The sequence below is a fragment of the Fibrisoma montanum genome (assembly GCF_003583365.1).
In the GTDB taxonomy this organism is placed as follows: domain Bacteria; phylum Bacteroidota; class Bacteroidia; order Cytophagales; family Spirosomataceae; genus Fibrisoma; species Fibrisoma montanum.
This window is the reverse complement of record NZ_QXED01000003.1, coordinates 57,672-115,342: the sequence shown is the minus strand read 5'-3', so window position 1 is coordinate 115,342 and position 57,671 is coordinate 57,672. Positions and strand designations below refer to the sequence as shown.

Sequence of the window (57,671 nt, the reverse complement as noted above, 5' to 3'; positions counted from 1 at the left end):
CGTCTTTTTCCTTTCTGTCGACCTTAATACTATAGCCGGGCAGGTCATTGTAGAAAATGCCCTCCTTCAGGTTGAGCGTTGCCTTGGCTGTTTTGATATCGTACAGCAAACTATATCCCTTCAGGTTGGCCCAGGGCGATACGCTGTTGTTAAACCAGAATGAAAACCCGCTGATGATAACCGCAGCCAGCAACAACGGGCGCATGGCCCGGGTCAGCGAGATGCCGGCACTTTTCATGGCCGTCAGTTCGAAAAATTCCCCCAGGTTCCCGAACGTCATCAGCGACGACAACAGCACAGCCAGCGGCAGGGCCGTTGGAATCGTCAGGAGCGCAAAGTAGAAGAGCAGGCGGCCGAAGGTGGCCAGATCGAGGTCTTTGGAGACGAACTCGTCAATGTAAAACATCAGAAGTCGCATCAGGAAGATGAATATGACGACGCCCAGCGTCAGCACAAATGGCCCCCAAAACGACTTCAGTATTAATTTATCAATCTTTTTCATTCAAGCCTTCCGTGTGGTCTCTGTTCTGAAACATTCGTTTCAATACATAACGAACCCGGTGATGATACCGTCAGAGAAGCCCCGGAATCTAACAATTTTTAACTTCCTACAATTTCACGGAGCTTTTCTAGTAAACCGTCCCAGAGGTCTTTCAGTTCGGCTTCATCGCTGTTCGACGAGTAGTCGGTAACGCGGAGGTAAGTAGATTGGGTCAATTCGCTCTGGTCTACCCGAAAGTCAATGTAGTTGTTATCGGAGCCATTATCGGTCGTATCCAGAAATTCAAAACGAACCCCTTTGTTCTGTCGCAGCGAAACCTGCCGGGCAATGTGGCTTTCGTTGTCCCATTGAAAATCAAATCGCTGTTCAGGTAACGTATTCACTTTATTAGCAAACCACTGCGATAAGCCAGACGCGGTACTAATGTAGGGAAACAGCATTTTTGGGGACGCCCGGAGTTCATATTCAGCGACAAATTTGTATTTCTCCATAACAGAAAATGATAAGGGTACTCGAGCAAAGGTAAACGAAAATTTTTGCGAAAGTCAACGCAATATGTTGTGCCAAGTCAATTTTTCCCTACTTTTGTGGTACCAAAATGGCGGGGTAGCTCAGATGGTTAGAGCGTAGGATTCATAACCCTAAGGTCGGCAGTTCGATCCTGCTCCCCGCTACTACTCAGGCGCTCATTGAACCAATCAATGAGCGCTTTTGCTTTTAAACCCTTTTTGCATTCCTGTGCACACGAATGAGTAGTTTACAGTTTATAGACTATATCGATTTTGTTCATTATTTTGTTACCAAATAATATATATAAGAACAAACAATTTGTTATTACTAATTTTACAATACATTTGTCTCATACTATGGTAAACGCCTTTCCAGCGTATCCTGCACATTTAACATACGGTTCATTCGCAGATGAGACTTCACGGCATCGATCTTGATCGGCTTCCTGTTTTCACCGACAGGGTTTGGCGGTCAGGCTTGCACTATCCTGCCCTGCTTTTCAGCACAGGATATGTTGTACGGCTTACCCGATTCCTTGTTGATTTGTAGCGCTGTTCCAATCAATTTACTCCCCGACTCTGCCCGCTCAATCTGAACTATCCAACACGCTATGACCGATTTCCACCAAACGTATATACCTTTTCGTTAAGTTACAGCAATGACTGCTTCAGTACCCACCGTACACACTCCTTTATTTTATGTTGTCGATGATGATCAGGACGATTGTCTGTTCGTTAAGATGGCGCTTTCTCATCACTACAGGCCTTCCGTCGTGCGAACGTTTCAGGATGGCCCTTCACTACTGACTCATCTTACGCATCTGCTGGATGGCCGCTTACCCGACCTGCTTGTGCTGGACCTGGATATGCCGCTCCTGACTGGTTTTGAACTGCTTACTTTTCTGAAACAGAACAGTGAGTATAAGACCATTCCCATTGTTGTGGTGACAGGCTGGGAACAGAGAGAGACCATGGAGCGATGCCTTGCCCTCGGCGCGTCGGCTTACCTGCCCAAAAAGATTGTTTATCACAAGCCCAGCGCTACGGTTGATTGTCTCAGGCCCTACTGGAACAGCCTGGGGCATCAACCGCTTTCTTCGGCTCAGCTCCTCGACGTTCAGGATCTGCCGAATAACTAAGCAGGCTGGGTTAACCGATAGCGGAGGGTTTCAGTGAAGTCCCCGCTATCGGTTGATGTGCGTTAGTGTAATACGTCAAATACCAGTTCGCGCAGAATATCGCCTTCGTTCATTGTGGGCGCATCAATTCCTTTGCTGAGGGCGTCGGCCCGGCGGATGGCGTGGATAATGGCAGCCACTTTCACCTGCGGAAACGTACGGGCGGCCTGTAGATAATCTTTGGTAAAGAACGGATTGACGCCTAACAGCGAGGCTACACCTTTCTCACTCTGGTCGGGCGATGCCTGCACCATCAAGACCTTGCTGAAGTACCCAAACAACTGGGCCAGCAGCACCACCAGCGGGTTATCTTTTGGATTGCGGGCGAAGTAATCGACAATGCGGTTTGCTTTCACAACGTCGCGCTGCACGAGGGCTTTCTGTAGTTCGAACACGTTGTACTCCTTGCTGATACCGACCAGCCGCTCCACCGTGGTGGCCGAGATTTCTTCCCCAACGTGCAGGTTCAGCAGGATTTTGTCGATTTCGCCCGCCAGTCGTTTCAGGTCGTTGCCGATGTGGTCGGCCAGGAGCTGGCAGGCTTTTGGACTCACCTTGGTGCCCTGCTCGTGGCAGTACTCGGCAACCCAGTCTACAATCTTGTTTTCGTAGAGTTTCTTAACGCCAAGCAGTTTTCCCTTCTGGCCGAATGCTTTTACCCAGGCTTTCCGCTCGTCGAGACCAGGTTTGCCGTCTTCCTTGACGTAGCATAGCATCAGGATGGTGCTGGAGAGTGGATTCAGCGCGTAATCTTCCAGCAGGGTCTGGGCTGATTTATCGCCGATGCCGCCGAGCTGCTGGGCTTCCTTCACCAACACGAGTTGCCGCTCAGCCATGAACGGATACCGACGGGCGTAGTTCAGTACGGCCCCCACGTCCGTATCTTTTCCGAACAGCACAAACTGGTTAAAACCCCGCTCGGCCACCGGAATAGCCACTTTTTCGAGTTCGTCGGCGATACGGTCGATGTAATACGGCTCGTCGCCGTGGATCAGGTAAACAGGAGCGATTCGTTTGTTACGGATGTCTTTCAGCAGGGTATCAACAGCAGCAATCATAAGCAACAGGCAATCGGAAAGCAACGGTGAACCACAAAAATACGCCACCCAACGGTGAATGCCTACTGCAAACTGATTTCCATGAGCGTCTGGCGACAGTGGCTAACCAGCTGCGGCCAGAACTCATCAAAAGCCCGGCCAATGGTGGTATAATGCCGTTCAAAATCGATAATGACCGTATCCAGGCCGGATGGGAAGGCGGTCCGGCGCGACAATCCGTTGAGCGTACGGTCTATGCCCCTGGCAGTCTGGTAATGAGTCAGCCAGTCGTAGCGAATCATGGCCTCCAGCATGCGGGCCGCCGAAGCCGGAAATCGCCGGGTATGCCGGGTCAGTACGTGGTAGAAGTATGGAACGAACAGATGTAGTGGCTCACCAGTCAGTTCGGCGAAGCGGACGGCCAGAAAGTGGTCAAAGAATACGTCGACGGCCACTCCGGCGTATTTATGACAGCGCGGGTACAGCAGCTCGCGAACGTCGGCCACGGCCGGGTGAGAATCCGTAAACGTATCGATGGCCCGGTGCAGCCGAATCCCGGCGATTTCGCCCGGCAGCAACCCATGGCGCGGGTGGGCCGGATCGCCTTTAACAAAATCAGCAATGAAGTTCCCGACGATTAGCTCTTCGTTTCGATTCGATAGATAGCCGTGCGCCAGAATATTCATGCGGTTCGTTTGGTGAGGGGTGGTTCTGATACAAGCGTTACACCCTCGCCAGGACTATAACGTTCAACAGCCACGCCAAATTTTCGCAGGAAGTCAACACCTTCGTCGGATGCGATGCCTTTGTACTCGGCGTAGGAGTGCAAATAGATGACCCGGGCGATTTTCATGCTGTAAATAATCCGGGCGCAGGCAATGCAGGGCGACAGCGTAACGTAGATGGTAGCTCCGGCTACCTCCGACCCATTTTTGGCTGCGTACAGGATAGCATTCTCTTCCGCATGCAGGGCCAGCGAACACGAACCTTTGGAGTCGCGGGGACAGCCAACCCCCGGAAACTCGTCGTCGCAGTTATGCGTGCCAGCCGGCGGCCCGTTGTAGCCGATGGAGATGATACGGGTATCTTTGGTCAGCACAGCCCCGACCTGTGCTTTGATGCAATGCGAGCGTTTGGCCAGGTTGACGGCCAGTTCCATGAAAATATCGTCAAACCGGGGTCTGACAGATCCGGACTGAATGGTGGCTATGGTGTCGTCGGACGTGAGTAGCATCCTGTAAATATAAAACACGATCGCCACAGATTACACGGCTTACACAGATATAAAACGACTAGTCATCTGTGAAATCCGTGTAATCTATGGCGATTTAGTTTAGTCACTCAGGCCACCTGCGTCGCTTTCTGCGACCGGAGCCAGTCGGGCTTGGTAGTCCGGACCCGGGCTTTCAGTTCGTTCAGCATGGCGTAGAGGCCGTAATACGTGCGGTTTACGTACAGGCCGTCCTGCGATCCACGTACCACTTTTGACGAACGAAGTTCTTCCAGCCGCGAGAGTTCGTCGGCGAAAGCATAGACCCGGGTAAAATAGTCGTCGTCGCCAAAATCAAACTCATCGACGGCGAAGGGGGCTCCCAGCATCTCGATCATCTGCACGAACAGGTCGGAGAAAAACGTACGGTCTTTCTCAGAATCCTGCGGCACCAGAAACTCCAGATTGGTAAAAATCTGCCGGGTCAGCGCTACGTCCTGGATCGTATCCGGGTTGATCAGCCGGAAATAATTCTCGTAATAAAAATCCGGGATGACTTTCACGCAGCCGAAGTCGATGACGCCCATCGTTCCATCGGCCCGCATCAGGAAGTTGCCGGGGTGCGGATCGGCGTGTACCTGCCGGAGGGTGTGAATCTGGTGGTCGTAAAAATCCCACAGCAGCTGCCCGATCTGGTCGCGTACGGCCTGGGAGGGGTTCGTGGCCAGAAACTCCTTCAGGTGCTGGCCTTCCAGCCAGTCCATAGTCAGAATGCGCTTGCTTGAGTACTCGGGATAGTATTTAGGAAAAACCAGCCCCTCGATGTGCGCACAGGCCTGCGAGATGTCGATGCTGCGCCGAAGTTCGAGTTCATAGTCGGTTTCTTCAAGCAGCTTGCTTTCCACTTCGCCCATGAACCGGTCGATCTGCCGCTCATCGAGGTTGAGCAGCCGGACGGCCAGTGGTTTGGCAATGCGAAGATCCGAGCTTACCGAGTCGGCCACGCCGGGGTACTGCACCTTGACGGCCAGTTTTTTCCCGTCTTTCCAGGCTTGGTGTACCTGTCCGATGCTGGCCGCGTTTACCGAGTTGATATCAAACTTGTCGAACAGATCATTCGGCGACTTACCGAAGTATGTCCGGAACGTTTTGACTACCAGCGGCCCCGACAAGGGCGGTGCCGAATACTGGGCCATGGTGAACTTATCGGTGTAGGCAACCGGCAGCAGGCCCCGGTCCATGCTCAGCATCTGCGCCATTTTCAGAGCCGACCCTTTCAGTTCGCTCAGCGCGTCGTAGATATCGGCCGCGTTATCCTTATGCAGTTCGTCTTTCGACAGCTCCGGATTGACTAGCTTACGACTGTAATGCTTGATATAATTACCCCCTACCTTCACACCGGCCTTCACAAACTGACTGGCCCGGGCAACTTTGGTCGTTGGAACGGAATTTTGGGTTTTCATTCGTTCAATTAGTGAATGAGCGAATTAGTGAGTTAGTGAATGTCTGGTATACGCTCATTCACTAATTCACCAATTCACTCATCGATTCTGGTAGATAAACTTGGCGAAATCAAACAGGGTATCGAGTGGGGAGCGCCCAATCAGGTCGAAGGCCGTATTGACCGCTTTTTCAATGGCGGTGTCCGTTTTTTCAAAGTTCTTGCTGACGTCGCGGACCCAGAAGTCGAGGATGTAGAGTGTTTGCATCCACAGGGCATTCGGGTAGCGATCCGTAACGAACGGCCGGGGTTCCACCTCCTTGCTTTCGCGCCCTTCGGCCAACAGATCGCGGGCAAAGTCGAGAAACGCGTCTTTGAACGGTTGAAGTACCTGGCTCCGGCCACCGGCCCGACGAGCCTGCAGACCCGCCCGTGACGTAGGCCGGGCCATCGCGCCTTCGTCGCGCAAACGGCCGTAGCTATACACCACAAAGCTGCGCTGGGCTTTCAGCAGTTCAATCCAGGTATAGTAAAAAGCCAGAACTTTTTCGCGGACAGAGTACGTCTGGTACGTTTCATCGGCCTCTACGGTCGCTTTGGCATCCTGAAAGAAAGCCAGCCAGACATCGGCTTCAATCGCATCGAAAGAGGCATAGTACGTGTAGAAGTCAGCCTCGGCGATTTTTAGTTTCTTGGCAAACTGGAAAACGGAGGTGGGTTGCTTACCGTTTTCAAGAACGTATTCTGTGTACGCCTTACGGATTTTTTCGAGCGTTTCCATATAGTAGGGAAACGGTATGTGCAGAGGAAAAGTTTATGGATCCGCCCGCAATCACTTGTCGGAAAATTAACCCAATGCTACGGCCGCCCACATCGGCGAATGTTTTATCTTTGGTAACATGGAAACGCCAGCAAACCACCCTGACTCCGGCCCCGACGAGCTTACGCCGGAACAACAGGCCAGCATCCGGTTCGATGCTGCCAACGATTTTCTGGACACCTGCGACCGATTGTCGACCGGCTACGAAAGCGGCTTTTACTGGGAAGACGTACAACGCGCCCTGCGGATTGCGTCTGGTCTGGAGAAATGGCCCGATTGACCGGCCGTTTCTTCAGCGTAGTTCCTGTACGTAGGCGCCCATCTGCCGGACGGAATAACAGGCGATACCCAGTCGGTGGGCATCGGCCAGCAGTTTATCGGTCAGCGGTGTTTTGTTCGAATCGTCGAAAATAATAGTCCGGGCCACAACGCGCCCGGTCAGCTCGTTCCAGTCGCGGAGGGCGTTGCGCCGGATAATCAGATAGTCGATCACGGCCGGCAGTCGCCATTGATGCCGGCCTGAAAGCCGGTTAACCAGCAGGATCGTCTTCCCGTGCCAGACCCACAGGGCATAGTCGGGCGTCTGACGATACGCCCGAACGGCCGGGCTTGCATCGGATCTGGTGCTGGCCAGGGTCAGGTTCGTAACGCCCCACTGCCCAAACGTATTCTTCAGGTAAAACTCGTAGGAGCGCGGATCGCCGGCCATATCGGCATCGGTAAGGAGCGTGCTGCCATGCCCTTCGGTCAGGCTCACGGCCGTTCGGTGGGGCAGAAAATGCACCGCCAGACGCCGTTGGTGCTGTTGACCGTAGCTATCCCACAGGAGCAGCCCCGCCAGGCAACCCGCCGACGCCCAGGTAGCCCAGAGATACGTACGCCGTCGGGTAAGCAGCAGCGCGGCCCCGCACAGAATCACGGCGTAGACGAATACCATCGTTTCTTCCGACAGCCAGAGTCCTTCCCAGATAGCCCCCGGCAGCTGCCCTACCCCTTCGACGGCCCGGTTCAGCAGCCAGGCAACGGCCCACAAAACCCAGCCGACCAGCGTATTGACGAACGGTATCCAGCTTACGGCCAGGATAACCATCGCCAAGGGCAGTAGTAGAAACGACAGCAGCATCACGACCGGATTAGCAAGCAGAAAGTACGTCGGAAACTGGTGAAAGTAGTACACGCCCAGTGGGAACGTAATGAGCTGCGCCACCAGCGCTACAGCCGTAATCTGCCATAGTTTGTCCAGCAGCCAGCCCCTGGTCGTCAGTGACTGGTAGAGCGACGTCTGCCACGCACCGATGCCGGCCACCGCCAGATACGACAGCTGAAATCCGGCCGAAAACAGGGCGTAAGGGTCGTAACACAGGATAAAGAAAGCCGAAGCGCCGAGTGTGTTGGCCAGGAGCTGTGACCGGCCGCTGGCACCGGCAATAATCAGCACCGTAAACATCCCGGCAGAACGAAGCACCGGGGGCGACAGACCCGTAACGAGGGCGTAAAACCACAGAATGAGCAGCTGCAGCACCGCCATCAGCACTTTACCCTTCGGGCGTTTAAGCAGGAAGCTAAGCAGGAACGTCAGGACGGCGAACAGTATTCCGACGTGCATGCCTGAAACCGAAAGGATATGCACGGCCCCGGCCGAAGCATACGCCCGGTAGAGATCCATGTCGAGATCGTCGCGCACGCCCAGAATCATGGCGTTCACGATGCCGTATTCAGCCCGGGCACCCGCCCCGATCTGATGGGTAAACACACTATCAGCCCAGTTGTTGACCGCCGACGCCCAGGCCGTCAGCCGGCTTGACGGGGCCAGGGCAAGTATCTGTCGCTGATACGGCCGGAGGTACTGCTGGTGGTAGATATTCCGGTAACTCAGGTACCGCTTGTAGTTGAACTCACCGGGATTCAGGGGCGGGTCGATAGGCCGGGGGGCGCCGTTTACCAGCCAGACTTCGCCGTATCGTGGTCTGCTGACGGTTGACGCACCCGGACCGGCTGAATCTGTACTAGACTCGTTCAGTTTATCCAGGTACACAATAACCCGACCGCTGAGCGGATGCCAGGATCCGGCCCAGGCCCCCCGCCGAAGCGCGAGTTCTACCCGGTACGTTTTGGCTCGTTCTTCGGGCTGCGCAACAACCACCCCTTCATAGGCCCGCAACGTATCGGCTACGTGACTGATGTTGTCCGGACGGTTGGCGGCTGTTCGCTGGTAGGTAATACACCACCCCAGGCTGAGTAGCAGCAACCAGGCACCCATCCCCTGTGCTGTCTGAAGGGGTTTAACGGTACGTTGCCGGTTTCGCCAAAAACCAACCAGATACGCTGTCCCGCCCACCCCGGCCAGTAGCAGCGGGATACCTGACCAATGAGGTCCATACACGTACAGGAGAATCCCCCCAATCAGGCCCGTTGCGTAGCGGACAAACGGATGGCCTTTCATTATTCCTGCAGAGAAGACGAAGCCGGCATATTGGCCCCGGGCAATACCATTTTATAATGCTGGATGCCGCACTCGTCAAACATGGGGCCAACCGCAACAAAGCCAAAGCCCTCATACAGCGGCATGGCCGATACCTGGGCGTGAATGTAGATCCGTTCGATGGGTTCGGGAAGCTGCGAAAACACACTGTCGAGCACCGTCTGCACCAGCGCCTTGCCAACCCCGCGCCGACGAAACTCGGGCAGCACGGCGAAGCGCTCCAGTTTAATGCCGTTTGAGGTACGTCGCCAGCGGGCTGTTCCGGCCGGCTGCCCGTCGACACGGGCCAGAAAGTGCGTACTGCCTATTTCAAACTCATCATATTCTTCCTCGGCAGGCACGTGCTGCTCCTCAACAAATACGGTCCGACGGATACTGAAGGCCGTATCGAGATCGTCGGGGTTGGTAATGGGTAAAACGTCAATCATGAACGTAACACTACAAAAAAGACATACCGGGCCCGCCATTCGGCAGCCTTGGCGCCTGAAGCCCGGCAAATTTCGAAAAATTACTGAATCAGCAGGCGTCGGCTAACGGCCTGATCGCCGGTTTTGGCCCGCACCACGTACAGCCCGGTCGGCAGGCCGTTGACGGGTAGGGCCACGCGGGTGCTGGGGGCATTGTTATAATTCAGGTTACGAACAACCCGCCCACCCATATCCAGCACATCGACCGAAAACGACTGAAACCCCGTAAATTGAATCTCCGCCGTTGGATTCTCCGTTGCGGGATTGGGAAATACGTTCAAGGTCAGAGTTTCGGTTTCCGGCAGCGCTTCGACCGACCGGATCAGCCGGGCCCGGCGGGGACTCAGCGCCAGAACAGCCCGCATGCGGTCCCGTTGGCCCTGCGTAAATACGTTCATGCAGGCGTCCGGGGAGTACATCAGGTAGTTTTCGATCATATCGCGGCTGCGCCGGCCCGAACAGTTCGAGAACCGTTCGTTACAGACCGTAGTCTGATTCAGGTCTTCCGTCGGTGGTGTGTCGCCAACGTAGTCAGTTCCACAGGGCGAATCGCCGTTCAGGTGCAGTAAACCCAGCCAGTGGCCAATCTCGTGCGTTGCCGTCCGGCCCAGGTTGTAGGTTGAACGCAGGGGCCCCGTACCGCGTCCAAAATTCCGGTAATCGATGATGAGGCCGTCGATGAACTCGTTTGTTTCACTTGGTTCCAGACCTTTGAGCGTATCGGCCGTAGTCGGAAACTGCGCAAAGCCCAGGTAATTGTTTTCCAGCGGTGCCACCCAGATGTTCAGGTAGCGGTCACTGGGCCAGTACGAAATCTGTGAAAGAAGCACGTCGTCGTTGAATACGTCAAAGGCGGTCTGCTGCGGGTAATAATGCCGGGTGATGCCGTTGGACGGGTTCCCGGCCGGATCAGACGTAGCCAGGAAAAACTCAATCCCCGTGTCGGCCCCTACCGGATTGGTATTGAAGCCGTTGGTATTCGCTTTCCGGCGGTAATCTTCGTTCAGAACCTGAATCTGCGACTGAATCTGCTCGTCGGTGATATTCGGGTTGTTGGAGCCCCCGACCGTACCGGACGCGTTGCTGTGAATGACGTGTACCACCACCGGAATGCGGTAAACGGTTTCGTTGGCTTTCAGCCGCAGGTACTGGCGATCCTGCAGCACCTGCTCCACCTGGCGGTTCAGTTCCTCGATCTGCTTCTGCCGAAGTGGGTTCCGGCGCTGTAGTACCTGCTGCTCATAGTCAGCAATTCCGCAGCGTTTGTAGACCGGCTCAGGAGTCGACTGCCCAGCGGCAACCTGGGCTAGTAATAGCACAAAAGAACCGGCCAGCCAACGCCAGCCGGTTCCTGCCAAAAAGGGATTCAGGTTATTGACCTGCTTTTTCATAGGCCGTAATAATCTCACGCACAAGCCGGTGCCGAACCACATCGCGTCCATCCAGTTCAACAAAAGCGATGCCTTTAATCGTTTTTAAAATATCAACAGACTCAATCAGACCTGACTTCTGCCGATTGGGTAAATCGATCTGCGACCGGTCGCCGGTAATGATCGCTTTCGAATTAGGTCCCATCCGGGTCAGAAACATCTTCATCTGCATCGGCGTCGTGTTCTGCGCTTCGTCGAGCAGAATGAAAGCGTTGTTCAGCGTCCGACCCCGCATATACGCCAGCGGTGCAATTTCGATAATGCGGTTCTCCTGGTAAAATTTCAGCTTTTCGGCCGGAATCATATCGTCGAGCGCATCGTAGATCGGGCGCAGATACGGATCAATTTTTTCCTTCAGGTCGCCCGGCAAAAAGCCTAAATTTTCACCGGCTTCGACGGCCGGGCGGGTAATGATTATCTTTTTTACTTCCTTATTTTTCAGCGCTCGTACGGCAATTGCCACGGCGGTGTAAGTTTTACCGGTACCAGCCGGTCCGATGGCAAACACCAGATCGTGCTTTTCGGCGGCTTCGACCAGGCGTTTCTGGTTGTCGGTCCGGGCCCGTACGACTATCCCCCGCGTTCCATACACCAGCACATCCTCGTCGTCGGGGAGCGTAGGCGCAATGCCGGTACCACTGCTGGTTTGTATACCGCTCTGCCCCAGGTACGTCTGTACGTTTTCGTGCGTAACCCGGCCGTATTTCTGGTAATGCTGAATCAGCGAATCCATGATGTCGCTGATGCGGGTAATCTCGGGCGTGGTGCCTTTGATCCGGATTTCATTGCCGCGGGAGATGATCTTACTCATCGGAAAAGCAGCAGCGACTTCCTTGATGTTGTTGTTTTCTACGCCCAGAAAATCAATGAGCGAAACATTGTCGAGGGTGATGACTTTTTCGACCAAATGACTAGATAACGTTTAAGAGTGATTCCGAAAATTAAGCGTTCTTCCTGCTTGTGCAACACTTTTTGCGGAAAATTTATTCGTTTCTCTCCGTTTCTTACTGAAAGTAATATCTCCTCCGCGTTGTTTTATTTTATATTAAGAAATTACTATCTTGCTGACGGACAGCCTACATTCGCTCCTGCCTTACAGTACGTAGTACGTACTCAAACCGTTGCCAAAAAATTAGGAAAATTTTTCGGTGAAGTACTGCAAACATTACCAGAATGTTACGACAGTAAGTCACGTAATGAAGCGCACGGTACATTGGCGGAGGGTTGCCTGATCTGGTCCGGATTGCGTAAACTTGCATAAGTCATGGAAAACGCACGCCCTAATCAACATCTTCGCAAACCATCTGCTATAGCCGGTGGACGTCAGCAAGCCGGCAACCACTGGCTCGACACTGGCCTCGGCAAATTACCGCCCCAGGCCCTTGATCTGGAAGAAGCGGTTCTGGGCGCCCTGATGATTGAGAAAGACGCGCTTTCGGCGGTTGTTGACATTCTGAAGCCGGAAAGCTTTTACAAGGAAGCCCACCAGCGGATCTACAACGCAATCCTGACGCTGTTCTCTAATTCCGACCCTATTGATCTGCTCACGGTTACGCAGCAACTGCGCAAAACCGGCGAAATTGAAATCGTCGGTGGGGGTGGCTACGTATCGGAACTTACCTTTAAGGTTAACTCTGCCGCCAACATTGAGTACCACGCCCGGGTCATTACGGAGCAGTCACTCAAACGGGGCCTGATCGCCATGTCGTCGAGCATCCTGCGCGATGCCTACGAGGACACGACCGACGTGTTTGAACTGCTTGATCGCACCGAGCAGTCGCTCTTCAAGATTTCGGAATCGAACATCAAGAAGAACTACGCCGACATGAGTACCATTGTGCGGCAGGCCCTCAACGAGATGGAAACCAAGAAGCACCAGGAGGGGCTGACGGGGGTTCCATCAGGCTTTACCAACCTCGACCGCGTTACGTCGGGCTGGCAACCAACCGAACTTATCATTCTGGCCGCGAGGCCAGCGATGGGTAAGTGCCTGGGCAAAGGCACGAAAGTAGTCATGTTCGACGGCTCACTTCGAAACGTAGAGGATGTCAAACCCGGCGATCTGCTGATGGGTGACGATTCGACGCCCCGCCGGGTATTATCTATTGCCCGTGGCCGGGAACGAATGTACTGGATCCACCAGAATAAAGGCATGAGTTATCGGGTGAATGAGAGTCACATTCTGTCACTTAAACGCAGCCGCAACGAAGGGCCTCACCGCAAGGGCGATGTGCTTAACATAACCGTTCAGGATTATCTAACTAAGTCTGATAAGTTTAAAAGTAACTACAAGGGCTACAAAGTAGCCGTTGAATTTCCGGAAAAAGCGGTTCCGCTTGATCCTTACTTTGTCGGTCTGTGGCTCGGCGACGGCCATGCTTACTCCTCTCGTATCACCAATATCGACGCGGAGGTAGTAGATTACCTGAAAGGGTATGCAGACGAATTAAATTTGACGTTCTCTACGTATCAACAGGCAGGTAAAGCCCCAAACCACGCCATCACGACCGGCCAACGGGGTATCAAGGCTACTTTCAACGTACAGGAGCAGCTACGTGGTCTTTCTGTAATCGAGAATAAGCACATACCAAAGGCCTATCTCATTAATTCAACGGCGAATCGCCTGAAACTGCTGGCGGGTCTGATCGATAGCGATGGTCACTACCAGGAAGCATTCAACTGCTACGAGATAACGCAGAAAAATAAACAGTTAGCCGAAGAACTTAAGTATCTATGTGATACGCTGGGCTTCCGTACATCTTTGAAAGAAAAGACAGCCAGCATTGCCAATCGTGGTTTTTCCACTACGGTCTATCGTCTGCGAATCTTCGGCAATCTGGATAGTATTCCGGTTCGAATTGAGCGGAAGAAAGCACGCCCGCTCCGTGCTCGTGCCGACTGGCGAGTTACTGGCATTCGGGTCGAGTATGATCAGGTGGACGATTACTACGGGTTTGCGATTGACGGCAATCGATTGTTCCTGCTGGAAGACATGACGGTTACGCACAATACGGCATTCGTCGTCAGTGCGCTGCGGAATGCGGCCGTCGACCATGGTAAACCCGTGGCGATCTTTTCGCTGGAGATGTCGTCGGTGCAGCTTGTCAACCGTCTTATCTCGGCCGAAGCTGAAATCGATTCCGAGAAAATCCGGAAAGGAACCCTGGCCCCGCACGAGTGGACGCAGTTGCACCACAAGATTCAGCGGCTTACCGAAGCGCCCATTTTCATTGACGACACCCCGGCCCTCTCCATTCTGGAACTTCGGGCCAAGTGCCGCCGGCTGAAAGCGCAGCACGATATTCAGATGGTCGTGATTGACTATTTGCAGCTGATGACCGGCGACCATAGCAAAGGCAGCAACCGCGAACAGGAAATCGCGTCGATCTCGCGGGCGCTGAAAAACCTGGCGAAGGAACTGAACGTACCCGTAATTGCCCTTTCGCAGTTGAGCCGGGCCGTTGAAACGCGGGGTGGCGACAAAAAACCGCAGCTCTCGGACCTTCGGGAATCGGGATCCATCGAGCAGGATGCCGACATGGTTATGTTCCTGTATCGTCCGGAATATTATAACATCACGCAGGACGAAAACGGTAACTCAACCCTCGGCATCGGCGAAGTCATCATTGCTAAAAACCGAAGCGGTTCACTCGACACCATTCAGCTCCGCTTCGTCAATAAATTTACCAAGTTCTGCGACCTCGATACGTACTTTGAGCCCGTACAAACCCCGGGCTTCAGCAGCGACGTCAACGGTCTGAGCAGCTTCGACCGGCCCGGCGATTCGGCGCCCCCAGTCGGTGGCAACGTTTTCCGCAGCAAAGCCAACGACCTGTCCAACTTCGGCAAAGCCGACCCGTCGCAGGAAACGCCGTTTTAAAGGGAGAAAAAGGAGGAAGGCAGGAAAGAAACTGATCAATGTCCCTTTCCTCCTCTCCTCCCTTTCCTCCCCTATCTCCTTTTTAAAAGAACCACATTCTCGACGTGATGCGTGTGCGGGAACATATCGACCGGCTGCACATCAGCTACGGTATAGCCTTCGTCCAGCCAGCTCAGGTCGCGGGCCTGGGTAGCCGTGTTGCAGCTTACGTACACAATCCGGTCGGGAGACGCTTTGAGCAGTTGCCGAACCACGGCTTCGTCCATACCGGCGCGGGGCGGATCGGTGATCACCACCTCCGGCCGACCATGCTTGTCAAAGAACCCATCGGTCAGGATATCGCGCATGTCGCCGGCCACGAAGGTTGTGTTGGTTATGCCGTTCACCGAAGCATTGATCCGGGCATCGGCTACCGAAGCCTCAACGTACTCCACCCCAACGACATGCTGCGCCTGCCGCGCCACGAACAGCGCAATGGTTCCGGTTCCGGTGTACAGGTCATACACCCGTTCGCTGCCGGTCAGTCCGGCCCAGTCACGTGCTGTTTTGTACAGAGTAAACGCCTGCTGGGCGTTGGTCTGGTAGAACGACTTGGGGCCAACCCGGAAGGTTAATGGCCGGCCGCTCCCATCATCCATCCGCTCCTCGATATAAGGCGTTCCGGCAAAGTTGATAACGTCCTGATCCTGGTAGCTATCGTTTTTCTTCGTGTTAATGATGTAGTTCAGCGACGTAATCTGCGGGAACGTCGACAGCAGGAAACGTAATAATTTTTCCAGCGTTTCCGGATTATCCTGCGCCACCTGAAGCGTTACCATCACCTGGTCTGGCGAGTCCACGCCGGGCGATGCGGTTCGGATAATGAGGGTACGGAGGTAGCCGGTATGCACCTTCAGGTTGTACATCGACAGGTTATGGCGCATCGCGTATTCAGCCACGGCCAGGCGGATGTCGTTGGACGGATCGGGCTGGAGGTAACAATGGCGGATGGGCAGCACTTTGTCGAAGCGCCCGGGCACGTGGAAGCCCACCGCCCGTGGGTCGATACGTTCGTCGGTATGCACTTCCGTGGTCGTCATCCAGCGGCCTTCGGCGCAGGTAAATTCCAGTTTGTTGCGGTAATACTGCGTAGGTTCAGCCGCCAGAATGGGCCGGATGGTCGGCAAGGCCACTTTACCAATGCGCGTCAGATGGTCGACAACCTGCTGGTGTTTGAACCGCAGCTGTTCATCGTAGCGGATGTGTTGCCATTTGCAGCCCCCGCACGTACCGAAGTGTTCGCAGAAGGGTTCTGTCCGGACCGGCGACCGCTCATGGATCCGTTCGGCAACGGCCTCACGGTATTGTTTTTTACGGTTGGTAATCCGCAGGTCCACCACATCGCCCGGGGCAACGCCGGGTCCGCCGGTCGGATTTTCGACGAAGATAACCCCATCGTCGGTGCGGACTATACATTTCCCTTCGGCGGCAACCGCATCAATTTGTACGGTATGCAACCGTTCGGGTTTTTTATGAGTCTTGTTACGCATAAGTCTAAATAAACCGCTAATTTAAGCAGTCGTTTTCGGACGACCTGTATTTCCCATTCATTCCTATATGATGCAATTTTACCGTAGTGGTTGGTGGCGGGTGTGGCTGATTGGTTTCTGGCTGATTAGCTGTGGGGTAGCTCAGGCAACGCACATTGTGGGGGGCGAACTGGAACTACGATACCTTGGCGTACAAAGTCCGTTTTCCCACCGCATTATTCTGAACCTGTACTTCGACGACATTAAGGGCGACCAGGGTGCCGACGATGGCCGCGTATCGATTGGTATTTACGCCAAACGCAACAACCGGTTCATCGGGTTTGTCGCGCTCAACCGGGTCAGCAGCGAGTACGTACCCTATACCAACTCGGTCTGCCAGTCGGGCGAGCTGCGTACCCGGCTGATTCGACACAGCGTAGATCTGAACCTCGACCCGAATTTGTTCAACGATGCGGCCGGGTACTACATGTCCTGGGAACGATGCTGCCGCAATCAAAGCGTCGTGAACATTCAGGACCCGGGCGGAGCCGGTTCAACGTTTTACCTCGAGTTTCCGGCCATTGGAGCAGGTTCTTACCGCACCAACTCATCGCCGGTGTTCACGATCCCCAAGGGCGACTATGCCTGTATCAATCAGCCGTTTACGCTTGACTTTAGCGCTAAAGACCCCGACGGCGACAGCCTGACGTATGCGCTCGTTACCCCGTACAACGGATTCAGCAGCCGGCTTGATCCGAACCCCGGAGCGCTGAACCGCGGCATTGACCCTACGTTTTACCCCGGCCCCTACCCGCCGGTCACCTGGAACACGGGTCTGTCGGAAATCAACCAGATTTCCGGCTCCCAGCCCCTCCGCGTCAACGCCCGTACCGGTCAACTGACCGTTACGCCCAACCGCGTTGGGTTGCACGTCTTCTCGGTGCAGGTCGATGAATTCCGGAGAGGGGTACGCATCGGGCGCGTTCGGCGCGACTACCAGGTACTGGTTATCGACTGCGCCAAAAACGACCCGCCTAAAGTACTGCTACGGCCCGATGGCCAGTCGGCGTTCTATACCGAAGGTGCCGTGCTGACCATCAACGAAAAGGATCAGAACTGCCTGAACCTGTTCGTAACCGATCCGAATCCCAACCAGCGGATACAGGTCATCAACATGAGCGGTTCGCTGCCCGGGCTGACCATAACCCCCGGCCAGCTCCTCACCCGCACGAACCGCGACACGCTCCGGGCACAGTTCTGCTTCGGTCGGTGCGTTGGGCAACCCGGCCAGCCCGTTACGCTTATGCTCCGGGTGACGGACGAGGGCTGTCCCCAGGGCCTGAGTGATACGTTGACCGTTCGGCTGAACATTGTGCCCGACGCCAACCAGAAGCCGGATGCTGCTACTGACCTGACGGGAAACCAGAGCCGGGTAACAGTCGGCTCATCGCTTACGTTCAATGCCTTCGGCAACGACCCCGACAACGATGAAATATCCATCCAGGCCGTGGGCCGTGGCTTTGCGCTGAGTCAGGCGGGCATGAGTTTTTCGTCGGGATCGGGAACGGGTAAAGTGTCGAGGCCATTCACCTGGAAGCCGACCTGCACGCAGGCAACCCAGTCGGAATATCTGGTTGACTTTATCGTAACCGACACCCGCTGCAACCGCAACCTCCGCGACACGGTGACGGTGAAGCTATCGGCCGTGGGCCTGCCGAGTCAGCCACCCTCCATCCGCACCACCCTCAATAAGCAGGTCGTCGAACTAACCGTCAGTCCTACCGATTCGGCGGGGGCCGTTGCGTTCGACGTACTGGCCAACGATGCCGACCGCGATACGCTGCGGCTGTTTGCCGCGGGCCGGGGGTTCGACTACACGAAGCTCGGGATGACCTTTGCGGGTAAAACCGGCCTGCCAACGTTACAATCCGCGTTCCAGTGGCGCCCGACCTGCGAGTTGCTCAACGGGCAAACCGAAGCCAGCTTCACCATGGACTTCGTCACCGACGACCGGAGCTGTCAGCCAAAGCATACCGACACAACTACCATTACGTTTGTGGTCAAAGACCGGGCCGCCAACTTTGACCTTACCGTTCCGAACGTATTTACGCCGAATAATGACGGCATCAATGATTTCTTTGCCGTGAAAGACATGCCCGAAGGCAACTGCGTGGAGCGGTTTAAGACGGTGGAGATATTGAATCGCTGGGGCCGGGTAGTCTTTACGTCGACCGACCCGAAATTTCGCTGGTATGGTACGGACTACCCCGCGGGTACTTACTACTACCTCATCCAGACAACCAAACGCAGCTTCAAGGGATCGGTCACGCTCCTGAAATAACACCGATACGTCGTCCCGCCAACCGGTTCATGTGAACCGGTTGGCGGGACGACGTATCGGCTAAAACTTCCTTGCCTGAATATTTCCCCGGATTGCGCCATTTGGGTACTGGGACGAGCGGACAATAACCGCGTAGTTGCCGTAAATCAGATCGTTTTCCTGGCGCTGGCTAAGCACGGTTTCGCCGGTCAGCGTACTGCCCTGCGGATTGGGCAGCACAATATCGGCAATGCCGTTGCTGATACCGGGTTGCGCCTGTGCGATATACACCTGCGAGGGAGTCACCCCCGCCAGCGTCAGGGTGTACGACAGCACCTTTGTTTCTTTGTTATACGCCCCCGTAAACGTACCGGTCGCCGTTGACGACTGATCGACTCCCACCAGTTGTGCACTGTTCAGGGTAGCTTCGTAATCAACCGTAGCGCGCCGGTCGGGATCCTTGTTTTCGCAGGCAACCTGTACCAGCAGCATCCCCAGCAGAACGGGTGTCAGTAAAATCCGGAATCGTTTGTTCATAGGGCTAAATTGGATACATGAGGTAAAGCCTGGCCGCATTCCTGCTATATTTGTGGCTGTTGGAACCGGGCCGGGCCGTTCTACCCGTAATAACTCCGTTCCGGTAGAATTGTCACGGAACCTCTCCCAGAAATCTATGCAGCATAAAGTAGTACTGATTACCGGCGCGTCGTCGGGGATCGGGCGGGCGCTGGCCTTTGCATTTGGTCGGGCCGGGGCCAGGGTTGTCATTTGCGGACGGAAAGCCGACGCGCTCCAACAGGTGGACAGCGAACTTCGGCAGGCCAATATTCAAACGCTGTCGCTTACGACCGATGTCAGCGTTGAAGCGGACGTGAAGCACCTGATCGACCAGACCATCGCCCACTTCGGCCGGCTGGACATCCTCATCAACAACGCCGGCATTACGATGCGGTCAATGTTTATCGACACCGACCCTGAGGTTATGCGTCGGGTCATGGACATAAATTTCATGGGCGCCGTCTACACCACCCGGTACGCCCTCCCCTACATCCAGCAGGCCAAAGGCTCCATCGTGGGCATCTCCTCCATCGCGGGGTACCGCGGGTTACCGGTCCGGAGTGGTTACTCGGCGTCCAAATTTGCCATGAACGGCTTTCTGGAAGCGTTACGTACAGAACTGCTGCACGAAGGCGTACACGTGCTGACCGCCTGCCCAGGCTTTACGGCCTCGAACATTCGTTTTTCGGCGCTGAACGGTCACGGCCAGGTGACGGGCGAAACCGTTCGGGACGAAGAAAACATGATGAGTGCGGAGGAAGTAGCCGACCACATACTGCGGGCGGTCAAAAACCGGAAACGCGAACTGATCCTGACCGGTCAGGGCAAACTGACGGTATGGCTGAATAAACTGCTGCCGGGCCTGACGGACAAGCTGGTGTTCAACACACTGGCGAAAGAAAAAGACTCCCCCCTGAAACAACGGGCAGTCAACGAACCTAGCAAATGACGGGCAGGCGATTGCATCAACCGTCAGATCACCCACACATTATCGCGCCGGATGTAAACTAGCTGATTGTGCCAGAGCACGCGCAGCCAGATGTCCTGACTCCCCAGGATATTGACCTTATTGCCGCGCCCGATGATTTCAGCAACCGGCGCAGCCGAAGAGGGTTCAGTACGAATCAGCACCCGCTCGTGGCTCGTGATACCCGATTGAACCCCTTCGGGCAGGTTCACAAAAATAAGCAGCATGATCAGGTATATCAGCATGACCCATTTCTGACGGCGCGGAATGGTTTCTTTTCGGAGAAGCTTGACGACCAGCACGGTAAACACGTAGCCAGCCGGAATAAGTAAAAACAGCAGCAGGTAGATACCATACTGCTTATAAAACAGATAAAAGTAGTTGAGATCGTCGGTTTCGTAGCCGCTCAGGTTACTGGCCCGGGCAATGTCGTTCATTTTGCGCAGTACGGCCTCGTCGGGATGACGGTCGAAATACACTTGGAGGTAGTACAGCAGCCGGGGAATATCGTTCTGCTGTTCGTAGGCACTGGCTAATTTCAGCAGCATGGCATCGGTAGCAGAGTGGCCTTCAGCGATCACCGATTCATACAGCAACGCTGCGTCAGCCTGAGCACCAGCGGCAAAGAGCGAATCAGCCTGATGCAGCGTTCGATCGTGAGCCGCCTGTACCAGCGACGACAGCGCGAGCAAAGCAGTAAATAGACTTTTTTTAAGACGCAGGGCTTGCATTAAACGAACAAACGCCATAGTTTTGCACCGCGATACAGGAATTGATCATGTAACGATCTGGTAGCTCAGCCGGTAGAGCAATACACTTTTAATGTATGGGTCCTGGGTTCGAGTCCCAGCCGGATCACCAAAAAAGCCGCTCATTGAGCGGCTTTTTGTTTGGCCGGATTAAAACGGAAGGTCGTTGCTTTCGTCATCGAACGACGTGTTGAACGGCACACCAGCGGGTTGGCTCTGCGTGGCTGGGCGTGATTGCTGCCGTGGCTGCTCCGACCGACCAACCGGTGCGGTATCCGGCCGGATGGCATCCCCTTCAACCAGTTCAATCCGGTAGGCACGGGCTTCGGTATACCAGCGCTCGTTGTATTCGCGGGATTCCAGGCTGAATGTGGCTTTCAGCGTATCGCCTTCGGCGAACTGCTTCAGGTCGTTCGCTTTATCACCCCAGGCGGTCATACACACTTTTTTAGGGAACTGAGGATCATTGGTTTCGATCACAAATTCCTGCTTATTCCAGGCGCCGTTTTTACCTTGACCCGTTACTTCGGGTAGTACTTTTATAAGTTTTCCGATTAATTCAAGTGCCATACAGATTGGGACTTTTAATGGTGATTTAGAAAGATAAAATTACGAATTTTTACCGAAAAAAGGGCCATACTGATCAGATAAACCAGAAAAAGATTAGGCATACCTGTTTGGATTAAATAGCGAAACGGCTATATTTGCACCCGCAATTACCCAACGGCCACGTGGTGAAACTGGTAGACACGCCATCTTGAGGGGGTGGTGCTTCACGGCATGGGAGTTCGAGTCTCCCCGTGGTCACAACGTACATTCAACTGTCGTAACAAAAAGCCTGATTCACAACAGAATCAGGCTTTTTTGTTGCTTCCCGATTGACGTATCCCCCGGCTCCTGCGGGTAGGTTCCCCACCTGATTCAACCGTAGGTATGGTCCGTAAAAACGGGGTTTCTCCCCTACCCGGGTCTGTCATAAATGGGTATCTTTACGTTACCTCTCCCTTACACCTTACTCCCATGCAACTCGATGATCTAAAAGCCATTACGGAGCCTAAGCCCCTGACCCAGCTTACGCAGAAGCAACTGAAGGAACTCCAGACCGCCCTGAAATTTCTGGGTTATCCCGTTGGTAAAATCGATGGGTTGTTAGGCCCCAGAACCCGCACGGCCTGGGCCGAATACAAAACGGACGTATTTGAAGGAAATCCCGACCTGATTGGCCCACAATCCATTGCTGTTCTGATCAGTAAGGTTGATCGGTCGGTAAACAGTCCGGACTTCTCGACGAAAGAAGGCACCATGGCGGCCATTGTAAAGGAGTGTACGTTTCAGGGCCTTACCCTGAGTGCTCAGATCGCCTACGTCTTGGCCACGGTAGAATGGGAAACGGCCAAAACCTTCAGACCCGTCAGGGAAGCGTTCTGGCTTAGCGAAGAATGGCGACGCAAAAACCTGCGCTACTATCCGTACTACGGCCGAGGCTATGTGCAACTGACCTGGAAATACAACTACGAAAACTATTCGGAACTACTGGACATTGACCTGGTCAAAACCCCTGACCTGGCCATGGAGCCGGACACTGCCCTGTTTATCCTTGTCCACGGGTTCAGAACCGGCAACTTTACCGGCCGGAAAATCACAGACTACATCAACGAGGTAAAAACAGACCTGGTGGGGGCCCGGCGCTGCATCAACGGCACCGACCACGACAACGACATCGCGCACCTAACTCAGAAATACCTGATTGTGGTTCCCGACAACCAGTTACTCGCCGTATCGGTTAACTGACTGCGGCCCTGCCGAAAACGAAGAAGCACTCACAGCTCGCTGTGAGTGCTTCCTGCTTCGGGCTGGCTCCTTATCACTGTTTGCCCTTCTTTTTCGTTTTCTGCTCCCGAAGTTCCTGATCCAGTTTCTCACTATCCTTGATCATCTGCGCCGGATTATCCATTTCAGAATTAGCTTCCACGGCTTTCCAGTTGAACTTTTCATCCAGGGGCGTCAGGGCCTTCTGCGGATCGAACAGCCGGGCGTCCACGGGTTTGGCATTGTAGGGCGTAAAATCAGGCTTGTCGGTAAACAGATCCGACAGATCGCTGGCCCCGGCGTCGTACTGGTTCAGGTACGGCGTGTTCAGCGTATGCCAGAACGTCTTGAAAATACTGCCGAAGCTGTAGTGCGCCGACCCGACGTATCCCCGTTTGACGTAGGGCGAAATCACCAGCAGTACGCTCCGGTGCGCGTCCACGTGGTCAACGCCCCCCTGGGAATCGTCTTCGGTAATAACGATCGCCATGTTTTTCCAGTACTTTGTCCGGGAGAGGTATTCGACCACCCGGCCAATAGCCAGGTCGTTGTCGGCCATGTAGCTGTGCAGGTAGGGATACCCGTCACCCGGCCGTTCGCCCGCTCCGTGGTCGTTGGGAATCCGGAGGGTCATGACGGCGGGCAAATCTTTCCCTTGTTTGACCCAGCGCATTTCGGCTTCTTTGATGAACTGATCGACCCGAAACTGATCGGGGATGGCGGTGTTGTAGACCGGGAACATCCGCGACGAGTTTTCCCATAGCGAGCCTGGCAGTGGAAAGTTAGCCAGGTATTTTACTCCCAGCGGTTTAAAATCCCGATCGTTCAGTCGGGCGTTCAGACCCAGGCCCAGACCGAAGTTAAAATACGGAATCCGATGGCGGTCAAAGTGATCCCAGATGGAGCCGTGCTCGTTGTAGTCTTCCGGGTAGATGGCGCTCGACGATCCCGATATGGCCAGGTTTCCCGGCGCTTTTGAGTTGGCCCGCATGCTCCGGTTATTGCCGTAGCTGGCCGAGGTACTGGTTTCGACCCACTGGTTTGGATACGTACCCACCAGCCAACGGTGCCCGTCGGCGGAGTGGTCGGCATCTACGTAAAAGTTGTCGGCCACGGCAAACTGACGGGCCAGCGCCAGGTGATTGGGCATCACAGACACCCCGGAAAGCGCGGGCGTATTGGCATTGCGGGACGAGATACTCACGTTTTCACCAAAACGCGCAATCGTCGGGTCGCCATTGGCCGTCGCCAGCTGACCGAATACCTCGTCGTACGTACGGTTCTCTTTCGAGATAAACACCCAGTACTTGATGGGTGACGCTTTTTCGCCGGGGCGGTTCGGAATGGGGTTGTTGGTCCGCCGGGAGGCACTCGCCGACTGGAACGTAAAATTATTGGTAATCACCTCCTGCGTGTAGCGGGCCAGTTCAGTATCCACCGGAATCGGCAGGATCGATACGGTACCTTTCATCAGCTTCCCGATGTTGCTGCCTTCGGGCCCCGGCGTAAAAGTTCGGCCGCCGTTCGGGCCGCTGCCGTAGCCTTTGGCGTTACTCACAACCAGCTGATTGTCGCGGGTGACGGCCAGCTTGGCCGGAAACCAGCCGACCGGCAGGTGACCCAACACCCGGCGGGTCGGTACGTCGATGATTCCTACGGCGTTGATACCGGCTTCGGCTACGTACAGCCGCTTCTGGTCGGGCGAGAGCGCCAGACCAAACGGGATGATTCCCCGCAGATTCCCCAGGCGCGGTTCAGGATTCAGAAAAATATTGTTCAGCATCGCGTGCGTCCGGGCATCGATCACCGATACGCAGTCGTTGTTTCCGTTGCTGACAAACACGTAGTCGGCCGTAGCAACCAGCGAGTTGGGGCTGGCCCCACCCACGGCCGGAATATCTTCCAGCTTCTGGCCTACCAGAATACCCGTTTTCGTCCTGGCGATGACCTGTGGCGTGGCTCCACCGACATCAACCGTCCAGACCGAAAAAGATTCGGGCACGTTAGGATCACCCAGACCCGGCACCCGCACCGAATCGGTTTTTATGCCCTCGCGGGCTTCGCGGCTGTTGACCCCAAACGGTGGAAACGTCAGGGCCGTACCTGCCATATTATTGGGATCCAGACTTTCGACGGGTTTGTACGCAAACATGCCGACATTAGCCACGTAGACGCGTTTTTCGTCGGGCGAGAGGGTTACGCCAAACGGATACCGCCCGACGGGAACGCTAAAACGCACCTGCTTCGAGGGCACATCGATGACCACGAGCCGAAAGCCGATCTGGTCAACGGCGTAGATCGTCCGGCCGTCGCGGGTCAGCACCAGATCGCCGATATAGCCGTGGGTGTAATCCGCCGAGTCGGTTTTGGCTGAGCAGTCGATAAAGCCACGCGGTTCGCCGGTGGCCAGATCAAACTGATAGACGCGGTTTTCCTGACCACCGGCCACGTAGACTGTCTGGTTCGCAGAACCCCCGCCGTTGCTGGGCGAAATGGCCAGGCCCATGAACACCGACGCCAGCACACCCTTGTCCGAGTTAGCACCGGGCGGAATCTGCTGCACAGCGGGAGCCGCTTCCTGAATGTTCCGGATGATGCTGATTGAGAGCGGACTGGTTCCGGAGTTGGCCGTCACGACCGTATTGCCGTCCGGACTCAGCACCAGACCGTAGGGGTGGGGTGCCACGGTGACCTGCCGCCCCATCGGTTTGATGAACCGGCCATTGGGCAGAATTGTGGTTCCAGTGCGGTCGATGCGCGCGGGTTGTTTACCGGCCGGCGCCGAAATGAGCCATTGATTTTTTTGCTGCGCCTGTCCCAGCAACGGCAGCAGACAGAGTGCCGCGACCGTACATCGTCTGATTGAGAAACTATGCATCATGTAGTCAGGAAATAGGGTTGGTTCCAAGCAATTGTGTTCCCTGAGCGGACGAAAACCCAATCGCCACTCAGGGAACAGCCGGTTAATTTCGAGTTGACCGGAGCGGATTTAGTTGCCCATCCACCACAGCCGGGTATTGATATCGTCGGGACCCTGCACCTTCACGGCCTCCGTGTAGTTTGTCCGATTGGTTACCTGCTGGTTGGTCGGGTACCGGAACCGGACCGGAATCCGGTTGGAGTTGTTGTTCACGAACGACGGCTGGAGCCGGGGGAAACCGGTACGCTTCCACTCGTGCCACCCCTGCAGGTCGTTGAAGTACAGGGCAATCCACTTCTGCGTCGCGATCTGCTCCAGCGCCCTATCTGCCGATAGCGCTACGGTTGGCTGGGTCAGGTACTGGGGCGTAACGCTGATGTTCGTTCCCGACATCTGGCGGTAGTACTCAACTGATGCCTGGATACCCGCCGTGTAGTACGTCGAGGCATTGCCCGTAATCCAGCCCCGCTGAGCGGCTTCGGCCAGGATAAACTGCACCTCGGCGGCCGTCATGACCAGGCCCTGCGCTGGTACGGCTACCTGCAAGCCCCGGTAGTACGACGACCCCAGTGCCGACACATTCCGGTCGATGCTGCTGCCCAGATTCTGGTCGGTTTCGCCGTTACGGACGCCCGTATAAACCAGCGGACCACGCCCGGCCGTAAAGGCATCCTGCGACGCGGCCGTCGGTTGGGCAAACACGCCGAGCCGCGGGTCCTGCAGGGCGTTCAATTGATCGGCGAGGGTTTTGCTCAACCGGCGGTCGAAGAAGAAACCAGACCGCTGGCCCGTGAGCGGGTACAGGTTCGGCGCTTCAACGTACCGCAAAACGGCGTTGTCGGCATTGCTCAGAATCAATGGATTGGCCGCAGGGTCAGCCAGAATTTCCCGCATGGCCGCCGAGGGATCTACCCGCTTCGACTGCCGAACCAGCACCCGCAACCGCAACGAGTTGGCCAGCCGTTTCCAGCGGGTGATGTCGCCGTTGTACAGAATATCGCTCCGGACCGTACCGCCCGTTGCCGACAGCAGCCGGTTGGCCTCGGCGAGGTCGGCGAGGATTCCCCGGTAGATTACTTCCTGCCGGTCGTAGGCCGGGGCATATACGGGTTCTTCTTCCTTACCTTTCAGCGCGTCGGTGTACGGCAGATCCCCGTACGCATCGGTCATGCGGGCGAAAATCAGCGACTTCATCACAAGAGCAATCCCCTTGTAATTATTCAACTGCCGCCCCTCGGCGATTTTGTAAAGATTGTTCACGTCGCGGAGCACGGTATAGCCGTTGCCCCACGTATCGAACGAACCCCAGATGTAGCGGTCGGTATTCGGTTCGCGAATTTCGGTCGAGTACTGCGCCACGACATTGCCCGTCGAGAAGGCTTCGTTGACCATCTGGTTCACCGTACCCCGGAGGATGGTCACCATCAGCAGTTCGGGGTTGACTACCTCGGGGTTGTTGGGATTGGCGTTTACCTCCTCAAACTTGTTGTCGCAGGACGTCGTGAAGACGCCCAGCATGGCGAGGATGACTATAAAAAGTTGCGTACGTTTCATGATCGTCAGTAAGGTTTACAGCCGGAAGTTGATGTTGAAGCCAATACTCCGGGCCGATGGCATGGACATATCCTCGATGCCCGGCAGCAGCGTATCTCCGCTGATTCCCGTCGTATCGGGGTCGATATGCGGCACTTTGGTCCACAAGAACAGGTTGCGGCCCACCAGCAGTATGTTCACATCCCGGAACGGCAGACGGGTCAACCAGCGATTCGGCACCTGATAGCCGAACTTCAGCTCGCGCAGTTTCAGGAACGTAGCGTCAAAGGTGGCCTGCTCGGGGTTGAAGTAGCCTGACCCCCAGTAGCGCTCGGCCGTTACGTTCACATCGTTCGGGCGGAACGTACCGTCCGGATTGCGGATTACCCCAGGACCGACGTACCCGTTTTCACGGCCCGGCAGCGACTCAACCAACTGCCCGGCTTCATTACCACGGACGTACATGTACGAGTAAATGCTGCCACCCTTGCGCATATCCAGCAGACCGCCCAGTGTGAAGCCCTTGTACGTGAAGGTGTTGTACAGGCCCCCGGTCCAGTCCGGGTTGTAGTTACCCACCTTGATCAGCTCATTGGTAAACAGCGGCAGGCCATCGGCGTGGATGATGTTGCCCTGCGGGTCGCGCAGGAAACCCCGGCCGTACATATCGCCCATGCGGCCACCCACCCGGGCCTGCACCGATACGTAGCGGCTCGGCAGCGAGTACGTATCCAGACCATCAATGAGTTCTACGACCCGGGCGCGGTTGGTCGCCCAGTTCAGGGCCACATCCCAGCGGAATCCGTTGCTCAGTTTTACCGGGGTTGCATTCAGCACCACCTCCAGACCCCGGCTACGGATTTCGCCCGCGTTCAGAAAACGGGACGTGTAGCCGCTGGTCTGATCGAGCGGAATGTTGATGATCTGATTGCGGCTGACGGTGTTGTAGTAGGTTACGTCGAGGCCAAGGCGGTTGTTGAAAAAGCGGATGTCCGTACCAATCTCGTACGTATCGACTGACTCAGGCTTCAGGTTCGCGTTGTTGATCACCGACGACTCCGATACGGCCTGGTTGCTCTGCCAGGGCGTGTTGTAGTTGTACACGTTCCGCAGACGATACGGATCGGTATCGTTACCTACCCGGGCCCAGCCTACCCGCAGCTTCGCGAACGAAAGCGTCTGGGTACGCAACCCCTCAATCAGGTCGGTCAGTACCGCGCTGGTTGCTACCGAGGGGTAGAAGTACGAATTGTTGCCGACCGGCAGCGTGCTCGACCAGTCGTTGCGGGCGGTCAGGTCGAGGAACAGGGCGTTCTTGTAGCTAACCTGCCCGAAGCTGTACAGGCTGTTGATGCGGTACCGCGAATCACTCTGGATGTTCACCAGCGGTACCTGCGAGTTGCCCAGGTTATACACACCCGGTACGCTCAGCGCATTGGCCCGGGTGCTCAGTTCGTCCCGGCGCTGGCGCATCTGGTTCCCCCCCACCGATACCTTAAACTGCCAGTCGCTGGACAGCGTCTTGTCGTAGGTAAGCAGGAAGTCGGAGTTGCGCTCCTCAAAATAATCGCGGTCTTGGCTGTACATACCCAGCGGAAAGGCGTTACTGCCAAACGTCCGGCGACGGTCGGCGCGTTCGTTGCTCATATCCATACCCGTCCGCACCAGCAGGCTCAGTTCGGGCGTAAACTGGTACGTGGCCGTGATGTTCCCCGTCAGGCGATTGCGCAGCAGGCCGTTCAGGTTCTCGTACATGGTGTAGTACGGGTTGTCGTTGAACTGGTAGTTGTACGTAAACGGCTGCGTTCCTTCCAGTCCTTTGACCCAGTAATCCCGCATTTTGTCGGTACGCACCTGCCGGCCCTCCCAGATCCAGGTGTACACGATCGACTCATTTCCGTAGCTGAGCACCGGCCGGTTGTTGCTGACCGTGTAGAAGTAGTTGACCCCGGTGCTGATGTTCAGCTTGTTGGTCAGCGCGTACTTCCCGGTGATCGATGCCGTGTGGCGCTGCTGATCGGTGTTCGGTACGATACCCGTCTGGTTCAGGTTGGTATACGACAGGCGGAAGTTGCCGTTGTCATTGCCGGCCGTCAGGGCAATGTTATTGGTCAGCGTCCGGCCCACTTCGTAAAACTCTTTTACGTTGTCGGGATACGGCACCCAGGGTACCATTTCGCCGTTTCTCGGCGGCCACTCGGTGTTGACCGGCACCGCGATCATACGGCCATCGAGCCGGGGGCCCCAGCTACGGCCACCGTCGCCGATGTTGTACTGATCACCCCGCCCCTGTCCGTACTCGTTCTGGTAGTCGGGTAGCCGCAGCACCGATTCAAAACTGGTCGTTGAGTTCACCGATACGCCGACGCCTTTCTTGTTCTTGCCCGACTTGGTCGTGATCAGAATAACGCCATTGGCGGCCCGTGACCCGTAGAGTGCCGCTGCGTTGGGGCCTTTCAGCACCGAAATCGTTTCTATATCGTCGGGGTTGATTTCAGCGGCTCCGTTGCCATAGTCGATGTTCTGCCGCTGCGACGAAGCACTGACGCCGTTGTTGATGGGAATACCATCCACGACAAACAGCGGCTGGTTGTCGCCGGCCAGCGAGGTTTCGCCCCGGATCACAATCCGCGATGAGCCACCGATGGAATTGGAGCCCCCGGTTACGTTCACCCCGGCGACCTTACCCGCCAGCGAGTTAATGAGGTTCGTTTCGCGGGCCTGCGTCAGGTTATCTCCTTTTACCTCCTGCACAGCATAGCCAAGGGCCCGTTTTTCCCGCGTTACGCCCAGGGCCGTTACGACCACTTCTTCGAGCTGGCCCGCGTCGGCAACCATCCGAATCTCAAGTACGTTCTGGTTGCGGATGCGGATGGTCTGCCGCTGGTACCCGATGTACGAAAACAGCAGCGTAGAAGCCGAATCCGGTACGTTCAGCGAAAAATCGCCCGTCGCCGACGTCAGCGTACCGATCCGCGTCCCTTCGACAACAACGTTGACACCGGGCATTCCTTCGCCCTGTTCGTTGAGTACCCGCCCGCGAATGGGCCGCTCGACCAGGGCCGCAAACAGCGTGGTCGACAGGAGCAGAAAGCTGATGCACAGCACGAAGCCACGACCTAGGGCCGACCAACGGCCTGACCGGATTGGGCATGATGAAGCCGTACCTGATGGTGTTCTATAAACAGACAACATAGGAGATAAAATAGATATATTGAGTGGGTTGACTGATTATCAGTAGCCTTTGATGTATTCTTCGGCAATCATACCTGGGTACAGGATTCCGTCGGGCACTTTGAAATCAATGCCCAGTGTGTAGGCCACCAGGGGCGCTACGTCTTCCATGCCCAGCGTCGGCACGACCATTTTTTTGCGCAGTCCCGGACCAAAAGCCACAAAACCGGCGTTCAGGCTGGGGCGGTCGGGCAGCATCCCGTGCGACCCACCCGGCGTCGACTGCACCAGATCGGGCTGATTGTAGCGCGAGGTGCATACCACGCCCTCCACGGTCTGGATAGCCAGGACGGCATTCGGATCGGCCCCGTATTTGTTCAGTTCGTCACGCTCTACAATGCGGTACAGTTTGCGGATCGGAGCCGGCTGCTCTTCGATCAGCTTCCGAACGCGGGCCAGGGTAGCTTTGTCGTTCGGGTCTTTCAGCATCAGAAACTGGTCCTTGAAGCAGGCTTTCCAGTTGCCCCGGTCCGGCTTGTTTTCGAGCAGCCCTTCCTTGATCAGCAGGGCATTCCAGGCCAGTTGCGTGTGGCGGTCTTCAAAGCCGTGATCGCCGGCAATGATGAATACCGTGTTCTCATAAATCCCCGCTTTCTTGGCCGCTTCGACCAGCTGGTTCACGCATACGTCAGCGTGGGCCACCGCCTTATACACTTTATCGCCTTCCTTGCCCTGTTCGTGCTGCACGTGGTCGGTCGTTACAAAATGCACCGTAATCAGGTTAGGCTTATGCTTCTGGATCAGGTACGCGGCTACGTTGGCGGCCCGCATGTCCGACGCGTACGAATCGAAATCGGTTGAGCTCTGGCTGCGATCGACAACCGGCGTTTTCCCGGTTACATTCTCTTCGATCTCCTTCAGAAACTCATCGGGTGCGTTGCTATCCGCGGTGCGGTATGACCGATAATACCAGTTCACGGGAGCCCCCACCGACACCGGCCAGTTGATCGCTGCGCACGTACCGCCCGATTTTTTAACGGCATCCCACAAGGTAGGCACCTTGATCTGGCTGCTGTTCGAGAAACTGCCTGCACTCCACCCTTTCGCATCAAACGGCTGGTTGTGGTAGATCCCATGCCGCATCGGCAGCGCTCCGGTGATCATGGTGATGTGATCGGGGTACGTTACCGACGGCAGCACCGGGCGCATTCCCCGCGCCTGAATCCCTTCTTTTGCCAGTTGCTGGATGGTATAGGCCGGCCATTTGCTGTCGGTGTAAAAATCGGGGCGCATGCCATCGATTGAGATCAGAATAACATGCTTGGCAGTCGGCTTGGGCTGAGCTAAGCCCGGCTGGATTATAACGGCCAGGAGCAATAAGAGTACAGTCAGTTTTTTCATGAGTTGGGGAATAAAGTGATTAGCGAAAAGCTGGATTTACGGATTCTGGGTTAACAATCCGGGGTTGGCGTCAATGGCCGACTGCGGAATGGGGAACAACCGACGTTTCGGGTCTTTGTCTGTTTTCGACGCCCGCGTGTCTTCGTACTTGCCGAACCGGATCATATCGGTCCGCCGAACCATTTCCCAGTACAGTTCGTAGCCGCGCTCGTTGAACAGCGCATCGAGAGTCAGCTCACCGGCCGTCAGCAGTTTCGGGTGTTTGCGGGCCCGCCGTACCGCGTTGACATCTTCCAGAGCACCGCTTACGTCGCCTTTCCGGAGTTTGGCTTCAGCCCGCATCAGGTAGATATCCGCCAGACGGATTAGGGGCTGATCCATCCGCGAAAAATTCCGGCCGTTGGTAGCCCGGGGGTCCACTTCATACTTGGAGACCCGCACCCCATTGGAATGCCCGCCGTTCCGGTCAAAATCAACGGCCACCGTAAAGTCAACCGCTTCGCCGGTCCGGGCGCGGTTAAATAGTTTTTCGATGGCCAGTTCGCCGTTGGCCGTCCGTTTAAAGCCGTTTCCGGCGCTGTTGAGCACGATACCGTACTGCTGCCCCTGCAACAGGCCCCGGTTCAGTCCCCAGCGGCTGTCGGGCACCGACGTAACGGAGCCGTCCTGCGGAATCACCTCCTTGTAGAAGCGCGGATCGTTGCGGTTAGTCTGCCAGGTGTTCCAGAACTCCGGCGTGATGGAGCCGCCATCAGTACCTACCGACTGCGGATTGATCAGACTGAAGTGGTGATTCCGGGCCAGCGCAAACCAGGTGAATCGGCCACCGTTGTTGGCATCGTCGCGCTGGTCGAGTACGAAAATATGCTCAGGGTGGTTGTGGTTGTCCAGGTTAAAAATCCGGAAGTAGTCCGTGGTTTCGAGGGCGTACTGGTTTGAACTGACAACACGGTCGCAGAACTCGATCGTTTTGTTCATGTCATCGGCCGGGAACGTAAACATCGGGGCCGTGCGATTCAGGTACACCGCCTTATTGAGGTAGATTTTGGCTTTCAGCGCCCAGACGGCCCCTTTCGTAAAGCGGCCGGCCCCAACCTGGCTCTTTGTTTGCAGCGTATTTTCCACCGCGTCCAGCTCACGAAGCAGAAAATCGATGGCTTCCTGCCCCCTGAACACCTGCGACTCGCCCGTACCGGCACTGATCGACGCCGGATCGCGGTACAGACACATGCCAAAGGCATCGAACAGGACGTAGTTGTAGAAGGCACCCATGGCCCGGGCTTCGGCTCCGTAGAGGGCTGCGTTGGGGTCATTCAGGGTCTTCAGCGTGCTTTCGGCAATACCGGCCCGGGCGATTCCCTGCGTCAGCTGGTTCCAGACGTTGGCCAGGCTGGTATGGTTGCTGCTCCAGGTGTGCTGGTGCATTTCGATCAGTACTCCGCCGTTGTACCAGTCGGTGCCACCCCGGAACGGCACGATGGCTTCGTCGGTCGATACTTCCTGGAGCAGGAAATAATCTTCGTGGCCGTTGAACAGGTTATTCATGCGGGCGTAGACCGGGGCCAGAATTCCCCCGGCCGCGCTAGGGCCCTGGAGCAGGTCTGTATTCAGCGCTTCGTCCAGCACTTCTTCTTTCAGGTCGGTGCAGCCGAACGTCAGCCCGAGCAGCAGTACGAACAGTATCTTTTTCATGGGTTGACAATGAAGTAGGTTAGAATGCGATGTTTAAGCCGAGCAGGTAGGTGCGGGAGCGGGGGTAATTCGTAATGTCGATACCATAGGCGGTGATGCCGTCGGTACTGGCCGGTACGTTAACTTCCGGGTCGAAGCCCGTGTAGTTGGTGAAAGTCAGCAGGTTCTGACCCGTAGCGAACACCGACAGGTTTTTCAGCCAGCTGACCTTCGCCGTGTTGAAGCTGTAGCGGAGCGTGGCGTTGTTCAGCCGCAGGAAATTGCCGCTCTCCAGGAAGCGGGTCGAGGCCGTGGCCGAGTTGGTATTGCTTTCGTTGGCCGTTATCGAGGTGCGGGCAATATTCTGCCCGGAAGCCAGCTGCGGCATGTTGAAATACGCGTTGGCGGTATTGTTATAAATCTTGTTGCCTGATACCCCGTTAAAATTCACGGACAGATCGAAGTTTTTGTAGCCGACGTTGCCGTTGAAATTATACGTGAAGTTCGGTATGGGCGACCCCGCCACGATCCGGTCGGCGGCACTGACCGTACCGTCGCCGTTGACGTCGCGAAAGGCGTTTAATCCGTTCTCGTTCAGGCCGGTGTATTCCAGCAGATAGAACGACGCGATTGGGAAGCCGTTCAGGTTGCCGCTCACCGTTACGCCCGACAGCCCGGGTCCGCTGATCGACCCGGTACGCAGAAACGAGAAGGGTGCGTTCTGGACTTCATTCCGGAGAAAGGTGGCGTTGCCACCCAGTTGCCAGTATAATTTGCCACTGCGGGGCGACGCGTAGTTCAGACCCAGTTCCAGCCCCTCGTTGATCACGTTCATGGCTACGTTCTGCCAGCGGCTACCGGTCGGCGATACGGGGTCCGATACGGTGATGTTCAGCAGCATATCGCTGGTGTTCTTGTAGAAGTAATCGACCGTACCGCTCAGTGCGCCCCCGAACAGGCCGAAGTCCAGCCCGACGTTGGTCTGCGTCGTTACCTCCCACTTGATGTCCGGGTTGGCGGTCCGGGAATACGTGTAGCCGGGTGTAATGCCGGATTCGGTCAGCGGATACCCCTGGCCATTGCCGGTTCCCGATGTCAGCAGCGGCAGGGTGATTTTGCCCGGGATTTCCTGGTTACCCGTCTGCCCCCAGCCGGCCCGCAGTTTCAGGTCGCTGACGAAATTCAGGCCCGACAAAAACGGTTCGTTTTTCAGTTTCCAGGCACCCGACACCGACGGGAACAGACCGTAGCGGTTGTTGGCCCCGAACTTCGACGACCCATCGGCCCGCACCGTGGCCGTCAGCAGGTATCTGTCTGCAAAGGCGTAGTTGACCCGGCCGTAGAACGATTGCAGCTCGTTGATGCTGGCACTGCCCGTGAGGGGATTCTGACTGATGTTCAGACTGGTACCGATGCCCGGGTTGTAGATGGCGTCGATCTCGCTGGTCGAGAAATTGTTGATACTCGACGAGTTAGACCGCTGGAAGAAGCGCTGGTACGAATGCCCGGCCAGCACATCAAACGTATTGCTGCCAAATGAGAACGCGTATTTCAGGTAGTTTTCGATCAGGTTGCTGGACGACTCATTCTTGGCGAACACCGCCCGGCCTTCGGGAAAATCCAGTTTCGGCAGTCCGCTCCGTTTTACCTGCGTTTCGCCGTTACCGACGCTCCGGTCGACCGCGAAATTAATCCGGTATTCGAGGCCCTTGATGAGCTTCAGCCGCCCCTCGATGTTACCCAAAATCCGGTCAGTGCGGGCGTAGCTATCGAACAGCTCCAGGTCGGCCAGCGGGTTACGGCCCTGCGGGAACACAAACAGCGATCCATCGGGGTTACGCACCGGATACGTCGGGTTGGCCCCCAGCGCATCCGGAATCAGACTGCCCGCGTTGGCACCGGCAAAGTCGTTACGGGGAGCGGCCCGGTTGTTTGTATGCCCCGCCGTGAAGTTCACGCTCACCCCCACCCGATCATCGAGCAGTTTCTGCGTAAAGTTGATCCGGCCGGTGTAGCGTTTCAGGTCGTTGGTTTTGATGATACCCGCCTGGTTCAGCAGCGACAGCGATACGTAGTAGGTCGAGTTCTCGGAGCCACCGTTCAGCGCAAGGTTATGGTTCTGGGTGAAAGCCGTGCGAAGGATCTGATCCTGCCAGTCGGTGCTGATGTTGCGGTCGTAGATATTGGCGGGCCGGTTGTTGGCATCCTGGAACCGGATAAACTCCTCGGCCGAGAGCAGGTCTATCTTGTTGGCTACCGTCGATGCACCGAAGTAATTGGAGTAGCTCAGGCCCGACTTTTTGGCCGATCCTTTTTTGGTCGTAATAATAACGACGCCGTTGGCACCCCGGCTTCCGTAAATGGCCGTGGCCGATGCGTCTTTCAGTACGTCTACAGATTCAATATCGGCCGGGTTAATGAAGTTGAGCGGATTCAGCGGGGCGCTGGAGCCAAAGCCAACGTTGGCCGATCCGGTACTGACGACTGAATTGTCGAGGGGTACGCCATCCACCACGAACAGCGGGGTATTACCACTGCGGATCGAGCCCGGCCCCCGCACGATGATGGTCTGGTTAGCACCCGGCTCGCCGGTGTTGCCGGTTATGTTCACGCCCGACAGCTTGCCCTGAATCAGTTGCTCCGGCGAGGTGATGACCCCCCGGTTGAAATCTTTTTCGCCGACCGACCCGATGGCCCCCGTCACGTCGGCCCGCTGCTGGGTGCCGTAGCCGACTACCACCACTTCGTTGAGGGAACGCGTATCGGTCTGCATCGTTACGGCCAGAACCGTCCGCGAACCCACCGTCACTTCCTGCGTAACGTAGCCAATCGAGCTGAACACCAGCACGGCGTTCTGATTCGGTACGTCGAGCCGGAACTGCCCGTTGCCGTCGGTCGTCGTGCCCGTATTGGTCGATCCTTTCAGCACTACGTTGACGCCCGGCAGCCCCTGCCCTTCATTGTCGATAACCCTGCCGCTAATCCCCACAACCATGCCTGCAAACAACCCCTGCATGGCTATACCCTGCAGAACAAAAACAACCAGCAGCCGTCTGAACAGATGCCTGAAAACCGTTTGTAGTTGTACGTTCATTTTACCAGCCTTTTTACGTGTGATGTTCCTACTAATCAATTGATTGTGCTAACGAACACTTCCGGCAACAGTCAAGCTGGCCGGTACAGGAGGGAGCCTACAGGAATTGATCTGCTCAATTCGGAGGCAAGATTATCGCGGCTATGTTAGGGTTGTATTTGAAATAGTTTAGGGTTCTGGCTCCCGGTTTTAAGTTTCGGTTAAGGAATATCGACCGGCGAAACAGGTAAGTAATCTGGGGAGCCAGACAGGCTATCGGGATGGCCAAGGCGATTTATTGAGGCCTATACGTAGTCGGGCCACTACAGGAGCCGGGGGGCGGTACTAATCAAAACCTAATACAGAACTAATTGAATTGACACGTTTGGGCCGGAATATTAGGATCTGTCTCACGAAATTTTACGGCACCAATCGGTAAAATGGAACGGGCTGCCCGTAAAGAACACAGACAAAATTTGGATGAAAAACCCCGGAACACCGATCTGGAAGCTTTTTTGCCGGCCACCAGTCCTGCAGCGTCGGTGGCGACGGGCCCGGAGCAGAACGGCCGGGCCCGGATTTAACACTGGCATAAACTCAGTGTGAGCACGAACCACTAATTTAGTCGTTACGAAATGCTAATAATCCAAGTCACTTCTCCCTAAGTCACCTCTTTTGTAGATGAGTAAGTCAATGATAGTTTCGGTTGGTAACTGGACGTGCTAATGAAATTCTCAACGATTGTCGTCATCGACGACGAGGAAGACATTCTAGACCTGATCCGGTACAATCTCGAAAAAGAGCGAGCCACCGTACATACCTTTTTATCAGGGAAAGAAGCCCTGGAGGCCATGCGCACCGCCCGCCCCGATCTGGTGGTCTGCGACTGGATGATGAACGACATCGACGGGCTGGACCTCTGCCGGCTGATGAAACGGGACAACAGCCTGTCGCACATCCCCTTTGTGATGCTGACCGCCCGGGCCGACGAAATTGATGCCGTAACGGCCCTTGAGCTTGGGGCCGACGAATACCTCACCAAACCCATCCGAATCCGGGAACTCATCACCCGGATCAAAAAAATTCTCGCCCGTACGCAGCCGGTGCCTTTGCTGCCGGCCGAGCCGGAGTCAACGGAAGTCCCCCCCGACGACAAGATTCTCTCGTTCAAAAAACTCACCATGAACATTGAGCACCACCGGGTCCTGATCGATACGGAGGCCATTGACCTGACGTACACCGAATTTAAACTGCTTCAGTTGCTCATCAGCAAACCCGGCCGGGTGTATACCCGCAACCAGATCATGGAGAAAGTCAACGGCATGGATTATTTCGCCACGGAACGGTCTATCGACGTACAGGTGGCAGGGCTTCGGAAGAAACTCGGTCCGTATAAAGACTACCTCGAAACGGTCCGGGGCGTGGGCTATCGGATGCAGGAATGAAAATACCACAGTAATTGAATGCTATCTGTTTCCTAACCAAATCTGAATATAGCCCCTCTACATTTGTCTGCTCACTGATCGAAACAGCCGTTTATGGAGCAGAACCAACGTACGGATTATATCCTTTGCGAATGCCCGCTCGACAACCTGACCGGGTTTGTCGGCGACCTATCTGTTCATTACCCGCTCAACCTGCTGAAAGCGCCCCGGCTATGTCTGACCATGATCCAGGCGGAAGATTCGGTCGAGTACCAGCCGTTTTACCTCGGCGAAGCACTTACCACTACCTGTGAGGTAGCCATCAACAAAACGGTCGGATACGGTATCTGCCTCGGCGACGAACCCGAGCGGGCCTACTGCCTGGCCGTTCTGGATGCGGTTATGGCCCTGAACGACGCGCAGGCCCCCGCCATTGACCGTTTCCTGGCGGAACAACTCCGGCTGATCCAGCACCGGGAGGAAACGGAACTCAGCCACATCATGCGAACTAAAGTTGATTTTAAACTGATGGAGCAGGCCTGACGGTCCTCTGTTCTTCACGGTATGACACGGGAAACTTCCTACGACGAGATTTTCGACGCCCAGGCGCACTTCAGGCTCATCATGGACAGCATGGCGCGACCGGGCAAGCTCAACGTACTCAATGGGGTATCGGTTCAGCCGCCCGGCTCCCTGAACCGGGCGTCGGCCCTGATCGGACTGGCCCTGCTCAACGCCGACGTGTCTTTCTTTGCCGCTCAGAATGCCGACGCCATCGGTACGTATTTCACGGCCAATACGGCCTCCCGACCAGCCCCAGCCGCCGAAGCCGACTTCCTGTTCCTTCAGGGGCTCGACCATCCGCAGGGGCTCGAACAGGCTAAGTCAGGCACGCTCACTTACCCCGACACGAGCGCGTTTATCGTCATCGACGTAGCCCATCTCAGCCTAACCCGCGACCAGATAACCGGCCCGATGCTGCAACTGCAACTGTCGGGACCGGGCGTAGATGGTCAGCAAACCGTATTCGTTGCCGGTCTGAATGACGCCCTGCTGACCACCCTGCGTGAAAAAAACGTGGAGTATCCGCTGGGCGTCGACTCGATTCTGACCGATCAGAACGACCGAATTCTGTGCATTCCACGATCTAATCGGTTTGTGGTGGGTGGTTTATAATTAGTGGGTGGTTGGTGGTTCGTGGTTGGTGGTTTGTAGTTGTCGGGCGGCTATGCTTATTGGCCAGCGAAACACTACGAACTACAAACCATAAACCACAAACTACATCACCCACGACAGACCACCCACCGCGAACCGCAAACCAAAAACGACCATGGGTTATGTAGCCGTAAAAGGAGGTACCGACGCCATTGCCAATTCCATCGAACTCGTTGAATTTTATCGGATAAAAGACGAAACGCCCCCGATTCACATCAGGCAGCTGCAGGCGCAGTTCCGGCTGGCGATCGACAAGATTATGGGGGAAGGGTCGTTCTACGCACCGGAATACGGGGCGCTGGCGCTCAAGCAGGTAGAAGGCGATGTACTCGAAGCTGCGTTTATCATGCGGGCGTTCCGGGCAACCTTACCGCGGCTGTACTACTCGGCGGTGATCGACACGCGCAACATGTTCGTCCAACGCCGAATCTCGTCGTCGTTCCGGGATATCCCCGGCGGGCAGATACTCGGCCCGACCTACGATTATACCCAGCGCATTATCGACACCCGCCTGGCCGACGAAAGCTACGAGCAGGTGCAGGCTTTTCTACAGCAGTTCAGTGCCCGGATCAGTGAGACCGACCGAAAGGCGATCACCACCTTCGGAAAAGTTATCGATATGCTCCGCGCCCAGGGATTGCTCAAAGGCGTTGGCAACCGGGACGATGAGTCGGAGGAAGGCCGCCGGCTGGTCGACATCACCCGCGAAGCCATCAAGTTTCCGGCACCCCGCTCCGCTCGGCTCCAGATGCTGGCCCGGGCCGAAACCGGTGGTCTGATGGCCCTCGGCTACAGCAGCATGCGCGGCTACGGCGGAGTACACCCCACGGTTGGTGAGTTGCGGGTGGGGCTGGTCGACGTAACCGTTTCTGATCCGACCGGGCGCAGCCGCTACATTGGCCGCGTTCGGGTTACCGAAGCCGAGATGATCACCAAAGCCAAAACCGGCAAAAAATCAGAACGTAGTGCCGGTTCCGTACCCTACTACGCCATCGGCTATGGGCTGTGTTTCGGGCAGAACGAAACCAAAGCCATCTGCATGGGAATTCTGGACCGGGCCATGCGAAACGGTACGAAAGAAGCCCCGGCCAACGACCAGGAGTTTGTGCTGTATCATACCGACGGTATTGAAGCGATGGGCTTCACGAACCACCTCAAGCTGCCCCACTACGTTACGTTCCAGTCGGGGCTAAACAACGTACGCCGGGCCGTTGCCCGGTCCAAAAAACAAGCTGAAGCCAATGCGGCCTCCGCCCCTGAGCCTCCTATGGCAACCGATGCAACGGCCTCCCCTGGCGATGCCGAGCGTATGCCATCCGAAGTCCTGACCGAGTTATGATTCCGTCTTTCAAAAAATTCAACTCCCGGTTCAATTTCGCCTTCATCGACGAGAACACGAAGCGCGAAATCCGGCGAAAGCTGCTGAAAGCCATCTGCCTGCCGGGCTATCAGGTGCCCTATTCATCGCCCGAAATGCCCATTGCGCGCGGATGGGGAACGGGTGGACTGCACGTCACGCTGTCGGTGATCGGCAAAGACGATGTGTTCAAAATCATCGATCAGGGCAGCGATGCCAGTGTGAATGCCTGCAACCTGCGCGATTTTGTTCACCGGGTGACCCATTGCCGCGTTACCTTCGATACGCACGCTGCAACGCTGATCCAGACCCGCCACCGGATTCCGGAAGAGCAACTGAACGACGGCCAGATTCTGGTGTTTCAGGTGCCGCAACCCGAGCCGCTGCGGGCCGTGGAACGCTACGAAACCAAAACCCGCGAGATGCACGGCGAGGCCGACTACGCCCGCATGTGGGTATCGCTCTACGAAGCTTTTGTGCGCTACGGCGATATTATGCAGGGCGCGGGTTATCCGGTGATGGTCAATGGCCGATACATCATGTCGCCCTCGCCGATTCCCCGCTGGGACGTCCCTAACCTGCACCAGAGCGACTGCCTGTACCTGTTCGGCGCGGGCCGGGAAAAACGGCTTTACGCCATCCCCCCCCACACGGACGTGGTGCCCCTTGAATTTGACGACGTCAAGTTCAGGATTGAGCAGTTCCCCGGCATCCGCTGCTCACTGTCGGGCACGGGGGGCGCGTTCATGGACGAACTTTACAACGACCTTGGCCACTTCCGGCACGTGATCAACGACAGCGACTTCCTCGATAAGCTGGTCGAACACAAAACTCGCCCGCAGCAGTGGTCGAACAAGTATCTGCAGCAGGTGCTGGATGAGATGAATGCTAACCCTGACCTGGAATCATGACCAATACCTCCGATACCTGGCTGCTCAAAGTAGAGGGACTGACCAAGATTTACGGCGAGCCCAACGAAAACTCCGTTCGGCTGACGGGTCCGCTGTTCGGTTCCAACATCTGCCCCGAAACGGACTGCATTGTAGCCTGCGCCGATATAAATCTGGAGCTGTTTCCGGGCGAAGTACTCGGCGTCGTTGGCGAAAGTGGCTCGGGCAAAAGCACGGTCGTACGCCTGCTGTACTTCGACCTGGAGAGTACGGCCGGCGTGGCTTACTTCAGCCGGTACGGCAACGGTACCCTTAATATTCTGAACGAATCAGGTCAGAAAAAGCGCTACATGCGCAATCACCTGATGGGCATGGTGTACCAGAACCCCAAAGACGGGCTGAATTTCCGGTTTTCGTCGGGCGGCAACATCGCCGAGAAGCTGCTCATGGCGGGTAACTTCAACGTCGGCCGGATTCGCGAACGTGCTACCGAACTGCTGGAACAGACCGAAGTGCCCGTTCGTCGGCTCGACGACAGCCCGGCCAGCTTCAGCGGAGGTATGCAGCAGCGGGTGCAGATATCCAAAGCCATCGCCAACAACCCGCCCCTGCTTTTCCTCGACGAAGTCACGACGGGGCTTGACGTATCGGTGCAGGCCAAGGTGCTCGACATGATCCGCACGCTCCAGCAGGAACTGGGCATCGCCATGATTGTCGTATCGCACGATCTGAGCGTGATCCGGATGCTCACCGACCGCACCCTCGTCATGAAAAATGGCCGGATCGTGGAGCAGGGGCTGACCGATCAGATCCTCCAGGACCCTCAGCATCCGTATACGCAGCTACTGGTTAGTTCATTATTATAAACTGGGTTTCGACTGACGACACACGATAAACCGCAAACCCACTTCCATGCCTCCTATCCTCGACGTCCGGCAGTATACCAAGCGGTTCGATATGCACGTGTTGAACGGCAAACGCATCCACGCCCTCTCCAACGTTTCGTTTAGCCTGGAACCGGGCGAACTCGTGGGACTGGTTGGTACATCCGGCTCCGGAAAGTCCACCCTGATGAAAAGCATTTACCGGACCTATCTGGCTACCAGCGGGGCGATTCTCTACCAGTCGCTACGTTACGGCCCGATCGATCTGGTACGGGCGACCGACCACCAGATCATTGCGCTCCGACGCGATGAGATTACATACTGTTCGCAGTTTCTGAGCGTCATTCCGCGGGTACCAGCCGTCGATGTGGTCGCCGAGAGCCTCTTCCGGCAGGGAATAGACCGGGACAGGGGCCAGCAGCAATCCCGCGATTACCTGGATCGCCTGGGACTTCCCCAGGAACTCTGGGACGCCTACCCATCGACCTTCAGCGGGGGCGAACAGCAGCGCATCAACGTAGCCCGCGCCATCATTGCCCGGCCCCGGCTCCTGCTGATCGACGAGCCTACGGCTTCGCTGGACCAGCGGACAAAAGACGTAGTGATCGACATGATCGTTGCCCTGAAAGCGGGCGGTACGTCGGTACTTTGCATTTCGCACGATCGGTACACCCTCGACCGACTGGCCGACCGCCGGATCGAACTGCAGGATGGCCATGTTGTCGCTGCGTCTGAACCTGTGAGTTAAACCCAAACTACATAGCCTACCCATGCTTCTCTACAACGCCAGCATCATCACCCCGCACCGGCTGATCCGAAACGGCTACGTACACCTGACCGGGGGCAAAATCATGACCATTGGCGAAGGCACCCTCGACTACCTGTCGGTACAGGAGTCAATCGACGCGAAAGGTGCCTACCTGCTGCCGGGCTTGATCGATCTGCACACCGATGCCATTGACGCGGAGATTTCGCCCCGCCGGAGCGCCGACTTCCCGATCGACGTAGCGTTTCGGGAACTGGAACGACGCATGAGTGGCTGCGGCATCACAACGGTCTATCATTCGCTGCACCTTGGCTACACCGCAGCCGAAAACAACGCGCAGAGCAAATACAGCCGGCGCGAAATTTTCGAACGGGTTTACGCCCTCACCCGGCAGCGGACGCTGATCAACAATAAAATTCACCTGCGCTTCGAGCTGTCGGGCATCGACGCGTTCGAAACCGCGTGCGACCTCCTGCAAAAAGGCTACGTCGACCTGCTTTCCGTTATGGACCATACGCCGGGGCAAGGGCAGGTCAGTGTCGATAGCTTTATTCGCATGGCCGTCCGGCAGGGCATGTCGGAGGCTGAGGCCTGGCTTGACCTGGCCGAAAAACAGGCCACCCCTACCCTGTCGCCGGACCAGCTCAATACCCTGCTCGACCTGGCCCGCATCCGCTCGGTGGCGGTAGCTTCGCACGATGACGACACAGCAGAGAAAGTGGATGAGATGTACGCGGCCGGCATCCGCATCTGTGAGTTTCCGGTATCGATGGAAGCGGCCAGACGGGGTAAAGAACGGGGAATGTATGTTATCGGCGGCTCATCGAACGTACTGCGGGGTGGCTCGCTGTCCGGCAATCTTGGCGTTGAAACGGCCATCCGGGCCGGGGTAATTGATAGCCTGTGTTCGGATTATTATCCCCCATCCCTGCTTCATGCGGTATTCCGGCTGGCAGGCAACGGCCTGGCGCTCCCCGAAGCCGTCCGGCTGGCAACCCTCCATCCGGCGCGGGCCGTCGGCATTGATTCGCTAACGGGGTCCATCGAAACCGGCAAACAAGCCGATCTGATTCTGGTGGACCTGTCGGAAGGTACGCCCCTTGTTACCCACACGTTCGTAAACGGCCACCTGGTGGCGCAGGCAACCCTACAACCTCAACCTGAACTCGCATGGCAAGCGTAGACACCCCGGCCGTTGCCGAACTGACGTACGAGGAATACCAGCAGCGGCAGGTTCGGGAGGTTACCGAAGAGCAGCTTCGCTTCCGGGCCGGTCAACTCCGACAAGCTGACCATTTTGCGTATGCAGACGACCAATGGCATCGGCTCCCTTACGAAGGCTACGCGGTCGTTTCGATGGTGGATACGAATCCGGGCAACGACGCGGTGAGCACCCGGCTGCTGGCGATGCAGGAGCAGTTGGCCGCGAATTTTGACCGGCCGGATGCGTTTTTTTCGCTGCCCGCCGACAGTTTTCACCAGACGGTTGCCAATACTCTGTCCGCCGACCGGTACCATACCCACGTGGTAGCCCCTGGGCTAACAGCCGACTATCCGGCCTTGGTACGGGGGGCGTTTGCCCAACTACCTCCGGCCATCGATGCCGCCCCAATCCGAATGCGTCTGATCGGGCTGAGTCTGTTCTCAAGCGCGGTGGGTATGCTGGGTACGTTCGATGACAACGCGGATTTTTGGCGGATTCTCCACTTCCGGGAGCGGTTCTACGCCCACGAACCGCTCCGCGCCCTGACCGTCCGACGCACCCGGCCCTTCATCGGGCACATTACGCTGGCCTACTTCGGCTCCCTGCTGTCCGAAGCCGAAAAAACCGGATTAGTCGGTACCTGTGCGGCCGTCAATGAAGCGCTGGCCAGAGAACCGCTGTTTTTTACCATAACGACTACGGAACTACGGAGCTACCAGCATCTGGCTCATTTTGAAACCAGACCCGACTACCCCGTTTACTCATTCATCAAGTCCTGACGTATGCTCCGAGTCATCGACCGGTTTCCCGAAGAACCCGAACCAGCGGGCGGAAAACTCCTGAGCGAAGAACCAACCATCCACCCAACCTGCCGGATTCACAAAAGCCAGGTGGGTAGCTGGACGGCCCTCGGGCCTCATACTACCCTGTCTGAAGCCACATTCGGCGATTACAGCTACACGGCCGGTCACGTGTCGATCATCTACGCCGACATCGGTAAATTCTGCTCCATCGCCAACAGTTGCCGCATCAATCCCGGCAACCATCCGCAGTGGCGCGTCACGCAGCACCACAGCACGTACCGCCGGGTTCAGTACGGCTTCGATACCGCCAACGACGACGCTTTTTTCGACTGGCGCCGGGAGCACCGCTGCACCATTGGCCACGACGTCTGGATCGGTCACGGGGCCATCATCATGCCGGGCGTTCAGATCGGGACGGGGGCCGTTATCGGCAGCGGGGCCGTTGTCACCAAAGACGTCGGGCCGTATGAGGTGGCCGTCGGCGTAGCAGCGACGGTGATCAAAAAGCGATTCCCGGACGAGGTTATTGACAAGCTGCTGGCTATTGCCTGGTGGGATTGGGACCGCCCCACCCTCGAAGCGCGCTTCCACGATTTGCTGGATGTACCCTCGTTTCTGGAAAAATACTACCACTGACCTCTTTCATGACGGCATCGAACGGGTACTGATGCGCCCGGCACCCGAACCGTCAGATGCGTTGAGCAAAAGCCATTGTTAACGATTTCATCACAGCTACCTAACGTTTCGGACATATGCCCCGCTTATTTTTAGCAATCAGCAAGAACACGATCAACCCCTGCCTGCCATGAGAACACGTTGGTTAATCCTGGTGGTTTGTTTACTGGCCGGGGGCCTGTTGACCGGTTGTGGCCGTTCGGAAGAACAGAGCGACGGCAATCCGAAAAAACTCCGGTTCGGGCTGCTGGTTGCTCAAGAAACCGAGCAGACCTATGAACGGCTGGACGTACTGACAAACTACTTCACGAAGCAACTGGGCCGGGAGGTGGAATTTCTGCAGATCACGACGCCCTCAGCCATGATTGAGGCCATGCGGGCCAAAAAGATTGAGGTAGCCGGCGGCACCGGCGCATTTACCTACCTGGTTGCCTCAAAAGCGATCGGAGCCGAGGCCATTGCCACCACCACGGCCGCCGACGGAAACGTACGCTACTACAAAAGCTGCCTGATCACTAACCCCAATTCGGGCCTGAAATCCATGGAAGACGTTGTGAAAAACGCGGGGAAGATTACCATGTCCTGGGCGTATCCCACGTCAACCTCGGGGCATCTGGTGCCACGTTATTATTTGCAGAAGCGGGGCATAAAACCAGAGGATTTCAAGGAAGTCTTCACCTCCACCGATCACACCGCCACCCTGTTTTCGGTAACGTCCGGCAGGGTTGACGTAGCCGCGATTATGTACGCGACGCTTGACCGGTTTTTGAAAATCGGGAAGGTAAAGCCCGGTAGTGTTCGGGTGATCTGGGAATCGGAGCCGATTGCGCCGGGCCCGGTTTTTGTCCGGAAAGACCTGGACCCGGCCCTGAAAAAACAGATTCAGCAGGCCTACACGAACGTGGCCAAAGCCGACCCCAACGCTATGGAAGCGCTACAGGCGCAGTTTACCTACAGCATGAGCTACATCCCCGCTACGGATAGCCTGTATGCGTCGCTGCGTCAGATGGCGAATCAGATTGAAGGGCTGACTCTGGAAGAAGAATGATATATTTAGCTGAGAAATGTATATACCATGCCCAGGCAGTCCTGTTGTCCTATGAAACTACTGCTGATCTCCAATTTTAGCGACATCCCCCACGAGCACTACGTTCTGAATCTGCTTTTCTGCGAGGGGCTGCGCTATTTCCATCTGCGCAAGCGGGATTACACGACCCACCAGATGGCCAACTACATTGAGCAGATCGCCGAACCGTTTCGCCGGTACGTTGTGCTGCATTCGCACTTCGAGCTGATCGACGAATTCGGTTTAATGGGCGCTCACTTTACTAAAAAATTCGGCTACGATGATTACCTGCGCAGCCGGAAGCTCCCCCCCGACTCTCCGCCGGCGTTCAACCACCTGAGCTTTTCACTCCACTCGATCCCGGAGATCAAACGGATGCCCGCTTTGTACAACTACCTGTTTCTGAGCCCGGTTTTCGACAGCATCTCCAACCAGGGCTACAACAGTAAATTCAGGACACAGGAACTGAAAAGCTTCCTGACCCAGAAAACCAACCGGCCGGAAGTCATCGCCCTCGGCGGCATCACGGATGAAGTTGTCAACAACGTGTTCGACGCCGGATTTGACGGTATGGCGCTGCTCGGCCACATCTGGACAACCTTTGAACGGACCCAGGACATTGTTCAGGCCGTTAAACGGTTCAAAACCATCAACCACCTGATCCGCAGCCGTGAGGAAGCCACGGCGCTACCGTCGGCGGCTGCGTAAGGGCAATCCAGGCGGGGGGCGGTGCTAATCGAACCCTAACAAACGGCTTAATGGGGGCTAATACGGCGCGACTACTTTCGTTCCAGATTTTAGCCCGCATGATAGACGTTCGACAGATTACGAAATCGACGAAAGAGGGGGTGCCTATCCTGAAAGGCATCAGCTTCACCGTAACCAAGGGCGAATTTGTCGGCATACTGGGCCCCAGTGGCGCCGGCAAAACGCTGACCATGCGCTGCCTCAACGGACTTACCCGCCCCACCAGCGGGGAGGTACTGTTCACCGACCACGAGCACAACCTCGTCAACCTGACCCACGCCAGAGGCCGCGAGCTTCGGAAGGCGCGTCGGCAGATCGGGGTAATTTTTCAGGGATTCAACCTGGTTAAGCGTCTGTCGGCCATCGACAATGTCATGATCGGGCAACTCGGACGGATCAACCTGCTGCGCAGTCTGGTCTACGGCTTCACCGACGACGAAGCCAGGCAGGCGCTGGCTGTACTCGAACACCTTAATGTCGCCCACCTGGCTCACCGGCCCGTCGGGTCGCTGAGCGGGGGCGAACAGCAGCGGGTAGCCATTGCCCGCGCCATTTACCAGCAGCCTGCGGTGATGCTGGCCGACGAACCGATCGCAAACCTCGACCCGACCAACGCCCGCAAAATCATGCAGATTCTTACCCCGCTGGCCAAGGAGATGCCCATCATCGGGGTTTTTCACCAGCCGGATCTGGTCATGGAGTTCTGCACGCGGATTATTGCGCTCAAAGAGGGCGTTGTAGTTCGGGATGGCGACAGCAAAATGACCCGCAGCGAACTGGTTGATCTCTACGGGGCCGAACTTTCCGAAATTGAAGCGTCTCAACGTATCTTACAACCCGCCTGATGAAACAGGACACGCCCTGGACGTACAGCGGCTACCGGCGCCGACAGACGTTGCGCATCTGGACCATAGCGCTGGTTATCGGGTTCTGCGCCTACTGGGCCGGAGTCTCGTGCAAAGTTGATGTCGACGCCCTGCGGACAGGGCTGCCCAAGGGTATTGACTTCCTGGGCTATCTGTTCCCCCCCGACTGGACCGCCTTTGCCGACATGGCCATGCCTGCCCTGGAAACCATCCTCCTCGCGTTTCTGGCTACCATCTTCGGCGCGTTTCTATCCCTGTTTTTCGGGCTGGCTGCGGCTTCCAACATTGCCCCCCGCTGGCTGCGGAACCTGAGCCGGTTTCTGCTGGCTACGGAGCGATCGTTACCCGAAATTGTGATCCTGCTGCTGCTGATCTCTGCGCTGGGGCTCGGACCCTTTCCCGGTGTCATTGCCATGGCGTTCGGCTGTATCGGCATGCTGGGGCGGTTGTTCAGCGATGCAATCGAAGAAATTAATCCGGCTACCCTCGAATCCATTGAATCGGTGGGGGCCCGCCGATGGCAGGTGATCACGTATGGCGTGCTGCCTCAGGTGCTGCCTTCTCTCCTGGCCAACACCATTTTTCGGTTCGAGGTCAACATCCGGCTGTCGGTACTGCTGGGAGCCGTAGGAGCCGGTGGTATTGGGTTTCAGTTGTACTATTCGTTTCAGACGTTGCAATACCAGCGGGCTACTACGGCCATTCTCATCACGCTGCTGCTCGTGTTCGTGTCCGAACGCCTGTCCGACTACGTTCGGAAAAAGCTAACCCTGGACGCCCGACTCTGACCTCTCCCGGGCATTGCCCGCGGCTTAACTCATCCAATTTCCTCGCCCTATGAACGTATCGCTCGACAAGCAGTACCTGCCCTCCGAACGCTACAAACGCCACGCAGCCTATCTGGCAGTGCTGGCCGTGGTGATCATCGGCCTGTGTTCCTATTTTAAGTTTGAACCGCTGCTCTTCATCTCGGATTTTCACTACATGGCCGACCTGGTGGTTGAGATGACCCCGCCTAATTTTGAGGTCCTGTGGCGCAAAGAGAAAATCTTCGCTTCCATCCTGCAAACCCTGTCGATGGCCTTCCTGGGTACGCTGGCTGGCGGAGCGGTGGCGATGGGGCTGGCGTTTCTGGCGGCCCGGAATACGACTCCCCACCCGGCTGTGGGTGCCGTGATCCGGACACTCCTGGCCATCGAACGGGTCATTCCAAGCCTGGTTATCCTGCTTCTGTTTCTGATCGCCGTTGGACTTGGCCCCTTCGCCGGGATGCTGTCGCTGGCCGTAGGCACCATCGGGATGTTCGGAAAGCTGTTCGCCAACGCCATCGAAGGGGCGGAGAAAGAACCCATCGACGCAGTGCACTCGGTCGGGGCCAGTAAGCTCCAGGTCATCCGGTATGCGGTGATTCCCCAGGTACTCCCCTCGTTTATCGCCAACTTGTTCTACGCCTTCGACATCAACCTGCGGGCCGCCATCGGGCTGGGCGTGTTTGGGGGCGCGGGCGTTGGCTACGAAATCAGCATGGCCATGCGGCTCGTGCGCTACCGGGATGCGCTGGCGCTGATCTGCTTTACCATTCTGCTCGTTTTTGCCGTCGAAAAGCTGTCCGACTGGCTCCGGAGCCGGGCACTCGGACAGGACCTGCTCAAATAGCGATACGGCCCAAAAATCTCATGCACCTCTAATTTACCCCTAACAAACAGGCATCACTTTTGGCTGTCTTTTCCGAACGTCTGTTCTTCACCGACTTTATGAACAACCATATCCTGACCAACGCCCGAATTATCACCCCATCCGACGACTTTACCGGCTCGGTTGTCATCGAAAACGGTCTGATTACCGACATTGTTAGGGGGAAAACCTACGCCGAGGGCGATGACATGCGGGGCATGTGGCTGGCACCGGGCTGCATCGATATTCATTCAGATTACCTCGAACGCGAAATTCACCCCCGGCCGGGTGCTAACTTCCCCATCCCGATGGCGTTCCACTTTATGGACCAGCGCGCGGCTGCCTGTGGACTAACGACCGTTCTGAGTGCGGTCAGCTTTTCGGATAACGACGGGCTAAACCGCTCCTTCAGCCAGGCCGTCAGCCAATCGCGGGAGATTGATGAACTGCGAAAAGGAGCGCTGGTTCGGCATTTCGTACACGCCCGACTGAACCCCAATACGGATACGGTGCTGGAGTATCTGGCCTCCATGCTGTCGATCGAAAGCCTGAAACTGGTGGTGTATAACGACGCAATTCCCGGCCAGCGTCAGTTTACGCTCGATGATTTGGTTGCGAAACGCGCTAAACTCTGGGGTACTTCAGACCATGACACCCGCCAACGGCTCTACCAGCAGATTGAGGAACTGAGCCGTATCAACCACCGCGACGCTATTCAGGCAGTTTTTACCGAAGTTTGTCCGCTGGGAAGCCACGACGATACCACCGTAGAACACGTTGAAGAAGCCCGTCATTTCGGCGCTACGCTGTCGGAAATGCCGACAGCGCTGGTTGCGGCCCGCAAAGCCCGGGAACTCGGGATGCTCATTTGCATGGGAGCCCCCAACTACGTCCGGGGTGGGTCGCACTGCGGAAACCTGTCGTGTGTAGACGCCATGCGGGAGGGCCTGGTCGATATGCTCTGCTCGGACTATCACTTTCCAACCATGCTCTCGGCCGCCCTGATGATGATGCGGGATGGGCTTACTCCCAGTGAGGCCATCCGCTACGTATCGCTGAACCCGGCCCGTATCCTCAGACTCGACTCCGTGATTGGCAGCATCGAGTCCGGTAAGGAAGCCGATCTGGTGGCGTTCCGGCACAAGGGTTCCTACGCCGACGTAGCGAAGGTGTGGGTTCGGGGGCTGGTCAGATACCAGACGGCGGCTCAGGTTATGCCTTATCCGGCGCTGTCGGCGGCCTGATGCGATCCGACCGGCAGCGCCCAATGCTGGTACTGACTACCGCTGAAATTGCGGGATGAGGTCGTCGCGGCCACTGGCCTGCTTATCAGTCAGGTATTTGATCATGCCGGGCTGGCCAATAACCACATACGGGTTTTTGTGCTCCAGTGTCGGTTTAGGTCCCTTGTAAATGCGTGAGTATGGGCGATATGCGGCCATGTTTTTAAGGATAAACGTGCAGACCCGCGGTCGGGCGAATGGATACTTTGTGGGCCGTAGGAGCGATGTTTGCGTGAGCCGACCCGGCTCACGCAAACCCTGGTCTGTTCATACAGAACGACCGGCAGATCAGAACTGGTACACCACGGCATTAACGTTCATGCCGGCTCCAACCGAAGCAAACACAACGGTATCGCCCGGATTGAGGTGGTGGTTATCCAGATTTCCCTTTAAAATCAGGTCCAGCAACGTGGGAATCGTGGCTACTGAACTATTGCCTAGCCAGGAAATGGTCATTGGCATCAGATCGTCGGCGGGCATGGGCATGTCGTAGAGCCGGAAGAGCCGCTGCAGAATGGCCGCATCCATTTTTTCGTTTGCCTGATGGATCAGCACCTTGCTGATTGCCGACAGCGGTACGGCCGCCTTGTCGAGAGCCGCCTTAATGGCAACGGGCACATTCGTCAGCGCAAATTCGTACAGCTTACGACCATTCATTTTCATGAAAATATCCTGGCTGTCGGCCTGAAGCGGGGCATTCGACGGCTGCATCGATAGCAGATGCGCGTACTCGTGGGCGTGCGTTTGTGTGCAGTGAGCCAGCACACCCACCTGATCATCAGCAGCTTCGAGAATGGTTGCTCCGCTGCCATCACTGAACAGCATACAATCCCGATCGTGCGAATCCGTCACGCGGGACAACGTTTCGGTCCCGATCACCAGACACCGGCGTGCATCGCCGGACCGGATGTAATAACTGGCCTGAATGACTCCTTCCAGCCAGCCGGGGCAGCCGAACGCCAGATCGTAGCCAACGCAGTTCGGGTTCCGGATCTGAAGCAGCGCCTTGATCCGCGACGCCAGCGACGGCACCATGCTGACCCGATTGCTGCCGAAGGCAACATCACCGAAGTTATGCGCAACGATGATGTAGTCCAGGCTTTCGGGGTCAATGCCGGAACTGTCGAGGGCATCTTTCGCAGCCAGGAAGCCCAGATCCGACGCCTGTTGTTCTGGCTCGGCGTACCGCCGTTCGCTGATGCCCGAAATCGATTTGAATTTTTCCAGAATAACGTCCTGCCTGTGCTGGAGCGGCAACCCGTCCCGGTCGAAAAAGCGGTGGTTTGCAAAGGCCTCATTACTCATTCTGACGGTTGGAATGTAGCTGCCGGTAGCGGCAATAATGGCCTTAACAGGGTGGGTCATACAATCAATCTGGTACAAGTAAAAGTTAAATCTACTCTTTATTATCAGGAAACGAAAATTGCAATGTCAACTAGCCCCCGTTTCCTGAAGCGAGTTACCCATTATCTCCGCGGAAACCGCATTTTTACCGGCCATTTTTTTACTACGTTTCGGGACAACGTCGATAAAGAAGGCCCACATTGTCCCGTTACGTTTTATTTTTCACAATCCGGGCATGGGCCGCTCAGCCAGAACCTGTCTGTCAGCGCGTTTTGCTGTCAGCGGGTCTTGCCGGGTATACCCACCTGCGCCCATACGCCAAAGTGATCGCTTGGGTACGTACCGGCTGCATTGGGGGTATCCAGCACGATGCAGGCGCCTGTGATAACTGGGTGTTCGGCAGGCGTCGCGGCCAGCGAAAAAATATAGTCGATGCTCCGGCCGTCGATCCGCCCCTCGCCGGTCTGGTCGACCATCGTAAAACCGGGCACGGCCCCTCCCCCTGCCTGGTACGCGCTGCGCACGGACACCGCCGGGTGGTTCAGTAGGTACTGGATTTCGGGGGTATGCAGTTCGGCATTGAAATCGCCACACAGAAATCCGGCGGCATACGGTTCGGCCAATGCCGGATGCGTCAGGATGGTCTGCACTTGCCGGTGCCGCAGCGCCGATCCGTCGGCGAGGTACGTCAGATGCGTATTGATCAGCAGGATGGACGACCCATCGGCGTCAATCCGACAAAACTGAGCGATACGTTCTCCATCCCGTTCATCGGTCGGCAACTGAAGAACATCAATCCGTTCGATTGGGTAGCGGGCCAGCACACTCAGCCCCGAACAGCTATCGACGGTGCGGCCGGCAAAGCGCCGGGGTTTAAAGCGGGCCGGCGTAAACAGGTGGTACATCGACAGGCGGTCGGCGAGGTACTGCCCCGTATCGGCCTGTTGCGTCTGAAACACTTCCTGGCATGCCAGAACGTCGGGCTGTAAGGCCTGTAGCTGTTCCGCCAGCCATTCGATACGGTCGCGATAACGGCCATCGCCCTTCCAGGTGTTAATGGTAATGAGTTTAAGCATAGAGAGTTATGGTGGGCAGGATGCGGCCGTCGAACGGCCGGCTTTCCAATAATATGTCAACCGGTTGAGCAACCACACCGATGCCGTTTTCGTAAGAAGAAATTGTTAAGATTGACCTCCTGATAACAACAAATCGAAAACAAACACAGCAGGTTTTCTGCCTACCTCATCGCGTAGCTTTGCATAAGCCGTTCCCCATCTCGGGAACGGTCGGCACCAGGTTTTCATCCACCGGCAGGGTGACCAGGCTCGTACCTGTTCCACCCCCGCCTAACGTCAACTTTTTCTCTCCATGCATCACCTCTACCGGCCAACCCGGGCACTGATCAGAGCCTGTTCCGGACTTATTCTGCGTCATCGCCTGACGCTGCCTCTTGCCAGCCTGCTGTGTATAACCGGCCACTCACTCCGGGCTCAGTCTACCGACCTGGTCCTGCTGAATGGCAACATCATCACCATCGCCCGCCCCGGCGACCGGGCTCAGGCCATTGCCATTTCCGGAGGAACCATACGGGCGGTTGGCACTACGGAAGCCATTCGTAAGCTCATCGGTAAACAAACCCAGGTGATTGATTTGCAGGGCCGCACGGTAGTACCGGGCTTCAACGACGCCCACCTGCACCCGGCACCGATCTACCCGTTTGCCTCGCCAAACGCTATGATCAGCGTCGGCCCGGATTCGGTACGTTCCATGACCGAACTGGTTGCGCTGCTCAAACGCAAAGCCGATCTGACACCGGAGGGCCTGCCGGTGCAGGGATACGGCTACCAGGACACCAAGCTGGGTGGCCACCCGACCCGGCGCGAACTGGACCAGGTGTCGCGCCGGCACCCGGTCATCATCCGCCATTCCAGCAATCACATCTGGTCCGTCAATTCCTACGTACTCGAAGCGGTGGGCATAACCAGCGCCACGCCCGACCCACCCGGCGGCTCCTTCGACCGCGACAGCCTGGGTGTTCCCACGGGCGTATGTCGCGAAACGGCCGCGGCCATTATCCGGTCCGACAAGCTGAAAACGGCCCCCGCCCCAACCGATGATGAAACCATGGCGGCCTACCGACGCTGCTTTGAGGCTTACCTCGCCAATGGTATCACCAGCCTGACTGAAGCGGGGGCGACCTTCGGCAAGATGGCGATTTATGAAAAACTGCAGGCCGCCGGGTTGCCCATGCGCATTAATCTGCTGCTGTCGGTGAACGAACTTGACGAGGCCCTGCGCCGAAACATCCGGCGCGGCTACGGCAACGAAAGCCTGCGCATAAGCGGTATTAAAGTATACCACGGCAACTCGCTCAGCGGCCGAACCTGCTGGCTCAGCGAACCCTATGAGATGATCAACCCGAAAACCGGCCTCAAAGATTATTACGGCATCCCGCCCGAACGAAGCCAGGCTGCGCTCGATAGTCTTTTCCTCACCATTCACCGCAACGGCCTGCAGATTGCCTGCCATTCCAACGGCGACCGCGAAATTGAGATGACCCTGACCGCTTTCGAAGCCGCCCAGCGACGGTATCCCCGCCCCGGCAGCCGCCACCGCATCGAACACTGCAGCGTAACCAACAACGCCCTGCTGCAACGTATCAAACGCGACAGCGTGGTGGTAGTCCTGCACTCGTACATTTATGAACATGGCGATAAGATGCTCGTGTACGGCACCCAACGCTGGGGCATGATGCACCCGAACCGGTCGGTGGTCGACATGGGCATTCCAGCGGCCCAGCACTCCGACTGGCCCGTAAGCGCGGCCAATCCCATGCTGCGCATTCAAAGCCTGGCCACCCGGCGCAGTGCCGAGGGGACCGTCATCGGCGAAAACCAGCGCATCCCGGCCGAAACCGCCATCCGGCTCTGGACCGCCGGAGGTGCGTACGCGTCTTTTGAAGAAACCCGGAAAGGTACCCTGGAGCTGGGCAAAATGGCCGATCTGGTGGTGCTGTCGGAAGACCCGACGGCGGTCGATGTGAACCAACTGAAGGACATTCGCGTCCTGAAAACCATCATCAACGGGCGGGTGGTATATGAGCGGCCTTAAACACTTTATACTGTTCCGCGGCTGGCTTCATCTAACACTGTTAACCGGCTGTTGATCTGCTGAATGACCCTACTGAAGTCATCCGGGCGGTGGGCAAAATCCAGCTGGTTCACGTCCAGAATCAGCAAGTCACCCGCCGAGTACGACGCGACAAAATCGTCGTAAAGCCGGTTCAGGCTCAGCAGGTACGCATCGCTGATCGACTGTTCAAACGACCGGCCCCGCTTCTGAATCTGTTCGCGCAGTTTGGGCAGGTCGGCCCGGAGGTAGATCATGAGATCGGGCGGGTGTACCAGACTCACCATGTTGTTGAACAGGTCAAGGTAGGTACGGTAGTCGCGCTCAATCATGTAGCCGCTTTCGTACAGGTTGCGGGCGAAGATGGCCGAATCTTCGTAGATGGTCCGGTCCTGTACCATGGTTCGAACCTGGTGGGCATTCCCTGCGCGGACGTTGATCCTGTTTTCTGCCAACACGGCCATGATTGTCTTGACCTGACTCAGTCGGCTATTCAGAAAATACACCTGCAGATTGAACGACCAGCGTTCCATATCGGCGTAAAAATCGGCCAGGTACGGATTGCCTTCCACGGCTTCGTACAACACTTCCCAGCCGTAGTGGTCGGCGAGCAATTCGGCCAGTGTGGTCTTACCGGCTCCTATGTTTCCTGTTATCGCAATGTGCATGGCAGAGGGAGAAGAACGAAAAAGAAAAGAGGGGGAGGAAACGAGCAGCGCCCTAAACCCATCCTCTACGTTTCCCTCTTCTCTTTTTCTCTTTGGAACGAACTTTGCAAAAATGGGTTTAATTTTGTTAGTAAGTTTTTATTAGCATGAAACCGTACCGCGTTTTACTTTACTATATCTATACCCCCATCGAGGATCCGGCGCAGTACCGCGAGGAACACCACCTGCTGTGTCTGCGGCTGAATTTGCTGGGCCGGATCATCGTAGCGCCCGAGGGACTGAACGGCACCGTTTCGGGTCTCGCGGCCGACTGCGACGCATACATGGCCGCGCTGCACGCCGATCCGCGCTTTGCGGCCATCGATTTCAAGGTAGAGGAACACGATCACCACACGTTTCAGAAACTGCACGTCCGGCTGAAGCAGGAAATTGTCAACTCCGATCTGCCGGTCAATCCGCTCGAACAAACCGGTACGCATCTGGAGCCGGACGAGTTTCGGCGGCTAAAAAACGACCCGGATGTCGTGCTGGTGGATATGCGGTCCAACTACGAACATTCGGTGGGCCGGTTCAAAGGGGCGGTTACGTTCGACATGGAAAACCTGCGCGAATTGCCGGAACATGTCCATGAAATCGAGCACCTGAAAGACAAGAAAATTATTACGTACTGCACGGGCGGCATCAAGTGCGAAAAGGCCAGCGCGTATCTGCTGTCCCGGGGATTCAAGAACGTGTACCAGCTGCACGGTGGGATCATCAAATACGGACTGGAAGCGGGTGGCGAGGATTTTGACGGGCAGTGCTACGTATTCGACAACCGCCTGACGGTCGACGTGAACCACGTAAATCCCAGGGTGGTGTCGGCCTGTTACCGCTGCGGCAAAACCACCAGCCGGATGATCAACTGCGCCAGCCCGGCCTGCAACAACCACGTAACGCTCTGCGAAGACTGCGGCTGGGAACACGCCGGTACGTGCTCGGATGCCTGCAAGGACGACCCAAACCTCCGCGCCTACGACGGCACCGGCTACTACAGC

49 protein-coding genes and 3 tRNA genes (2 of these 52 cut by a window edge) are annotated in these 57,671 nt (G+C 56.4%); 27 read left to right on the top strand and 25 right to left on the bottom strand.

The window, feature by feature from the left end; translation table 11 throughout:
• Window positions 1-502, bottom strand: partial view of an LptF/LptG family permease gene (locus tag DYU11_RS10420; protein WP_119667627.1) — the 5' portion only. The gene continues 1,001 nt to the left of window position 1, outside the view; only the first 502 of its 1,503 coding nucleotides appear in the window; its start codon is at window positions 500-502; the stop codon falls past the left edge of the window.
• A gap of 98 nt (window positions 503-600) precedes the next feature.
• Window positions 601-993: an START-like domain-containing protein gene (locus tag DYU11_RS10415; RefSeq protein ID WP_119667626.1), complete on the bottom strand. Its 393-nt coding sequence runs from the start codon at window positions 991-993 to the stop codon at window positions 601-603.
• Window positions 994-1,102: 109 nt separating this feature from the next.
• Between DYU11_RS10415 and DYU11_RS10410 the strand changes: the two genes are divergently transcribed.
• A tRNA-Met gene (locus tag DYU11_RS10410) sits at window positions 1,103-1,176 on the top strand.
• A gap of 494 nt (window positions 1,177-1,670) precedes the next feature.
• The gene (locus DYU11_RS10405) at window positions 1,671-2,150 is read left to right on the top strand and encodes a response regulator (protein WP_119667625.1); all 480 of its coding nucleotides are present in this window, start codon (window positions 1,671-1,673) and stop codon (window positions 2,148-2,150) included.
• Between the two features lie 62 nt (window positions 2,151-2,212).
• On the opposite strand, the gene holA is transcribed toward DYU11_RS10405, so the two are convergent.
• The 5 genes from holA to DYU11_RS10380 form a co-directional block, all read right to left on the bottom strand.
• Window positions 2,213-3,247, bottom strand: a complete 1,035-nt coding sequence (gene holA, locus DYU11_RS10400) for a DNA polymerase III subunit delta (RefSeq protein WP_119667624.1) — start codon at window positions 3,245-3,247, stop codon at window positions 2,213-2,215.
• Window positions 3,248-3,309: 62 nt separating this feature from the next.
• Entirely contained in the window at window positions 3,310-3,912 is a 603-nt protein-coding gene (locus DYU11_RS10395) for an acyl carrier protein phosphodiesterase (protein WP_119667623.1), read from the bottom strand.
• Window positions 3,909-4,460 carry a deoxycytidylate deaminase gene (locus DYU11_RS10390; RefSeq protein ID WP_119667622.1) on the bottom strand — a complete coding sequence of 184 codons (552 nt, stop codon included), beginning with the start codon at window positions 4,458-4,460 and terminating at the stop codon, window positions 3,909-3,911. Before DYU11_RS10390 ends, DYU11_RS10395 begins: the two co-directional genes overlap by 4 nt.
• A gap of 107 nt (window positions 4,461-4,567) precedes the next feature.
• Complete coding sequence (locus DYU11_RS10385) at window positions 4,568-5,899, bottom strand: ABC1 kinase family protein (protein ID WP_119667621.1); 1,332 nt, start codon at window positions 5,897-5,899, stop codon at window positions 4,568-4,570.
• Window positions 5,900-5,977: 78 nt separating this feature from the next.
• Window positions 5,978-6,658, bottom strand: a complete 681-nt coding sequence (locus DYU11_RS10380) for a TetR/AcrR family transcriptional regulator (protein WP_119667620.1) — start codon at window positions 6,656-6,658, stop codon at window positions 5,978-5,980.
• 118 nt (window positions 6,659-6,776) lie between these two features.
• Between DYU11_RS10380 and DYU11_RS10375 the strand changes: the two genes are divergently transcribed.
• Complete coding sequence (locus DYU11_RS10375; RefSeq protein WP_119667619.1) at window positions 6,777-6,977, top strand: hypothetical protein; 201 nt, start codon at window positions 6,777-6,779, stop codon at window positions 6,975-6,977.
• Between the two features lie 12 nt (window positions 6,978-6,989).
• Here DYU11_RS10375 and DYU11_RS10370 read toward each other — a convergent pair whose 3' ends face one another.
• From DYU11_RS10370 to DYU11_RS10355, 4 genes are all read right to left on the bottom strand, one after another.
• Window positions 6,990-9,140, bottom strand: coding sequence for a ComEC/Rec2 family competence protein (locus DYU11_RS10370; protein WP_119667618.1), 2,151 nt, complete (start codon window positions 9,138-9,140; stop codon window positions 6,990-6,992).
• Entirely contained in the window at window positions 9,140-9,607 is a 468-nt protein-coding gene (locus tag DYU11_RS10365) for a GNAT family N-acetyltransferase (RefSeq protein ID WP_119667617.1), read from the bottom strand. The genes DYU11_RS10370 and DYU11_RS10365 overlap by 1 nt, the downstream gene beginning before the upstream one ends.
• Window positions 9,608-9,687: 80 nt before the next feature.
• Window positions 9,688-11,037, bottom strand: coding sequence for a M43 family zinc metalloprotease (locus DYU11_RS10360; RefSeq protein WP_229365758.1), 1,350 nt, complete (start codon window positions 11,035-11,037; stop codon window positions 9,688-9,690).
• Window positions 11,018-11,983 (bottom strand): PhoH family protein, encoded by a 966-nt coding sequence (locus tag DYU11_RS10355; RefSeq protein ID WP_119667615.1) that lies wholly within the window; start codon window positions 11,981-11,983, stop codon window positions 11,018-11,020. Before DYU11_RS10355 ends, DYU11_RS10360 begins: the two co-directional genes overlap by 20 nt.
• A 357-nt stretch (window positions 11,984-12,340) precedes the next feature.
• Here DYU11_RS10355 and dnaB point away from each other — a divergent pair, with 357 nt between their 5' ends.
• On the top strand, window positions 12,341-14,956 hold the full coding sequence (gene dnaB, locus DYU11_RS10350; protein ID WP_119667614.1) for a replicative DNA helicase: 2,616 nt from the start codon (window positions 12,341-12,343) through the stop codon (window positions 14,954-14,956).
• 71 nt (window positions 14,957-15,027) lie between these two features.
• On the opposite strand, the gene rlmD is transcribed toward dnaB, so the two are convergent.
• Complete coding sequence (gene rlmD, locus DYU11_RS10345; protein ID WP_119667613.1) at window positions 15,028-16,485, bottom strand: 23S rRNA (uracil(1939)-C(5))-methyltransferase RlmD; 1,458 nt, start codon at window positions 16,483-16,485, stop codon at window positions 15,028-15,030.
• Window positions 16,486-16,552: 67 nt separating this feature from the next.
• On the opposite strand from rlmD, the gene DYU11_RS10340 reads away from it, so the two are divergent.
• Entirely contained in the window at window positions 16,553-18,805 is a 2,253-nt protein-coding gene (locus DYU11_RS10340) for a T9SS type B sorting domain-containing protein (protein ID WP_119667612.1), read from the top strand.
• A 60-nt stretch (window positions 18,806-18,865) separates the two neighbouring features.
• On the opposite strand, the gene DYU11_RS10335 is transcribed toward DYU11_RS10340, so the two are convergent.
• On the bottom strand, window positions 18,866-19,321 hold the full coding sequence (locus DYU11_RS10335; protein WP_158600264.1) for a CHRD domain-containing protein: 456 nt from the start codon (window positions 19,319-19,321) through the stop codon (window positions 18,866-18,868).
• Between the two features lie 136 nt (window positions 19,322-19,457).
• Between DYU11_RS10335 and DYU11_RS10330 the strand changes: the two genes are divergently transcribed.
• Window positions 19,458-20,291 (top strand): SDR family oxidoreductase, encoded by an 834-nt coding sequence (locus tag DYU11_RS10330; protein WP_119667611.1) that lies wholly within the window; start codon window positions 19,458-19,460, stop codon window positions 20,289-20,291.
• A 23-nt stretch (window positions 20,292-20,314) separates the two neighbouring features.
• Here the strand turns inward: DYU11_RS10330 and DYU11_RS10325 are convergent, their stop codons facing one another.
• Entirely contained in the window at window positions 20,315-21,058 is a 744-nt protein-coding gene (locus DYU11_RS10325; RefSeq protein ID WP_119667610.1) for a hypothetical protein, read from the bottom strand.
• Window positions 21,059-21,094: 36 nt separating this feature from the next.
• Between DYU11_RS10325 and DYU11_RS10320 the strand changes: the two genes are divergently transcribed.
• Window positions 21,095-21,170 (top strand) — tRNA-Lys (locus DYU11_RS10320).
• Between the two features lie 38 nt (window positions 21,171-21,208).
• Here the strand turns inward: DYU11_RS10320 and DYU11_RS10315 are convergent.
• Complete coding sequence (locus DYU11_RS10315; RefSeq protein WP_119667609.1) at window positions 21,209-21,628, bottom strand: DUF3127 domain-containing protein; 420 nt, start codon at window positions 21,626-21,628, stop codon at window positions 21,209-21,211.
• A 155-nt stretch (window positions 21,629-21,783) separates the two neighbouring features.
• Between DYU11_RS10315 and DYU11_RS10310 the strand changes: the two genes are divergently transcribed.
• Window positions 21,784-21,865: transfer RNA gene (locus DYU11_RS10310), tRNA-Leu, on the top strand.
• 213 nt (window positions 21,866-22,078) lie between these two features.
• Entirely contained in the window at window positions 22,079-22,849 is a 771-nt protein-coding gene (locus tag DYU11_RS10305) for a glycoside hydrolase family 19 protein (RefSeq protein WP_119667608.1), read from the top strand.
• Window positions 22,850-22,922: 73 nt separating this feature from the next.
• Here the strand turns inward: DYU11_RS10305 and DYU11_RS10300 are convergent, their stop codons facing one another.
• The 6 genes from DYU11_RS10300 to DYU11_RS10275 all read right to left on the bottom strand — a co-directional run bounded on the left by DYU11_RS10300 (window position 22,923) and on the right by DYU11_RS10275 (window position 36,660).
• Window positions 22,923-25,748: a bifunctional YncE family protein/alkaline phosphatase family protein gene (locus tag DYU11_RS10300; RefSeq protein ID WP_119667607.1), complete on the bottom strand. Its 2,826-nt coding sequence runs from the start codon at window positions 25,746-25,748 to the stop codon at window positions 22,923-22,925.
• Between the two features lie 108 nt (window positions 25,749-25,856).
• A complete protein-coding gene (locus DYU11_RS10295) occupies window positions 25,857-27,341 on the bottom strand; it encodes a SusD/RagB family nutrient-binding outer membrane lipoprotein (RefSeq protein WP_119667606.1) in 1,485 nt (494 codons plus the stop codon).
• A 15-nt stretch (window positions 27,342-27,356) separates the two neighbouring features.
• Window positions 27,357-30,515: a SusC/RagA family TonB-linked outer membrane protein gene (locus tag DYU11_RS10290; protein WP_119667605.1), complete on the bottom strand. Its 3,159-nt coding sequence runs from the start codon at window positions 30,513-30,515 to the stop codon at window positions 27,357-27,359.
• Between the two features lie 39 nt (window positions 30,516-30,554).
• A complete protein-coding gene (locus DYU11_RS10285; protein ID WP_119667604.1) occupies window positions 30,555-31,895 on the bottom strand; it encodes an alkaline phosphatase family protein in 1,341 nt (446 codons plus the stop codon).
• Between the two features lie 36 nt (window positions 31,896-31,931).
• Window positions 31,932-33,587 (bottom strand): RagB/SusD family nutrient uptake outer membrane protein, encoded by a 1,656-nt coding sequence (locus tag DYU11_RS10280; protein WP_119667603.1) that lies wholly within the window; start codon window positions 33,585-33,587, stop codon window positions 31,932-31,934.
• Window positions 33,588-33,606: 19 nt separating this feature from the next.
• Window positions 33,607-36,660, bottom strand: coding sequence for a SusC/RagA family TonB-linked outer membrane protein (locus DYU11_RS10275; protein ID WP_119667602.1), 3,054 nt, complete (start codon window positions 36,658-36,660; stop codon window positions 33,607-33,609).
• Between the two features lie 704 nt (window positions 36,661-37,364).
• Between DYU11_RS10275 and DYU11_RS10270 the strand changes: the two genes are divergently transcribed.
• The 16 genes from DYU11_RS10270 to DYU11_RS10195 all read left to right on the top strand — a co-directional run bounded on the left by DYU11_RS10270 (window position 37,365) and on the right by DYU11_RS10195 (window position 51,454).
• Window positions 37,365-38,084 (top strand): response regulator transcription factor, encoded by a 720-nt coding sequence (locus DYU11_RS10270; RefSeq protein ID WP_119667601.1) that lies wholly within the window; start codon window positions 37,365-37,367, stop codon window positions 38,082-38,084.
• A 93-nt stretch (window positions 38,085-38,177) separates the two neighbouring features.
• The gene (phnG, locus tag DYU11_RS10265; RefSeq protein WP_119667600.1) at window positions 38,178-38,606 is read left to right on the top strand and encodes a phosphonate C-P lyase system protein PhnG; all 429 of its coding nucleotides are present in this window, start codon (window positions 38,178-38,180) and stop codon (window positions 38,604-38,606) included.
• Window positions 38,607-38,627: 21 nt separating this feature from the next.
• A complete protein-coding gene (gene phnH / locus DYU11_RS10260) occupies window positions 38,628-39,239 on the top strand; it encodes a phosphonate C-P lyase system protein PhnH (RefSeq protein WP_119667599.1) in 612 nt (203 codons plus the stop codon).
• A gap of 154 nt (window positions 39,240-39,393) precedes the next feature.
• A complete protein-coding gene (locus tag DYU11_RS10255; RefSeq protein ID WP_119667598.1) occupies window positions 39,394-40,617 on the top strand; it encodes a carbon-phosphorus lyase complex subunit PhnI in 1,224 nt (407 codons plus the stop codon).
• Window positions 40,614-41,546: an alpha-D-ribose 1-methylphosphonate 5-phosphate C-P-lyase PhnJ gene (locus DYU11_RS10250; protein ID WP_119667597.1), complete on the top strand. Its 933-nt coding sequence runs from the start codon at window positions 40,614-40,616 to the stop codon at window positions 41,544-41,546. The genes DYU11_RS10255 and DYU11_RS10250 overlap by 4 nt, the downstream gene beginning before the upstream one ends.
• Window positions 41,543-42,391, top strand: a complete 849-nt coding sequence (locus DYU11_RS10245) for an ATP-binding cassette domain-containing protein (RefSeq protein ID WP_119667596.1) — start codon at window positions 41,543-41,545, stop codon at window positions 42,389-42,391. The genes DYU11_RS10250 and DYU11_RS10245 overlap by 4 nt, the downstream gene beginning before the upstream one ends.
• A 46-nt stretch (window positions 42,392-42,437) precedes the next feature.
• Complete coding sequence (locus tag DYU11_RS10240) at window positions 42,438-43,157, top strand: phosphonate C-P lyase system protein PhnL (protein WP_119667595.1); 720 nt, start codon at window positions 42,438-42,440, stop codon at window positions 43,155-43,157.
• Between the two features lie 22 nt (window positions 43,158-43,179).
• Window positions 43,180-44,358 carry an alpha-D-ribose 1-methylphosphonate 5-triphosphate diphosphatase gene (locus tag DYU11_RS10235; protein ID WP_119667594.1) on the top strand — a complete coding sequence of 393 codons (1,179 nt, stop codon included), beginning with the start codon at window positions 43,180-43,182 and terminating at the stop codon, window positions 44,356-44,358.
• Window positions 44,346-45,158 (top strand): hypothetical protein, encoded by an 813-nt coding sequence (locus tag DYU11_RS10230; protein ID WP_119667593.1) that lies wholly within the window; start codon window positions 44,346-44,348, stop codon window positions 45,156-45,158. Before DYU11_RS10235 ends, DYU11_RS10230 begins: the two co-directional genes overlap by 13 nt.
• A gap of 3 nt (window positions 45,159-45,161) precedes the next feature.
• Window positions 45,162-45,818: a DapH/DapD/GlmU-related protein gene (locus DYU11_RS10225; protein ID WP_119667592.1), complete on the top strand. Its 657-nt coding sequence runs from the start codon at window positions 45,162-45,164 to the stop codon at window positions 45,816-45,818.
• Between the two features lie 169 nt (window positions 45,819-45,987).
• Window positions 45,988-46,905 (top strand): phosphate/phosphite/phosphonate ABC transporter substrate-binding protein, encoded by a 918-nt coding sequence (locus DYU11_RS10220; protein ID WP_119667591.1) that lies wholly within the window; start codon window positions 45,988-45,990, stop codon window positions 46,903-46,905.
• Window positions 46,906-46,956: 51 nt separating this feature from the next.
• Entirely contained in the window at window positions 46,957-47,631 is a 675-nt protein-coding gene (locus DYU11_RS10215) for a thiamine phosphate synthase (RefSeq protein WP_158600263.1), read from the top strand.
• A gap of 98 nt (window positions 47,632-47,729) precedes the next feature.
• Window positions 47,730-48,515: a phosphonate ABC transporter ATP-binding protein gene (locus DYU11_RS10210; RefSeq protein WP_158600262.1), complete on the top strand. Its 786-nt coding sequence runs from the start codon at window positions 47,730-47,732 to the stop codon at window positions 48,513-48,515.
• A complete protein-coding gene (gene phnE / locus DYU11_RS10205; RefSeq protein ID WP_119667588.1) occupies window positions 48,515-49,324 on the top strand; it encodes a phosphonate ABC transporter, permease protein PhnE in 810 nt (269 codons plus the stop codon). The genes DYU11_RS10210 and phnE (DYU11_RS10205) overlap by 1 nt, the downstream gene beginning before the upstream one ends.
• A 49-nt stretch (window positions 49,325-49,373) precedes the next feature.
• Entirely contained in the window at window positions 49,374-50,192 is an 819-nt protein-coding gene (phnE, locus tag DYU11_RS10200; RefSeq protein WP_119667587.1) for a phosphonate ABC transporter, permease protein PhnE, read from the top strand.
• Between the two features lie 98 nt (window positions 50,193-50,290).
• Window positions 50,291-51,454 carry an alpha-D-ribose 1-methylphosphonate 5-triphosphate diphosphatase gene (locus DYU11_RS10195; protein ID WP_147367913.1) on the top strand — a complete coding sequence of 388 codons (1,164 nt, stop codon included), beginning with the start codon at window positions 50,291-50,293 and terminating at the stop codon, window positions 51,452-51,454.
• Between the two features lie 36 nt (window positions 51,455-51,490).
• Here the strand turns inward: DYU11_RS10195 and DYU11_RS33200 are convergent, their stop codons facing one another.
• The 3 genes from DYU11_RS33200 to DYU11_RS10185 all read right to left on the bottom strand — a co-directional run bounded on the left by DYU11_RS33200 (window position 51,491) and on the right by DYU11_RS10185 (window position 53,913).
• Window positions 51,491-51,652, bottom strand: coding sequence for a hypothetical protein (locus tag DYU11_RS33200; RefSeq protein ID WP_158600261.1), 162 nt, complete (start codon window positions 51,650-51,652; stop codon window positions 51,491-51,493).
• 129 nt (window positions 51,653-51,781) lie between these two features.
• Window positions 51,782-52,858 (bottom strand): 3-oxoacyl-ACP synthase III family protein, encoded by a 1,077-nt coding sequence (locus tag DYU11_RS10190; protein ID WP_119667585.1) that lies wholly within the window; start codon window positions 52,856-52,858, stop codon window positions 51,782-51,784.
• Window positions 52,859-53,115: 257 nt separating this feature from the next.
• Window positions 53,116-53,913, bottom strand: a complete 798-nt coding sequence (locus tag DYU11_RS10185; protein ID WP_119667584.1) for an endonuclease/exonuclease/phosphatase family protein — start codon at window positions 53,911-53,913, stop codon at window positions 53,116-53,118.
• Between the two features lie 292 nt (window positions 53,914-54,205).
• Here DYU11_RS10185 and DYU11_RS10180 point away from each other — a divergent pair, with 292 nt between their 5' ends.
• A complete protein-coding gene (locus DYU11_RS10180; RefSeq protein ID WP_119667583.1) occupies window positions 54,206-55,948 on the top strand; it encodes an amidohydrolase in 1,743 nt (580 codons plus the stop codon).
• A gap of 5 nt (window positions 55,949-55,953) precedes the next feature.
• Here DYU11_RS10180 and DYU11_RS10175 read toward each other — a convergent pair whose 3' ends face one another.
• A complete protein-coding gene (locus DYU11_RS10175; RefSeq protein ID WP_119667582.1) occupies window positions 55,954-56,634 on the bottom strand; it encodes a deoxynucleoside kinase in 681 nt (226 codons plus the stop codon).
• 146 nt (window positions 56,635-56,780) lie between these two features.
• Here DYU11_RS10175 and trhO point away from each other — a divergent pair, with 146 nt between their 5' ends.
• Window positions 56,781-57,671: the 5' portion of an oxygen-dependent tRNA uridine(34) hydroxylase TrhO gene (trhO, locus tag DYU11_RS10170; RefSeq protein ID WP_119667581.1), read on the top strand. 78 nt of this gene lie beyond the right edge of the window; only the first 891 of its 969 coding nucleotides appear in the window; its start codon is at window positions 56,781-56,783; its stop codon lies off the right edge, out of view.

Coding starts and splice junctions, on each gene's coding strand:
- DYU11_RS10415 (WP_119667626.1), bottom strand. CDS start 993: ATGGAGAAATACAAATTTGTCGCTGAATATGAACTCCGGGCGTCCCCA.
- DYU11_RS10405 (WP_119667625.1), top strand. CDS start 1,671: ATGACTGCTTCAGTACCCACCGTACACACTCCTTTATTTTATGTTGTC.
- holA (WP_119667624.1), bottom strand. CDS start 3,247: ATGATTGCTGCTGTTGATACCCTGCTGAAAGACATCCGTAACAAACGA.
- DYU11_RS10395 (WP_119667623.1), bottom strand. CDS start 3,912: ATGAATATTCTGGCGCACGGCTATCTATCGAATCGAAACGAAGAGCTA.
- DYU11_RS10390 (WP_119667622.1), bottom strand. CDS start 4,460: ATGCTACTCACGTCCGACGACACCATAGCCACCATTCAGTCCGGATCT.
- DYU11_RS10385 (WP_119667621.1), bottom strand. CDS start 5,899: ATGAAAACCCAAAATTCCGTTCCAACGACCAAAGTTGCCCGGGCCAGT.
- DYU11_RS10380 (WP_119667620.1), bottom strand. CDS start 6,658: ATGGAAACGCTCGAAAAAATCCGTAAGGCGTACACAGAATACGTTCTT.
- DYU11_RS10375 (WP_119667619.1), top strand. CDS start 6,777: ATGGAAACGCCAGCAAACCACCCTGACTCCGGCCCCGACGAGCTTACG.
- DYU11_RS10370 (WP_119667618.1), bottom strand. CDS start 9,140: ATGAAAGGCCATCCGTTTGTCCGCTACGCAACGGGCCTGATTGGGGGG.
- DYU11_RS10365 (WP_119667617.1), bottom strand. CDS start 9,607: ATGATTGACGTTTTACCCATTACCAACCCCGACGATCTCGATACGGCC.
- DYU11_RS10360 (WP_229365758.1), bottom strand. CDS start 11,037: ATGAAAAAGCAGGTCAATAACCTGAATCCCTTTTTGGCAGGAACCGGC.
- dnaB (WP_119667614.1), top strand. CDS start 12,341: ATGGAAAACGCACGCCCTAATCAACATCTTCGCAAACCATCTGCTATA.
- rlmD (WP_119667613.1), bottom strand. CDS start 16,485: ATGCGTAACAAGACTCATAAAAAACCCGAACGGTTGCATACCGTACAA.
- DYU11_RS10340 (WP_119667612.1), top strand. CDS start 16,553: ATGATGCAATTTTACCGTAGTGGTTGGTGGCGGGTGTGGCTGATTGGT.
- DYU11_RS10335 (WP_158600264.1), bottom strand. CDS start 19,321: ATGAACAAACGATTCCGGATTTTACTGACACCCGTTCTGCTGGGGATG.
- DYU11_RS10330 (WP_119667611.1), top strand. CDS start 19,458: ATGCAGCATAAAGTAGTACTGATTACCGGCGCGTCGTCGGGGATCGGG.
- DYU11_RS10325 (WP_119667610.1), bottom strand. CDS start 21,058: ATGGCGTTTGTTCGTTTAATGCAAGCCCTGCGTCTTAAAAAAAGTCTA.
- DYU11_RS10315 (WP_119667609.1), bottom strand. CDS start 21,628: ATGGCACTTGAATTAATCGGAAAACTTATAAAAGTACTACCCGAAGTA.
- DYU11_RS10305 (WP_119667608.1), top strand. CDS start 22,079: ATGCAACTCGATGATCTAAAAGCCATTACGGAGCCTAAGCCCCTGACC.
- DYU11_RS10300 (WP_119667607.1), bottom strand. CDS start 25,748: ATGATGCATAGTTTCTCAATCAGACGATGTACGGTCGCGGCACTCTGT.
- DYU11_RS10295 (WP_119667606.1), bottom strand. CDS start 27,341: ATGAAACGTACGCAACTTTTTATAGTCATCCTCGCCATGCTGGGCGTC.
- DYU11_RS10290 (WP_119667605.1), bottom strand. CDS start 30,515: ATGTTGTCTGTTTATAGAACACCATCAGGTACGGCTTCATCATGCCCA.
- DYU11_RS10285 (WP_119667604.1), bottom strand. CDS start 31,895: ATGAAAAAACTGACTGTACTCTTATTGCTCCTGGCCGTTATAATCCAG.
- DYU11_RS10280 (WP_119667603.1), bottom strand. CDS start 33,587: ATGAAAAAGATACTGTTCGTACTGCTGCTCGGGCTGACGTTCGGCTGC.
- DYU11_RS10275 (WP_119667602.1), bottom strand. CDS start 36,660: ATGAACGTACAACTACAAACGGTTTTCAGGCATCTGTTCAGACGGCTG.
- DYU11_RS10270 (WP_119667601.1), top strand. CDS start 37,365: ATGAAATTCTCAACGATTGTCGTCATCGACGACGAGGAAGACATTCTA.
- phnG (WP_119667600.1), top strand. CDS start 38,178: ATGGAGCAGAACCAACGTACGGATTATATCCTTTGCGAATGCCCGCTC.
- phnH (WP_119667599.1), top strand. CDS start 38,628: ATGACACGGGAAACTTCCTACGACGAGATTTTCGACGCCCAGGCGCAC.
- DYU11_RS10255 (WP_119667598.1), top strand. CDS start 39,394: ATGGGTTATGTAGCCGTAAAAGGAGGTACCGACGCCATTGCCAATTCC.
- DYU11_RS10250 (WP_119667597.1), top strand. CDS start 40,614: ATGATTCCGTCTTTCAAAAAATTCAACTCCCGGTTCAATTTCGCCTTC.
- DYU11_RS10245 (WP_119667596.1), top strand. CDS start 41,543: ATGACCAATACCTCCGATACCTGGCTGCTCAAAGTAGAGGGACTGACC.
- DYU11_RS10240 (WP_119667595.1), top strand. CDS start 42,438: ATGCCTCCTATCCTCGACGTCCGGCAGTATACCAAGCGGTTCGATATG.
- DYU11_RS10235 (WP_119667594.1), top strand. CDS start 43,180: ATGCTTCTCTACAACGCCAGCATCATCACCCCGCACCGGCTGATCCGA.
- DYU11_RS10230 (WP_119667593.1), top strand. CDS start 44,346: ATGGCAAGCGTAGACACCCCGGCCGTTGCCGAACTGACGTACGAGGAA.
- DYU11_RS10225 (WP_119667592.1), top strand. CDS start 45,162: ATGCTCCGAGTCATCGACCGGTTTCCCGAAGAACCCGAACCAGCGGGC.
- DYU11_RS10220 (WP_119667591.1), top strand. CDS start 45,988: ATGAGAACACGTTGGTTAATCCTGGTGGTTTGTTTACTGGCCGGGGGC.
- DYU11_RS10215 (WP_158600263.1), top strand. CDS start 46,957: ATGAAACTACTGCTGATCTCCAATTTTAGCGACATCCCCCACGAGCAC.
- DYU11_RS10210 (WP_158600262.1), top strand. CDS start 47,730: ATGATAGACGTTCGACAGATTACGAAATCGACGAAAGAGGGGGTGCCT.
- phnE (WP_119667588.1), top strand. CDS start 48,515: ATGAAACAGGACACGCCCTGGACGTACAGCGGCTACCGGCGCCGACAG.
- phnE (WP_119667587.1), top strand. CDS start 49,374: ATGAACGTATCGCTCGACAAGCAGTACCTGCCCTCCGAACGCTACAAA.
- DYU11_RS10195 (WP_147367913.1), top strand. CDS start 50,291: ATGAACAACCATATCCTGACCAACGCCCGAATTATCACCCCATCCGAC.
- DYU11_RS33200 (WP_158600261.1), bottom strand. CDS start 51,652: ATGGCCGCATATCGCCCATACTCACGCATTTACAAGGGACCTAAACCG.
- DYU11_RS10190 (WP_119667585.1), bottom strand. CDS start 52,858: ATGACCCACCCTGTTAAGGCCATTATTGCCGCTACCGGCAGCTACATT.
- DYU11_RS10185 (WP_119667584.1), bottom strand. CDS start 53,913: ATGCTTAAACTCATTACCATTAACACCTGGAAGGGCGATGGCCGTTAT.
- DYU11_RS10180 (WP_119667583.1), top strand. CDS start 54,206: ATGCATCACCTCTACCGGCCAACCCGGGCACTGATCAGAGCCTGTTCC.
- DYU11_RS10175 (WP_119667582.1), bottom strand. CDS start 56,634: ATGCACATTGCGATAACAGGAAACATAGGAGCCGGTAAGACCACACTG.